57 protein-coding genes, 3 tRNA genes and 1 rRNA gene (2 of these 61 running past the window's edge) are annotated in these 56,334 nt (G+C 68.6%); 25 read left to right on the forward strand and 36 right to left on the reverse strand.

Annotated elements, in window-relative coordinates; translation table 11 throughout:
- The 4 genes from BLU81_RS32375 to BLU81_RS32390 form a co-directional block, all read right to left on the reverse strand.
- Nucleotides 1–127, reverse strand: a 16S ribosomal RNA gene (locus BLU81_RS32375) (it extends 1,390 nt beyond the left edge of the window).
- Between the two features lie 468 nt (nt 128–595).
- Nucleotides 596–1,951 carry a dihydrolipoyl dehydrogenase family protein gene (locus BLU81_RS32380; protein WP_092557955.1) on the reverse strand — a complete coding sequence of 452 codons (1,356 nt, stop codon included), beginning with the start codon at nt 1,949–1,951 and terminating at the stop codon, nt 596–598.
- A 213-nt stretch (nt 1,952–2,164) separates the two neighbouring features.
- A complete protein-coding gene (locus BLU81_RS32385) occupies nt 2,165–3,490 on the reverse strand; it encodes a cryptochrome/photolyase family protein (protein ID WP_092549843.1) in 1,326 nt (441 codons plus the stop codon).
- The gene (locus tag BLU81_RS32390; RefSeq protein ID WP_092549846.1) at nt 3,490–4,377 is read right to left on the reverse strand and encodes a phytoene/squalene synthase family protein; all 888 of its coding nucleotides are present in this window, start codon (nt 4,375–4,377) and stop codon (nt 3,490–3,492) included. The genes BLU81_RS32385 and BLU81_RS32390 overlap by 1 nt, the downstream gene beginning before the upstream one ends.
- A gap of 69 nt (nt 4,378–4,446) precedes the next feature.
- On the opposite strand from BLU81_RS32390, the gene BLU81_RS32395 reads away from it, so the two are divergent.
- The 9 genes from BLU81_RS32395 to BLU81_RS32435 all read left to right on the forward strand — a co-directional run bounded on the left by BLU81_RS32395 (nt 4,447) and on the right by BLU81_RS32435 (nt 10,499).
- A complete protein-coding gene (locus tag BLU81_RS32395) occupies nt 4,447–5,517 on the forward strand; it encodes a polyprenyl synthetase family protein (RefSeq protein ID WP_092549849.1) in 1,071 nt (356 codons plus the stop codon).
- A gap of 16 nt (nt 5,518–5,533) precedes the next feature.
- On the forward strand, nt 5,534–7,015 hold the full coding sequence (gene crtI / locus BLU81_RS32400; protein WP_092549852.1) for a phytoene desaturase family protein: 1,482 nt from the start codon (nt 5,534–5,536) through the stop codon (nt 7,013–7,015).
- Nucleotides 7,012–7,737 (forward strand): isopentenyl-diphosphate Delta-isomerase, encoded by a 726-nt coding sequence (gene idi / locus BLU81_RS32405; protein ID WP_092549855.1) that lies wholly within the window; start codon nt 7,012–7,014, stop codon nt 7,735–7,737. Before crtI ends, idi begins: the two co-directional genes overlap by 4 nt.
- Nucleotides 7,727–8,767: a MerR family transcriptional regulator gene (locus BLU81_RS32410; RefSeq protein ID WP_092549858.1), complete on the forward strand. Its 1,041-nt coding sequence runs from the start codon at nt 7,727–7,729 to the stop codon at nt 8,765–8,767. Before idi ends, BLU81_RS32410 begins: the two co-directional genes overlap by 11 nt.
- A gap of 169 nt (nt 8,768–8,936) precedes the next feature.
- Nucleotides 8,937–9,009 (forward strand) — tRNA-Glu (locus tag BLU81_RS32415).
- A gap of 61 nt (nt 9,010–9,070) precedes the next feature.
- A tRNA-Asp gene (locus BLU81_RS32420) sits at nt 9,071–9,144 on the forward strand.
- Between the two features lie 14 nt (nt 9,145–9,158).
- Nucleotides 9,159–9,232: transfer RNA gene (locus BLU81_RS32425), tRNA-Phe, on the forward strand.
- A gap of 266 nt (nt 9,233–9,498) precedes the next feature.
- Entirely contained in the window at nt 9,499–9,768 is a 270-nt protein-coding gene (locus tag BLU81_RS32430; protein ID WP_157751864.1) for a type II toxin-antitoxin system TacA family antitoxin, read from the forward strand.
- Entirely contained in the window at nt 9,765–10,499 is a 735-nt protein-coding gene (locus BLU81_RS32435; protein WP_092549864.1) for a GNAT family N-acetyltransferase, read from the forward strand. Before BLU81_RS32430 ends, BLU81_RS32435 begins: the two co-directional genes overlap by 4 nt.
- A 154-nt stretch (nt 10,500–10,653) precedes the next feature.
- On the opposite strand, the gene BLU81_RS32440 is transcribed toward BLU81_RS32435, so the two are convergent.
- The 4 genes from BLU81_RS32440 to BLU81_RS32455 all read right to left on the reverse strand — a co-directional run bounded on the left by BLU81_RS32440 (nt 10,654) and on the right by BLU81_RS32455 (nt 14,433).
- On the reverse strand, nt 10,654–11,787 hold the full coding sequence (locus BLU81_RS32440; protein WP_092549867.1) for a calcium-binding protein: 1,134 nt from the start codon (nt 11,785–11,787) through the stop codon (nt 10,654–10,656).
- A 66-nt stretch (nt 11,788–11,853) separates the two neighbouring features.
- A complete protein-coding gene (locus tag BLU81_RS32445) occupies nt 11,854–12,696 on the reverse strand; it encodes a calcium-binding protein (RefSeq protein ID WP_092549870.1) in 843 nt (280 codons plus the stop codon).
- Nucleotides 12,697–12,871: 175 nt separating this feature from the next.
- Nucleotides 12,872–13,822 (reverse strand): calcium-binding protein, encoded by a 951-nt coding sequence (locus BLU81_RS32450; protein ID WP_092549873.1) that lies wholly within the window; start codon nt 13,820–13,822, stop codon nt 12,872–12,874.
- An 89-nt stretch (nt 13,823–13,911) separates the two neighbouring features.
- Nucleotides 13,912–14,433, reverse strand: coding sequence for a permease-like cell division protein FtsX (locus tag BLU81_RS32455; RefSeq protein ID WP_231954851.1), 522 nt, complete (start codon nt 14,431–14,433; stop codon nt 13,912–13,914).
- A gap of 144 nt (nt 14,434–14,577) precedes the next feature.
- Here BLU81_RS32455 and BLU81_RS32460 point away from each other — a divergent pair, with 144 nt between their 5' ends.
- Complete coding sequence (locus BLU81_RS32460) at nt 14,578–14,883, forward strand: hypothetical protein (protein ID WP_092549879.1); 306 nt, start codon at nt 14,578–14,580, stop codon at nt 14,881–14,883.
- Here BLU81_RS32460 and BLU81_RS32465 read toward each other — a convergent pair.
- Nucleotides 14,880–15,269, reverse strand: a complete 390-nt coding sequence (locus BLU81_RS32465) for a hypothetical protein (protein ID WP_092549882.1) — start codon at nt 15,267–15,269, stop codon at nt 14,880–14,882. The two genes, BLU81_RS32460 and BLU81_RS32465, sit on opposite strands and share 4 nt — an antisense overlap.
- 50 nt (nt 15,270–15,319) lie before the next feature.
- Entirely contained in the window at nt 15,320–15,670 is a 351-nt protein-coding gene (locus BLU81_RS32470) for a hotdog fold thioesterase (protein ID WP_092557957.1), read from the reverse strand.
- Between the two features lie 201 nt (nt 15,671–15,871).
- On the opposite strand from BLU81_RS32470, the gene BLU81_RS32475 reads away from it, so the two are divergent.
- A complete protein-coding gene (locus BLU81_RS32475) occupies nt 15,872–16,138 on the forward strand; it encodes a hypothetical protein (protein ID WP_092549885.1) in 267 nt (88 codons plus the stop codon).
- 1 nt (nt 16,139) lies between these two features.
- Here BLU81_RS32475 and BLU81_RS32480 read toward each other — a convergent pair whose 3' ends face one another.
- From BLU81_RS32480 to BLU81_RS32495, 4 genes are all read right to left on the reverse strand, one after another.
- Nucleotides 16,140–17,399: a PrsW family intramembrane metalloprotease gene (locus BLU81_RS32480; protein ID WP_092549888.1), complete on the reverse strand. Its 1,260-nt coding sequence runs from the start codon at nt 17,397–17,399 to the stop codon at nt 16,140–16,142.
- On the reverse strand, nt 17,396–17,977 hold the full coding sequence (locus BLU81_RS32485; protein WP_092549891.1) for a hypothetical protein: 582 nt from the start codon (nt 17,975–17,977) through the stop codon (nt 17,396–17,398). Before BLU81_RS32485 ends, BLU81_RS32480 begins: the two co-directional genes overlap by 4 nt.
- An 82-nt stretch (nt 17,978–18,059) precedes the next feature.
- Nucleotides 18,060–18,617: an RNA 2'-phosphotransferase gene (locus tag BLU81_RS32490; protein ID WP_092549894.1), complete on the reverse strand. Its 558-nt coding sequence runs from the start codon at nt 18,615–18,617 to the stop codon at nt 18,060–18,062.
- Nucleotides 18,614–19,390 (reverse strand): class I SAM-dependent methyltransferase, encoded by a 777-nt coding sequence (locus tag BLU81_RS32495; RefSeq protein WP_092549897.1) that lies wholly within the window; start codon nt 19,388–19,390, stop codon nt 18,614–18,616. Before BLU81_RS32495 ends, BLU81_RS32490 begins: the two co-directional genes overlap by 4 nt.
- 18 nt (nt 19,391–19,408) lie before the next feature.
- Between BLU81_RS32495 and BLU81_RS32500 the strand changes: the two genes are divergently transcribed.
- Complete coding sequence (locus BLU81_RS32500) at nt 19,409–19,783, forward strand: PPOX class F420-dependent oxidoreductase (RefSeq protein ID WP_092549900.1); 375 nt, start codon at nt 19,409–19,411, stop codon at nt 19,781–19,783.
- 159 nt (nt 19,784–19,942) lie between these two features.
- On the opposite strand, the gene BLU81_RS32505 is transcribed toward BLU81_RS32500, so the two are convergent.
- Together BLU81_RS32505 and BLU81_RS32510 are read right to left on the reverse strand one after the other, a co-directional pair.
- A complete protein-coding gene (locus BLU81_RS32505) occupies nt 19,943–20,152 on the reverse strand; it encodes a BldC family transcriptional regulator (protein WP_014687221.1) in 210 nt (69 codons plus the stop codon).
- A gap of 282 nt (nt 20,153–20,434) precedes the next feature.
- Nucleotides 20,435–21,274, reverse strand: coding sequence for a hypothetical protein (locus BLU81_RS32510; protein WP_092549903.1), 840 nt, complete (start codon nt 21,272–21,274; stop codon nt 20,435–20,437).
- Nucleotides 21,275–21,428: 154 nt separating this feature from the next.
- Between BLU81_RS32510 and BLU81_RS32515 the strand changes: the two genes are divergently transcribed.
- Nucleotides 21,429–22,493, forward strand: coding sequence for a Glu/Leu/Phe/Val family dehydrogenase (locus BLU81_RS32515; protein ID WP_092549906.1), 1,065 nt, complete (start codon nt 21,429–21,431; stop codon nt 22,491–22,493).
- A 193-nt stretch (nt 22,494–22,686) separates the two neighbouring features.
- Nucleotides 22,687–22,917 (forward strand): DUF3073 domain-containing protein, encoded by a 231-nt coding sequence (locus BLU81_RS32520; protein WP_092549909.1) that lies wholly within the window; start codon nt 22,687–22,689, stop codon nt 22,915–22,917.
- A 126-nt stretch (nt 22,918–23,043) separates the two neighbouring features.
- Here the strand turns inward: BLU81_RS32520 and amcA are convergent, their stop codons facing one another.
- The 5 genes from amcA to BLU81_RS32545 form a co-directional block, all read right to left on the reverse strand.
- Nucleotides 23,044–23,271 carry a multiple cyclophane-containing RiPP AmcA gene (amcA, locus tag BLU81_RS32525; protein ID WP_092549912.1) on the reverse strand — a complete coding sequence of 76 codons (228 nt, stop codon included), beginning with the start codon at nt 23,269–23,271 and terminating at the stop codon, nt 23,044–23,046.
- A complete protein-coding gene (gene amcB / locus BLU81_RS32530; protein ID WP_307833799.1) occupies nt 23,240–24,343 on the reverse strand; it encodes a cyclophane-forming radical SAM peptide maturase AmcB in 1,104 nt (367 codons plus the stop codon). Before amcB ends, amcA begins: the two co-directional genes overlap by 32 nt.
- A 145-nt stretch (nt 24,344–24,488) precedes the next feature.
- Complete coding sequence (purM, locus tag BLU81_RS32535) at nt 24,489–25,640, reverse strand: phosphoribosylformylglycinamidine cyclo-ligase (protein ID WP_092549918.1); 1,152 nt, start codon at nt 25,638–25,640, stop codon at nt 24,489–24,491.
- Between the two features lie 35 nt (nt 25,641–25,675).
- Nucleotides 25,676–27,274 (reverse strand): amidophosphoribosyltransferase, encoded by a 1,599-nt coding sequence (gene purF / locus BLU81_RS32540; RefSeq protein WP_092549921.1) that lies wholly within the window; start codon nt 27,272–27,274, stop codon nt 25,676–25,678.
- A 98-nt stretch (nt 27,275–27,372) separates the two neighbouring features.
- Nucleotides 27,373–27,735 carry a sterol carrier family protein gene (locus tag BLU81_RS32545; protein WP_092549923.1) on the reverse strand — a complete coding sequence of 121 codons (363 nt, stop codon included), beginning with the start codon at nt 27,733–27,735 and terminating at the stop codon, nt 27,373–27,375.
- Nucleotides 27,736–28,076: 341 nt separating this feature from the next.
- Between BLU81_RS32545 and BLU81_RS32550 the strand changes: the two genes are divergently transcribed.
- Entirely contained in the window at nt 28,077–29,684 is a 1,608-nt protein-coding gene (locus BLU81_RS32550; protein ID WP_092549926.1) for a carboxypeptidase-like regulatory domain-containing protein, read from the forward strand.
- Nucleotides 29,685–29,745: 61 nt separating this feature from the next.
- Here the strand turns inward: BLU81_RS32550 and purL are convergent, their stop codons facing one another.
- From purL to purS, 3 genes are read right to left on the reverse strand one after another with little or no spacing between them, the layout of a single operon-like run.
- Complete coding sequence (gene purL / locus BLU81_RS32555) at nt 29,746–32,235, reverse strand: phosphoribosylformylglycinamidine synthase subunit PurL (RefSeq protein ID WP_092549929.1); 2,490 nt, start codon at nt 32,233–32,235, stop codon at nt 29,746–29,748.
- Nucleotides 32,232–32,933, reverse strand: coding sequence for a phosphoribosylformylglycinamidine synthase subunit PurQ (purQ, locus tag BLU81_RS32560; RefSeq protein WP_092549932.1), 702 nt, complete (start codon nt 32,931–32,933; stop codon nt 32,232–32,234). The genes purL and purQ overlap by 4 nt, the downstream gene beginning before the upstream one ends.
- Entirely contained in the window at nt 32,930–33,184 is a 255-nt protein-coding gene (gene purS / locus BLU81_RS32565) for a phosphoribosylformylglycinamidine synthase subunit PurS (RefSeq protein WP_092557959.1), read from the reverse strand. The genes purQ and purS overlap by 4 nt, the downstream gene beginning before the upstream one ends.
- 247 nt (nt 33,185–33,431) lie before the next feature.
- Between purS and BLU81_RS32570 the strand changes: the two genes are divergently transcribed.
- On the forward strand, nt 33,432–34,109 hold the full coding sequence (locus BLU81_RS32570; RefSeq protein WP_092549935.1) for a S1 family peptidase: 678 nt from the start codon (nt 33,432–33,434) through the stop codon (nt 34,107–34,109).
- A gap of 49 nt (nt 34,110–34,158) precedes the next feature.
- Here the strand turns inward: BLU81_RS32570 and purB are convergent, their stop codons facing one another.
- From purB to BLU81_RS32585, 3 genes are read right to left on the reverse strand one after another with little or no spacing between them, the layout of a single operon-like run.
- On the reverse strand, nt 34,159–35,580 hold the full coding sequence (gene purB, locus BLU81_RS32575; protein WP_092549938.1) for an adenylosuccinate lyase: 1,422 nt from the start codon (nt 35,578–35,580) through the stop codon (nt 34,159–34,161).
- Complete coding sequence (locus tag BLU81_RS32580) at nt 35,577–36,824, reverse strand: MFS transporter (RefSeq protein ID WP_092549942.1); 1,248 nt, start codon at nt 36,822–36,824, stop codon at nt 35,577–35,579. The genes purB and BLU81_RS32580 overlap by 4 nt, the downstream gene beginning before the upstream one ends.
- Nucleotides 36,821–37,351 (reverse strand): ArsR/SmtB family transcription factor, encoded by a 531-nt coding sequence (locus tag BLU81_RS32585; protein WP_092549945.1) that lies wholly within the window; start codon nt 37,349–37,351, stop codon nt 36,821–36,823. Before BLU81_RS32585 ends, BLU81_RS32580 begins: the two co-directional genes overlap by 4 nt.
- 122 nt (nt 37,352–37,473) lie before the next feature.
- On the opposite strand from BLU81_RS32585, the gene BLU81_RS32590 reads away from it, so the two are divergent.
- Nucleotides 37,474–37,926, forward strand: a complete 453-nt coding sequence (locus BLU81_RS32590) for an SCP2 sterol-binding domain-containing protein (RefSeq protein WP_092549948.1) — start codon at nt 37,474–37,476, stop codon at nt 37,924–37,926.
- A 121-nt stretch (nt 37,927–38,047) separates the two neighbouring features.
- Here BLU81_RS32590 and purD read toward each other — a convergent pair whose 3' ends face one another.
- Nucleotides 38,048–39,289: a phosphoribosylamine--glycine ligase gene (gene purD, locus BLU81_RS32595; protein WP_092549951.1), complete on the reverse strand. Its 1,242-nt coding sequence runs from the start codon at nt 39,287–39,289 to the stop codon at nt 38,048–38,050.
- A 92-nt stretch (nt 39,290–39,381) separates the two neighbouring features.
- Here purD and BLU81_RS32600 point away from each other — a divergent pair, with 92 nt between their 5' ends.
- The 3 genes from BLU81_RS32600 to BLU81_RS50975 are packed head-to-tail and all read left to right on the forward strand — an operon-like array spanning nt 39,382 to nt 43,828.
- Complete coding sequence (locus BLU81_RS32600) at nt 39,382–40,674, forward strand: adenylosuccinate synthase (protein WP_092549954.1); 1,293 nt, start codon at nt 39,382–39,384, stop codon at nt 40,672–40,674.
- Nucleotides 40,674–41,621 (forward strand): diacylglycerol kinase family protein, encoded by a 948-nt coding sequence (locus tag BLU81_RS32605; protein ID WP_092549957.1) that lies wholly within the window; start codon nt 40,674–40,676, stop codon nt 41,619–41,621. The genes BLU81_RS32600 and BLU81_RS32605 overlap by 1 nt, the downstream gene beginning before the upstream one ends.
- Before the next feature lie 59 nt (nt 41,622–41,680).
- Nucleotides 41,681–43,828, forward strand: coding sequence for a MinD/ParA family ATP-binding protein (locus BLU81_RS50975; protein WP_172890660.1), 2,148 nt, complete (start codon nt 41,681–41,683; stop codon nt 43,826–43,828).
- Nucleotides 43,829–43,944: 116 nt separating this feature from the next.
- Here BLU81_RS50975 and BLU81_RS32615 read toward each other — a convergent pair whose 3' ends face one another.
- The gene (locus tag BLU81_RS32615; RefSeq protein ID WP_092549960.1) at nt 43,945–44,367 is read right to left on the reverse strand and encodes a DUF3151 domain-containing protein; all 423 of its coding nucleotides are present in this window, start codon (nt 44,365–44,367) and stop codon (nt 43,945–43,947) included.
- Between the two features lie 120 nt (nt 44,368–44,487).
- Nucleotides 44,488–45,477 carry an ADP-ribosylglycohydrolase family protein gene (locus BLU81_RS32620; protein WP_092549963.1) on the reverse strand — a complete coding sequence of 330 codons (990 nt, stop codon included), beginning with the start codon at nt 45,475–45,477 and terminating at the stop codon, nt 44,488–44,490.
- Nucleotides 45,478–45,534: 57 nt separating this feature from the next.
- Here BLU81_RS32620 and BLU81_RS32625 point away from each other — a divergent pair, with 57 nt between their 5' ends.
- Both BLU81_RS32625 and BLU81_RS32630 read left to right on the forward strand, forming a co-directional pair.
- Nucleotides 45,535–46,722 carry an LOG family protein gene (locus tag BLU81_RS32625; RefSeq protein ID WP_092557961.1) on the forward strand — a complete coding sequence of 396 codons (1,188 nt, stop codon included), beginning with the start codon at nt 45,535–45,537 and terminating at the stop codon, nt 46,720–46,722.
- Between the two features lie 26 nt (nt 46,723–46,748).
- A complete protein-coding gene (locus BLU81_RS32630; protein ID WP_157751865.1) occupies nt 46,749–47,075 on the forward strand; it encodes a hypothetical protein in 327 nt (108 codons plus the stop codon).
- Nucleotides 47,076–47,079: 4 nt separating this feature from the next.
- Here BLU81_RS32630 and BLU81_RS32635 read toward each other — a convergent pair whose 3' ends face one another.
- Both BLU81_RS32635 and fbaA read right to left on the reverse strand, forming a co-directional pair.
- Entirely contained in the window at nt 47,080–47,469 is a 390-nt protein-coding gene (locus BLU81_RS32635) for a hypothetical protein (protein WP_231953613.1), read from the reverse strand.
- A 265-nt stretch (nt 47,470–47,734) separates the two neighbouring features.
- Nucleotides 47,735–48,760, reverse strand: a complete 1,026-nt coding sequence (gene fbaA, locus BLU81_RS32640; protein ID WP_092549966.1) for a class II fructose-bisphosphate aldolase — start codon at nt 48,758–48,760, stop codon at nt 47,735–47,737.
- Nucleotides 48,761–48,976: 216 nt separating this feature from the next.
- Between fbaA and BLU81_RS32645 the strand changes: the two genes are divergently transcribed.
- From BLU81_RS32645 to BLU81_RS32655, 3 genes are all read left to right on the forward strand, one after another.
- Nucleotides 48,977–50,335: a 3' terminal RNA ribose 2'-O-methyltransferase Hen1 gene (locus tag BLU81_RS32645; protein WP_092549969.1), complete on the forward strand. Its 1,359-nt coding sequence runs from the start codon at nt 48,977–48,979 to the stop codon at nt 50,333–50,335.
- Nucleotides 50,332–52,824: a polynucleotide kinase-phosphatase gene (locus BLU81_RS32650; RefSeq protein WP_092549972.1), complete on the forward strand. Its 2,493-nt coding sequence runs from the start codon at nt 50,332–50,334 to the stop codon at nt 52,822–52,824. The genes BLU81_RS32645 and BLU81_RS32650 overlap by 4 nt, the downstream gene beginning before the upstream one ends.
- A 75-nt stretch (nt 52,825–52,899) precedes the next feature.
- Nucleotides 52,900–53,907 carry a DedA family protein gene (locus BLU81_RS32655; RefSeq protein ID WP_092549975.1) on the forward strand — a complete coding sequence of 336 codons (1,008 nt, stop codon included), beginning with the start codon at nt 52,900–52,902 and terminating at the stop codon, nt 53,905–53,907.
- A gap of 48 nt (nt 53,908–53,955) precedes the next feature.
- Here BLU81_RS32655 and BLU81_RS32660 read toward each other — a convergent pair whose 3' ends face one another.
- The 4 genes from BLU81_RS32660 to BLU81_RS32675 all read right to left on the reverse strand — a co-directional run.
- Entirely contained in the window at nt 53,956–54,630 is a 675-nt protein-coding gene (locus BLU81_RS32660) for a class II aldolase/adducin family protein (RefSeq protein WP_092549978.1), read from the reverse strand.
- A 99-nt stretch (nt 54,631–54,729) separates the two neighbouring features.
- Nucleotides 54,730–55,107: an ArsR/SmtB family transcription factor gene (locus BLU81_RS32665; protein WP_092549981.1), complete on the reverse strand. Its 378-nt coding sequence runs from the start codon at nt 55,105–55,107 to the stop codon at nt 54,730–54,732.
- Between the two features lie 50 nt (nt 55,108–55,157).
- On the reverse strand, nt 55,158–55,532 hold the full coding sequence (locus BLU81_RS48710; protein ID WP_157751866.1) for a hypothetical protein: 375 nt from the start codon (nt 55,530–55,532) through the stop codon (nt 55,158–55,160).
- 372 nt (nt 55,533–55,904) lie between these two features.
- Nucleotides 55,905–56,334, reverse strand: the 3' portion of a protein-coding gene (locus tag BLU81_RS32675; RefSeq protein WP_092549987.1) for a hypothetical protein. 299 nt of this gene lie beyond the right edge of the window; the window shows 430 of its 729 coding nt (coding positions 300–729); its start codon lies off the right edge, out of view; it ends in the stop codon at nt 55,905–55,907.

Raw genomic sequence — 56,334 nt, forward strand, 5'->3', positions numbered from 1 at the left:
GGCAGGTTACTCACGTGTTACTCACCCGTTCGCCGCTCGAGTACCCCGAAGGGCCTTTCCGCTCGACTTGCATGTGTTAAGCACGCCGCCAGCGTTCGTCCTGAGCCAGGATCAAACTCTCCAACAAAATCTTTGGAAAAGCGTCCCGGCAACAAAATGTTGCCAAAGGAATCCCAAACCCACTCTAATCAAAGAGATAGGCCGGGGTATTGCCATAATTGGCACTGGCTTATCAAGCACCCTGTTGAGTTCTCAAAGAACAACCGCACACCATCTCCGCACCGCTTTCGCGGCCCGTTGCCCGGGGCACTCGCTCTACTTTACTAGGTCTTCCCGGCGTTGTCAACCGGTTTATCCCGGTCGATCCCGATCTGCCCTAGTCATCCCCAGCACCAGGCGCACGGTTAGACCGTGTTCCAGATCCAGTGAATGTCTTGCTTGTCCTGCAGGACGGCCGGTGCGGATCTCTCCGCTTGCCTCGCCCGTTTCCCTGCTGGCTCGCAAAACATTACCCGTAGGTTCCCTGCGCTCCAAATCGGGGGTCACCCTGAGTCGTTTTCCCAGGTCAAGGCGAAATGGAGGCAGGGAACAGGTGTCAGGCGAGTGTCTTCAGCGCGTCACCGATACCCCGATGGAAGGTGGGGTAAGCCCAGATCTGGCTCGCCAGCGTCGACAGCGGCACCTCGGCGTGCACGGCGACGGCCAGCGCGCCGATCATCTCCCCGCCAGCTGGGCCGGCGGTGGTCGCGCCGACCAGACGGCCGTCGGCGGCGATCACCTTGATGAAGCCCTCGTTGCCGGGCCCGTGCACAAAACCGCGCGACGTGCCGGAGAGGGGGACCTGGCCGACCCGGACGTCGAGGCCGGCGTCCCGGGCCTGCTTCTCGGTCTGGCCGACGGCGCCGATCTCCGGGTCGAGGAAGGTGACCCGGGGAAGCGCGCGGTAGTCGGCGGCGGGCCCGCCCTGGCCGAGGATGTCACGGACGGCGATGTCGGCCTCGTACATCGCCATGTGGGTGAAGGCTCCGTTGCCGGTGACGTCACCGACCGCCCAGAGCTGGTCGGCGGCGCGCATCCGGTCGTCGGTGCCGAGGAACCGGGCGGCCGGGTCGAGTCCGAGGGTCTCCAGGCCGAGGTCCGTCAGTCGGGCGGAGCGGCCGGTGGCGACGAGCAGTTTCTCCCCGGTGACGGTGCTGCCGTCATCCAGTGCGATCTCGAAGCCGCCGGAGTGGGCGACCCGGGTCGCGTGGACGCCGGTGCGCACGGTGACCCCGTCGGCGGTGAGTACCGCGGTGGCGACCTCGGAGGACTCGGGTTCCTCCATGGCGAGGATCCGGGCGGAGCCTTCGATGATCGTGACCTGGACACCGAAGCGGGCGAAGACCTGGGCGAACTCGCAGCCGATCGCGCCGCCGCCGAGGATGACCAGCGAGTCGGGAAGGGTGGTGGTCTCGACGGCTTGGCGGTTGGTCCAGTACGGGGTGCCGGCCAGCCCGTCGATCGGGGGGATGAACGCGGTGGTGCCGGTGGCGATCACGACCCCGCGGGCGGCGCTGAACTCCTGTTCGCCGACACGCACTCGGCCGGGGCCGGTAACGGTGGCGGTCCCCCGTACGAAATGGCCGCCTTTGTTGGTGAAACGGTCGACGGCAACCTTGTCGTTCCAGTCGTCGGTGGCCTGCTCGCGGATGCGGCTGGCGACCGGAGCCCAGTCGGGGGTGACGGTGGAGGTCCCGGCCAGTTCGGGGATCCGGCGCGCTTCGGCCAGGGCGGATCCGGCGCGGACCATCATCTTCGTCGGGATGCATCCCCAGTACGGGCACTCGCCGCCGACCAGCTGGTGTTCGACACCCACCACGTCGAGTCCGGCCGCGGCGAGCCGGCCGCCGACCTCCTCGCCGCCCACGCCGAGCCCGACGACAACCACGTCCACGTTCCGCACGTCAACCATGGCTCCCACCTAACCCTCATATGGGCGGTAGCGCGACCGATCTTCGGGCCGGTGCTGGAAACGGCGGCCATGAGGGTGCGACGGCGGGCGTTGGCTGGCGCTCGTCTTTCTCATGGCCGCCGCCCGCGTTTTCGCGGTGCCCGCCGGAAGAACGTTTTGACGGACGCAACCGCCGGCGGGCCCCGCTCCCATCCGGCGGACCGGACGGAGAAATCAGTCCCGCAGCCAGACCGCCTCGTCCCGGTGTGACTCGAGCGGGCCGGGATAGTGCAGGCTGCGGCGTTCCGAGGCGGGCAGGCGCCAGGGCTGGTGCACGGCGGCGCCGTCGATGCCTTTGAGCTCCGGTACGTAGCGACGAACGTACACGCCGTCGGGGTCGAATCGGAGCGCTTGCCGAATCGGGTTGAAGCGCCGGTAGGGCCGGCTGTCGTTGCCGGTGCCGGCGGTCCACTGCCAGTTGCCCGAGTTGTTCGGCACGTCGCCGTCGAGCAGCCAGCGGAAGAACCACGAGACGCCGGAACGCCAGTCGATGCCGAGGTGTTTGGTGAGGAAGGCGGCGGTGATGAGCCGGGCCCGGTTGTGCATCCACCCCTCGTCGCGGAGCTGGCGCATGCCGGCGTCGACGACCGGGACCCCGGTGAGCCCATCCTGCCAGTGCTGGAGTGCGGCGTCGTCCTGACGCCAGTTCTGGTCGGCGGCCGGCCGAAGGGCTTCGGTGGAGAGTTTCGGGTAGACCCGGGCGACCTGGTAGTAGAAGTCGCGCCAGCAGAGCTGCCGGACGAAGGCGTCGGCGTCGCGCGCTTTCCCCGCCTCGGCCAGGGCGAGCGGAGACAGACAACCCCAGCGCAGGTACGGGGAGAGTCGACTCGTGGCATCGCCGGGCATGTCGTCGTGCGCGTCGCCGTACCCACCGATCCCCTGCCCCAGCCAGGTCGCGAGCCGGCGGCGGGCCGCACTCTCGCCGCCCTCACAGGTGTGGGGTGATTCGCCGTCCGGTGTCGCCGGAAGGCGGCCGGCGGCGAGCCCGGACGGCAGCGTGATCCGTGCCGGCATCGGGGCCTCGGCGCGCCATGACTTCGCTGACCAGGCGCGGTAGTAGGGCGTGAAGACCTTGTAGCCGTCTCCGCCGCCACCGGGCCGGATGGTTCCGGGTTCGACGACGGTGAGGCCGGGGTGGAGTTCGAGGGCGATCCGGTGGCGTTCGCTCTCCTCTTTCAGTCGACGTTCGCGGCGTACGGCGTACCCGCTGACGTCGGCCGCCATGGTGATCGTCGTGGCGTCCGTCTCCCGGGCCACCGTGATCGTCTCGGCGATCGGGTCGCCAGTGCGCACGATCAGGTCGCCGCCGATCTCACGCAGGTTCGCGCGCAGGTCGGCGAGGCTCTGGTGCAGGAAGCGGGTGCGGTTCGGGGAGAGATCGGCGAGTTTCGGGTCGAGGACATAGAGCGGGACCACCCGCTCTGCGGCGCAGGCCGCGGCGAGGGCCGGATTGTCGTGCAGGCGCAGATCCCGGGTGAGCAGGACGACGGCTGTCTTCATCAGGCCGCCAACTGGACCGGGGTACCGGGCCGGGTCAGGAGGCTGCGGACCGCGACGGCGGCGCGACGGTGGTTGGGGACGGTGGCGCGGCGGCTGAAGACGTCGTAGTCGAGGGCTTCGATCTCGTCGAGGATGCCGCCGTAGAGCTGGAAGGCGGTGCGCATGCAGGCCTGCGAGGCGGGTTCGAGCAGCGGTACGCCGGGGGCGGCCAGCGCGTAGTGCTCACGGGCGCGGGCCACCTCGTACCGGATCAGTTCTTTGATCTTCGGGGTGGCGACGCCGCGGTGCAGGTCGTCCGTGGTGACGCCGAACTCGTCGAGGTGTTCTTGGGGCAGGTAGATCCGGTCGCGTTCGAGGTCTTCGGCGATGTCCCGGATGAAGTTGGTGAGCTGGAAGGCGAAGCCGAGCTGGCGGGCCGGTTCCCGGGCGGCGGCCGGGTCGGAGGAGCCGAGGATCGGCAGCATCATGGTGCCGATGACGGCGGCCGAGCCCTCCATGTAGTCGAGGAGGTCATCGTAGGTGCGATAGCCGGTGACGGTGATGTCCATCGCCATGCTGCGCAGGAACTTCTCGAAGTCGGTCAGGTTCAGGTCGAAAACCGCGATGGTGTGCAGGACGGCCGGGAGCAGTGGGTCGTCGGTCTCCTGTCCACGGAGTCCGGCGAGGAACCGGTCGCCCCACTCGGTGAGCAGGGCGGCACGTTCGGCGGCCGGTCGAGAGTCGGTCCGGTCGACAATTTCGTCCGCATATCGGGTGAATCCGTAGAGAGCGTGCACGTGCCGCCGCTTCCACCCCGGTAGCAAGCGGGTCGCGAGGTAGTAAGTCCGGCCATGCGCTCGGTGTATCTCGCGGCAGCGCTCATAGGCAGCTGCTAGATCAGTTTCCATATCCGGACCTCCGGCTAAATCGACGCACGAATCGACGCAACTTCAAAAAGTTAGGGTACGGTACTCAGCGTGGCCAATCACACCCTCGAGGGAAATCGCCTCGAAGCGATCCCCCGCCAGCCGGTCTCGGACCGAGCGCTGATCGGCGCCGTCGAGGGCACGCTGGCCGACTTCCTCGCCTGCCAGATCGCCTCCCTCGACGCCGTCGACCCGGCACTCGGCGGCTTCGCGCGAACCGCCCGCGACCTGGTCATGGCCGGAGGTAAACGAATCAGGCCGACATTCGCCTACTGGGGCTGGCGTGGTGTCGCCGGATCCGGCGAACCGGTCGAAGGACTTCTACCCGCGCTCGGCACCCTCGAACTCATGCACACGTTCGCCTTGGTGCACGACGACCTGATGGATCGGTCCGCCACCCGGCGCGGCCGGCCCACCGCACACCGGATCTTCGCGGCCCAGCGCGGCGACCAGTTCGGTGACGCGGCCGCGATCCTGGTCGGTGACCTCTGCCTGATCTGGGCCGACCAGTTGCTGGCCCGCACCGCGCTGCCCGCGCCGGTGCTGATGGAGGTCCGGGCCCGCTATGACCGGATGCGGATCGAAGCCGTCGCCGGGCAGTTCCTGGACGTGCTCGGCGAGACCGACCCGTCGGCCTGGTCGGTGGAGCGGGCGCTGCTGGTGGCCCGGCACAAGACGGCCAGTTACACGGTGCAGTGGCCGCTCGGATTCGGGCTGGCCCTCGCCGCCGGCACTCACACCGATCTCGACGAGGCGTACCAGGTCTACGGTCTCGCCGTCGGGGAGGCCTTTCAGCTCCGGGACGATCTGCTCGGCGTTTACGGTGACCCGGCGATCACCGGCAAACCGGACTGCGACGACCTGCGCACCGGCAAGCCCACCACCCTGCTCATGCTGGCGCGGGAGATGGCCACGCCGGCCCAGCTCGACGAACTCACCACCGCTGACGTCACCCGGCAGGCGGAGATCATCGCCGCCACCGGAGCCCCCGCCCGGGTCGAGGAGATGATCCGGGACCGGGTCGACGCGGGAGTCACCGCGATCGGCGACGCCCCGATCCGGACCGACGCGCGGGCGGCTCTGATCGAATTGGCGACCGCCACCACGTACCGCCCGGCATGAAATTTTTGGAGCTGAAGTGCGAACTGTGACCGGACCCACCGACCATGTCGTCATCGTCGGAGCCGGGCTCGGCGGTCTGGCCTGTGCCCTGCATCTGGCCGCCGCCGGACGGCAGGTGACCGTCGTCGAACGGGAGCCGGTTCCCGGCGGGCGAGCCGGCCGGCTGTCGATGAACGGGTACGAGTTCGACACCGGCCCGACCGTGCTCACCATGCCCGACCTGATCGCCGAACCGCTCAACGCCGTCGGCGAGAACCTGAGCGACTGGCTGGAGCTGACCCCGCTCGACCCGGCGTACCGGGCCTACTACCCGGACGGGTCGACGCTCGACATCCGCACCGACACCACCCGGATGGCCGCCGAGATCGCCCGGGTCTGCGGCGCCCGCGAAGCCGACGGCTACCTGCGGTTCGTCGACTTCACCCGGAAGCTGTGGCAACTCGAACGCGACAACTTCATCGACAAGAACCTCGACACCCCGCTCGACCTGATGAACCTCAACCTGCTGAAACTGCTCGGGATGGGCGCGTTCCGGCGGTTGCAGCCGAAGATCGACGACTACTTCCGCGATCCTCGTACCCAACGGATCTTCTCGTTCCAGGCGATGTACGCCGGACTCGCGCCGCACGACGCGCTGGCCATCTACGCGGTCATCGCCTACCTGGACTCGGTCGCCGGTGTCTACTTCCCCAAGGGCGGCATGCACGCCGTCCCCAAGGCCCTGGCCGGTGCCGCAGAGAAGCACGGCGTCACTTTCCGGTACGACACCACGGTCGAGCGGGTGACGGTCGGCAACGGCCGGGCGACCGGCGTCCTGACCACCGACGGCGAACACATCCCCGCCGACACGGTCGTCCTCAACCCCGACCTGCCGATCGCCTACCGCGACCTGCTCCCGGCCCGCCGGCAGCGCAAACTGCGCTACTCACCGTCGTGTGTCGTGCTTCACATCGGCTCTGACCGGGCCTATTCCAAGATCGCACACCACAACATCCATTTCGGTACGGCGTGGAAGGGCACTTTTGACGAGGTGATCCGCAAGGGTCTCCTGATGAGCGACCCGTCATTGTTGGTCACCAATCCTTCGCACACCGATCCGTCGGTGGCTCCCGCCGGGCGGCAGTCCTACTACGTCCTCGCGCCCACACCCAACCTGGAAGCCGGGCCGATCGACTGGCGCGGTGGCATGGACCGGCGCTACGCCGACGAGATCATGGGTGTCCTGGAAAGCCGTGGCTACATCGGTTTCCGGGACGGCGTCCAGGTGGAACGGATCATCACGCCCGCTGACTGGGCCGATGAGGGCATGGCGGGCGGTACTCCGTTCGCGGCCGCGCACACGTTCGCCCAGACCGGGCCGTTCCGCCCGTCCAACATGCACCCCACCCTGCCGAACGTCGTCTTCACCGGATCCGGCACTCAGCCCGGTGTGGGCGTACCGATGGTGCTGATCTCCGGAAAGCTGGCCGCGTCCCGGATCACCGGGGGCGCGTCGTGACCTCCCCGGAACCCGGCCTCGCCCCTCTCTCCCGGGAACCGAGCCTCGTCTCCCGGGAGCTGGATCTCGTTGAACTCGTCGACGAGCACGGGGCCGGCCTCGGGACCGCCACCGTCGCCGTCGCGCACGAGGCACCCGGCATGCTGCACCGGGCGTTCTCGGTGTTCCTGCGCGACCCGTCCGGGAAAGTGCTGCTGCAACAGCGGGCCGCGGTGAAGACCCGGTTCCCGCTGCGCTGGGGCAACACCTGCTGCGGGCATCCCACACCCGGCGAGGAGACCACCGTCTCCGCGAAGCGGCGCCTCACCGAGGAACTCGGCATCGAACCGGTAGCCCTGCGCGAGGTCGGGGTCTACGTCTACTTCGCCACGGACCCGATCACCGGGCGGGTCGAGCGGGAGTACGACCACGTCCTACTCGGCGAGATCCCCGCCGGCGTGGAGTTCCAGCCGGATCCCGGCGAAGTGGCGCGGCTGCGCTGGGTGGCTGTCGAGGCCCTGCTGGGCGAGATCGACAGGGCTCCGGAGGCGTACGCGCCCTGGCTCGCTGGGGTGACCCGGCAACTGGCCGCCGCCTCGACTCCCGCCGCTTCCCCGCATGTTCCGGGCCTCCCCAGCTCTTCTGATCGCCCTGTTGTCTCGCCAGTTCCTGGTGTTTCGGATGCCCATGATGTCTCTGCTGGTTCGGAAGTAACAGCAACGGAGCGGCCGGGTGGCCAATGACGGCCTGAGCGCCGGGGCCGCCGCACGACGCCTCGGCGTCGCGGTGACCACTCTGCGCACCTGGCACCAGCGGTACGGGCTCGGCCCCAGCCGGCACGAGCCCGGGCATCATCGTCGCTACACCATCGAGGACATGGTCCGGCTGCAGGTCATGCAGCGCCTCACCGCGCAGGGCATATCACCGGCCGAAGCCGCCGCTTGGGCGCGCCGCTCGCCCGCCCTGGACACTTCCGAGCCCTCTTCCTTGGCGAAGTCCTCCACGCCTACCCCTACTTCCGAGACCGAACGTTCTCCCTCTGTCACCGGCCCCGACCCGGAGAACGAACGTTCTTCCTCGCTGGGCGAGCCCTCGGTGGATGGTCTCGTTCTGCCGACCGTTCGAGGGCCGGCTGGGGGCGGGCGGACCATCGCTCTCGGACCCCACGCCGATCCCGCCGCCCGCGGCCTCGCCCGCGCCGCCATGCGCCTGGACAGCCCGGCGATGCGCTACATCCTGGACGCCGCGGTCACCGGCCGGGGCGTGATCGCCACCTGGGAACACGTGATGATGCCGGTACTGATCGGCGTAGGGGAGCGCTACGCGGCCACCGAACGTTTCGTCGAAGTCGAGCACCTGCTGTCCCGCTCGGTCACCGAGTCGCTGAGCGGGGTACCCCGCCCACCCCGGGACATCACCCCCCGAGCCCTGCTGGCCGCCGCCGACGAGGAGCAGCACACCCTGCCGCTGGAGGCGCTGGCCGCAGCTCTGGCCGAGTCCGGGGTACCCAGCCGCCTGCTGGGTGCACGGCTGCCGTCCCGGGCGTTGATGGACGCGGTGGAGCGCACCGGCCCCGCGGTGGTGGTCCTGTGGTCCCAGTTGCCGTCCACCGGCGACGTGACCCAACTGGAGCGCCTACTGACCCTGCCGCACCCGCCTCTGGTCCTGGCCGCGGCCGGACCGGGCTGGCCGGCCCCCGATCTGCCTCCCACGGTGACCGCGTTCCGGAGCCTCGCCGAGGCCGTCCGCACCGTCACCGCCGCCTGCCGCTGACGTTTTACCTGCTCAAGGCCGGTGTCGCAGAAAAGGGGGATACCGATTTGAAGATCCGGAGGGGCATCGTATATGTTTTACATGCCTCAAGCGGGAGGCGCGGTTGGGGCTAAAACCACCAAGCGTTGCCAGTCGCGCAACCAGCGCGATGTGCAATGATGGCGGAGTTGCCCTCATCGTCTAGTGGCCTAGGACGCCGCCCTTTCAAGGCGGTAGCACGGGTTCGAATCCCGTTGGGGGTACTGGTAAGTTAGCAGGTAAGATTGCTGACGAACCGAGTACGGCAAGGCAGTAGTAAAGCAAGGTCCTGTGGAGCAGTTGGAGTGCTCGCCGCCCTGTCAAGGCGGAGGTCGCGGGTTCAAGTCCCGTCAGGACCGCAACATTGATTTACGGCCAGGTAGCTCAGTTGGTACGAGCGTCCGACTGAAAATCGGAAGGTCGGCGGTTCGACCCCGCCCCTGGCCACCGAGCCTCTCGCCGGGCTACGAGCACCGTCCACCTGCGGAAACGCACGGTGGACGTTTTGCTTTCCCCCGCCTTTTCTGGCGCCACAAGGTTGACCCTCTGGTGACCACGAATCTCCCATGCCGGACGGACGTCCGATTTTGCACGCTCGCTACGCGCAGCCCGGCCTCAGCCCTGACTGGCTGCTCGGGTAACCGGTAGCCGAATACCGTACAAGTACCGTACAGTCGCTGCAGAGTTGAAGTGTCGACTGGAGGTGAGTGACCATGGCCGCCAAGAGTGAACGCATCGAGATGCGTACTGATCCTCAGAGCAGCGCCAGAATCGCTGAGGCCGCAGAGTCTCAGCATGTCTCAGTATCAGCCTTCGTTCTGGACGCTGCAGTCAAGGCCGCCGATCACGTCCTCGCACGGGCCGAGGTCACCATCATGCCTGCGGAACAGTTTGACCAGCTTATTGGGTCTCTGGATGTACCTGATGAAGCACCTGCGCTCGCTCGACTCGCCTACAAGCCTCGGCGGTACACGCGCTCATGACTACGAACGAGTGGGTCACTGGAGCCCTCACTCGCGATCACGACGTAAGCAAATTCGACTGTGGCGTTCCCAGCCTCAATGACTGGCTTAAGCACCAAGCCGCAAGGTCCCAGGAGGCTGAGACCGCCCGCACGTTCGTCTGGGTGGCTGAGGACACCCAAACGGTTCGAGCGTACTTTTCGATCGCGCCGACCCAGCTTGCTCGTAGCGAGGTCTCTGGAGCCTTGGCCGGCGGCTTTACCGTTCTCCCCTCATTCCTGCTGGCCAGACTGGCACTCGACCTGTCGTTGCATGGCGCGGGACTTGGCGAAGAGCTGTTACACGACGCCCTGACCCGGCTGGTGGAGGCCGCCGATCGCGGTGGCGGAAGGCTGATCGTTGTCGACGCTCTCGACGAGAAGGCCGCCGCTTTTTACACGAAGTACGACTTTCGCCCAGTTCGCGACAATCCACTACGCCTAGTGATGAAGGTAGCGACTGCGCGAAAAGCCTTGGGCGTGAACACGATGAGCCTCTCGTCTGACGTCACGGCCGGGCTGATGTCGCTGACGATCACTCGCTCTGATGGATCGGTTTCACCGTTCGTCGGCGACAACGATGAGTGGCGTCGCGTAACCGTCCGGATGCTGGAGATCATTGAGGAACGCGTGGCTCGGGGTGAATCCAACCTTCAAGTCGACCTTGTACAAGTGATTCGTGAGGCTCTCGGACGAGATCCATTCGAACGATGAATGACTGCCAGAAGGTTCCCACGGATCATCCGCTCACGTTCGTAGATGTTGCACATCCGCTGCACGCAGCGTTTCGTAACATCCCCTGAACTGCAAAAACGGGAAACGAGGAACGGCCGCTGGTCTCCCGGCGGCCGTTCCTCGTTGGGGGTTTCTACTTCTCGCAGCCCACTCGGACGTCTCCGGCGTAGGCGTTGCACGTGTCGCCTGCGGGGGAGTTGGGGCCGCCGTCGAGGCGGTCGGAGCCGCCGGGCTCCTCGTCGCCCTCCAAGAGGTCGTCGCCGGTGCCGCCGTACAGCTTGTCCTTGCCGGTGCTGCCGAACAGCTCGTCGTTGCCGCCCAGGCCGTAGATGATGTCGTTGCCGACGTCGCCGTGGATGTAGTTGCTGGACGCGTTGCCGATCAGCACGTCGTTGCCGAAGCCGCCGTACAGGTTCTCCACGTCGGCGCCGACGGTGTCGCCCTCGCCGGGGCGGCCGTCGTCGCCGGACTGGCCGTCCAAATCGACCCGGACGCTCTTCATGTAGTCGTAGAGCACCCAGTCCACGCCGGAGCCACCCATCAGGATGTCGGCCGACACGTTCTGGTCGTTCTCGTCGCCGAACAAACGGTCCGTACCGGCGTCGCCGTAAAGCTTGTCGCGGCCGGCGTAACCGAGCAGGGTGTCGTCGCCGGCGCCGCCGTGGATGCGGTCGTTGCCGGCCTCGCCGAACAGGTCGTCGTTGCCGGTCTCGCCGTAGAGGACGTCGTTGCCGGTCCAGCCGTGCAGGATGTCGTTGCCGGCGCCACCGTTGAGCAGGTCGCTGCCGGCGTCGCCGCTGAGGCGGTCGCTGCCGCCCAGGCCGAAGAGCCGGTCAGTTCCGGCGCCCCCGGTGAGCTGGTCCGCGCGGGAGCCGCCGAGGAGACGGTCGTTGCCGGTGCCGCCGTCGACGGTGCTGGGCACATCGGTGTTGTTGGTGACGACATCATTGCGGTCGTACGAGTAGACGCGGATCCGAGTCGGGGCCTTTCCCGGCGTACACCGCACCTGGGTCTTGTCGCCTTTGACCGGCTTGCAGCCCTTGCCCGCCTTGATCGTGACCGTGTCGTCGATGGTGATCGTGTTGCCGGAGCGGGTGATCGTGACGCGGTTCTGTTTGCCGGTGGCGGCCTGGTACTGGACCTTGGTGGTCGCGTAGACCGACGCGCTGCCGGTGGACGCGGCCTGCGCGGGTGCGGCGATGCCGATCAGGGCGGTGCTTCCGGCCAGCAGTACGGCGAAGCGGATCGGCTTCGGGAAACGTGACATGGGATGGATCCCCCGTTGAATGAGAACAGCCCGGCCGTCGCAACGGCCGGGCTGTGTTCAGGTAAGTCAGCCGAGCTTGGCGATACCGGAGAGGGAGGAGACACCGCTCTTCTCGAGCAGGTTGATCCACTTCTGGTAGGTCTTGGCCTCGACGCCGCTGTACTTCGCGCCCTTCAGGGCCAGGCCCAGGTCGATGCCCGTGCCGCCGAAGATCTTGTCCTTGGCCTTGGCGCTGCCGGACGCGGTGTAGTCATCGTTGATCGACTCGCCGATCAGCAGGTCGTGGCCCGCACCACCGAGGAGGGTGTCGTTGCCGCTCCAGCCGAGGACCGCGTCGAGGCCCGCGCCGGCGCTGACCACGTCGTTGCCAGCCCCCGCCATGATGAAGTCGCCGCCGGCCTGGCCCCAGACCTTGTCGTTGCCCGCACCCGCGGTGATCTCGTCGTCACCCGCGCCGCCGTAGATCTTGTCGGCACCGGCACCGCCGTAGAGGGTGTCGTTGGCGCGACCGCCGTAGAGGGTGTCGTTGCCCGCACTGCCGGAGGCGGCCAGCTTGGCGGTGGTCTTGTTCTTCACCCAGTCGTTCTTGTCGCCGAGCTTCACGTTCAGCGAGGCGAGGTTGCCGGTCAGGGTGCAGGTGACGCGGGTCTTGTCACCAGCGACGGCCTTGCAGCCCGTGCCGGCCTTGAGGGCGACCTTGTCGTCGATCGTCACGACCTTGCCGGCCACGGTGATGGTGACGCCGTTGGCCTGACCGGCCGCGGCAATGAACTGCACCTGGCTGGCGCCGACGGTCCGGACGGTGCCGGCCGCGGCGGCCTGGGCCGGGGCAGAGATGAGCGCGGTGGAGCCGATCGCCGCAGCGGTCGCGCCGATGAGGGCAAGGGCGCGGCGGTTGATCAGGATCATGTATTTCCCCCGTGTTGTCTGGCGAAGAGGACGTCCAAGCCAGTGAAGGTTGTCATCATAGAACGATACCGTTTCGACGCACCGCCCCGTTTGCAGTGATGCGGGTCACTATCAAATCCGTGTATACAAAAACGGCCCGGCGATCGCCGGGCCGTTTCCATGGGACAGTGCCAGATCAGCCGATCTTGAGCGGCGTGACCCGGGTCGTGGTGGCCTCGGCCGCGCCGGCGGAAGCCACCGAGGTGAAGTGCTCGCACCCCGATGTGGTGGTCCGGCTGGAGGACTTCAGGCAGATGTCGGTGTTCGCACCCGCGTAGAGCTTGTCGGCCGCGGTGGCCGAGCCCTTCGAGATGCCCTTGCCCTTGACGACCTTGTAGTGCTCGCCGACCAGGACGTCATTGCCGACGCCACCGGACAGGGTGTCGTTGCCGGCATTGCCGATCAGGAAGTCGACGCCCGCTCCACCGCTGATCTTGTCGTTACCCGAATAGCCGAGAACGGTGTCGTTACCGGTGCCGGCATCGATGGTGTCGCTGCCGGTCTGACCGTGGATCTCGTCGTTGCCGGCGCCACCGTAGACCTTGTCGTTGCCGGCACCGGCCGTGATGTAGTCGTTGCCCGCGCCGCCGCTGATGTAGTCGGCACCCGACTGACCGAAGAGCTCGTCGGCGCCGCCACCGCCGTAGATCTTGTCGGCGCCGGTACCACCCTGGAGCTGGTCCTTGCCGGAGCCGCCGATCAGGGTGTCGTTGCCCGCGCCACCACCGGCGAGCATGAACACCCCGGTGTAGTTGCGGACGTAGTCGTTCTTGTCGCCGAGCGCGACGCTGATCATGGTGGTCTTGCCCGAGGTCGTGCACCGGACCTTGGTCGAGGTCACCCGCTTACAGCCCTTACCGGCGCTGATCGCGGTCACATCGGTGATGGTGACGGTGCGGCCCGAGATCGTGACCTTGACCTTGTTCACCTTGCTCATCAGAGCCTGGAACTGGACGGTCTTGGTACCGACGACCTTCGCCAGGCCGCTGGTGGCCGCCTGCGCCGGGCCGGCGAGCAGAGCGGTGGAGGCCAGGACTGCGGCGCTGAGGCCGAGAGTGGCAATTGTCCTTCGGTATTTCACGTTCATGGAATCCCCCGTTCAAAGACTGGTGGAGCGGTTAGGACGGTATCGTTTCGCCGCAAGACCGCAAAGACCGTCTCATGAATGTGTCAGGCTCAACAGCCGATTTCTGCTCCCCAGCGTCCGGCCTGCGGTTTCATAACCACACGAACGCGATCAACCCCTGACAAGTCACGAATGCCGGGAATCGGGCCACAATCGAAACTCCGGCCCGGAGCGATCAGATACAGCGATTCCGGCAACATTTCGGGCATCACTCCGGCCAGCTGTTCCGGATCGTTGGAAACCTTTTCACGAAACTTGGCGTACGCCTCCTCGCGAGTCTCCAGCCGGACCCCGTCCCGAGCCGGCAACCGGGCGAGCGCGCCACGCACGGCGTCCCGCTGATCCGTACCGGCGTCGGGTTCGAGGTACACCGCAACGGTGAACTCTCGCTCCGGCGCGTACCGCCACCCGGCGATCAGCATCGCCGTGGTGGACGCGACCGAGCCGAGCACCAGAGCCCCCGCGGCCACGCCGAACAGTCGCAGCCACCTGCGGTCGACCTCGGTCTTCTCGGATTCCGGCTCCCAGGGGCCGACATCGGGCATGTCATCCGTCGGGTGTGGATCGGTCATGATCAGCAAGCTATCTCAGCGCATCGACATACCGTTGTCCACAGGATCGTTCCGGGCGCTTGAAGCGCTTCGGCCGTTAGACCAGAGTGCCGTTACATCAGAGTGTTGTCGGGATCGGTCACTCGGACGCGGGGAGGCGTCGCTGTGGATGGTTTCACCAATGATGCGGAGCAGACGGCCTACAGCCTGGCGGAGGCACTGTGCGAGAAGGCGCACTCCTGCATGAAGAGCGCCGAGGAGGCATCCGAGGCGTTCCGGGTCGGCAAGATGGCGATGCGCCGTCAGTTCAAGGCGCGCGGGCTGTCCGAGGCGGAGGCCGACATCCGCTGGTCGGCCACCACGCAGGCGGCCCGGGCGATCGCGGACAACGGCTTCTTCATGTCACAGGCGTCGATGTACAACAACGCCGCCGCCGCGCAGTACGCGAAGGCGCTCTATCACAAGAGTTAGGCGGCCCGGTGCCGCAGCGTCGCGACCGTCGACCCGGCGAGCGCGAGCAGACAGTCCGGCAGGGTCCCGTCGGCGATGGCCGCGCCGAACAGCGCCTCACCGGTCGGGAAGTCGCCGTTGACGTAAGCGCTGACGAACCGTGCCACCCAGCGTTTGTCATAGCGGGCGTCGTCGATTCCGGGGAACTCCAGGGTCCACGCGCCGCCCGACGGCACCTGCCCGACCATGGTCGCGGCCAGGCACCAGGCGACGTCCCAGGCACCCACCACACCGTCTCGATCGACGACCGCGTCGAAGGTGTCGGCCACAGCCGCGCTGTCGCCGCTGAGCGCACACTGCAGGACCTGCGCGGCGTCGTCGAATGCGGTCTGTGGTACTTCGGTCACGTCAGAAAAGGTACGTCGGGCGGTCAAGCCGTGCACCCTGGCGGGGGATATCAGGCACCACGGAGCAGGCAAGTGATCCGGGCCGTGCAGACCCGGTCGCCGGCCTCGTCGGTGAGGACCACCTCGTAGGTCGCCACCGCCCGTCCCCGGTGCACGGGCGTGGCCACTCCGGTGACCAGACCGGACCGGGCCGCCTTGTGGTGGGTGGCGTTGATGTCGACGCCGACGGCGAAGGGCCGGTCGACGGTCTGGCCGTGCAGCACCGCCCCGACCGAGCCGAGCGTCTCGGCGAGAACGCAGGAGGCACCGCCGTGCAACAGCCCGTATGGCTGGGTGTTGCCTTCGACAGGCATGATGCCTACCACCCGTTCCGCGGTGGCCTCGGTGATCTCAATACCCATACGCTCCGCGAGCGCACCGCCGCCACCGCTGGTGAACAGGTGCTGCTTACCGTCCTCAGCGATATCCACGTCGGCGTACGTTACGCCGGTCACGGGCGGCGACCAGCGATACCTGTCACAGCTTCGGGGACTGATCGATTGAACCGCTGGGTACTGACCGGTCGTACCGGCCGGCACTAACCGGCTGACGAGAGGAGCACCATGAGCGAGCCGCAGGGCACCGAGACCCCCGAGGTCGTCGAGACCCGGGGCGACGACCGAGTCGACCTGCTCACCAGTGACGCGAACGGGGACGGCAAGATCGACGTGTGGGTGTCGGACACCGACGGCGACGGCAAGCCGGACCTCTACCAGTTCGACACCGACGGCGACGGCAAGGTCGACGTCACCATGGTCGACCTCGACGAGGACGGCACCCCGGACCACATCGTCGACGGCGACGGTGGCCTCCCGCCGACCACCGTCTGAGTCAGGAACTCCCCAAAGCAGACAGAGCCACCCAGAGGACCGCTAAAGCGACCACCGCGGTCCCGATGGTGGAAGCTGTGTGCCGCCAGGAACGAGCGCCCTCGACCGCCTCGGGACATCCCAGGGCGGCGAGGGCGGCACGGCGCTCGCGCACCAGGTCGGCACTGCCCGCGATGTCGTCCGAGTCGCGACTCATCTCGACGGCGAGACCGGCCTGGGCGCGCTGCAACCGACGTACCGCCGCTCTGGCTTCCCGGCCCGCGCTCGCCGCGGCGTGCCGGCGGGCCGCACCCCGCCGCGACCCGGAACCGAGGACCCGCAGCTCGCCCTCGGTGATCAGGCCGGGGTCGCGGACCGTGGCCAGGATTCCCACGTAGTAGGCCGCCTCCCGGTCGTGCGCGCGGCGCACCAGGTAGAGGACCAGCAGCAACGGCGGAAGACCTTTGACGAGCAGCACCGCCAGTACGGCCGGCACGCTGTCTCCGAAGCTGTCCCGCAGGATCGGCGAGTTCCACAGCGAGTGGGACGCCCAGGCGCCGAGCAGGGCGACGGCGGCCACCGCGATCCGGCGCCCCCGGCTGCGTTCCCGCCGGACCACGAGATAGCCGATGCCGGCACCGGCCAGCGCGCCGAAGAGGGTGTGACTCCAGACGCCGGCCAGGAACCCGCGTACCAGAAACGTGGTGATCACCGGTTGCACCCGGTCGCCGAGACCGGCCTGCTGCACCGCGCCGATCGCGAAGACCACGTCCTCGACGATCTGGAAACCGAGGCCGACCAGGGCGCCGTAGACGATGCCGTCGAGCACGCTGTTCACCTGGGCGCGGGCGATCAGGACGATCGCCACCACCCCGAGCGTCTTGGCGATCTCCTCGACCGTCGGCCCGGCCAGCGCGGCGCCCCACTCGGCGGCCAGATCGGGTGAGCCGAGTTTGGCTATCAGGTTGTCCAGGGCGGTACTGCCGGGAATGGAGACACTTGTCGCGACCAGTCCGCCCCAGGCGACGGCGAGCGCCCGCAGGCCGGCCGGTTCCCGTTCCAGGAAGTCGAGTTCCGCGAGAAAGAGCCAGAACGGTACGGCCAGCAGCCCGAACATCACGATCGCGGTGAGGGTGGCGATCGGGAAGGTGCCGAAGAACAGTGCGGTGATCTGCGAGATGCGCACCGCCCCCACCGCGATCAGGATGATGACGACCCAGAACGCGGGCTGGCGGAAGAACGAGGCCGATCGGGCCGCACCGGGTCGCACCGCTTCGCTCATCGGCGGTTCTCGTAGCTCAGTGTGCGGGTGCTGGCGTCGATGACGAACAGGACGGACGACAGGTCGGCGTCGTCTCCGCTGACCATGACCTCGATGATGAGCCCGTGCGCGACGAAGACGGCGTACCGCCCGTCCCGGTCGCCGGCGGTGTAACCGCCCTGGACTCCGGCCAGCCCACCGGCGGTGGAGACCGCGAGCTGGGTTCCGGTGATCTGGTGGCCGGAGATGCCGGTGATGCGCTGGCGAAGCCGGACGGCAGCCGCGGTCAGGTCGCCTGCGAAGGGTTCGACGTCGATCGTGTAGCGGACCCGGCCGACCTGGAAGAGGGCGGTCCCGCGGGTCTCGCCGGGCCGGGTGCCGGTGACGTCGAGTGCGGCGCCGGACGGCGGCACGACGGTGACTCCGGCGCCCACCCGGTAGGGCTCGCCGGGCGTGACCGGACGCTCAGCCGGCACGGCTCGGTCCAGCACCGGCAGACCGAAGGCCAGAGCGGCCAGGATCGATGCCAGCGCGAGTGAGATGGGAAGACCGAGAGTGCCGGGAAGATCGGTGAGTTGACGCCGTGTGACCCTCCCCATCCGTCCAAGTTAACGGCGGTCACCGGCCGTTGTCCGGCGAACCACCCACCGCCCACAGTGGAGGAAGGATCAACCTGGCAGATTACGGATTTGTCCGTTTTACCGAAAGGTGTCGGGGCGGTACCGCGGTAGTGAGCCATACCCCGTTGTCACTGCGGTAGAAGAGGTCTCCCGCCCCGGCCATCACTCCCGACGCGACGCTGAACACCACCACGTCCGGCGAGCGCCGGCGGCCCACGGTCCGGGCCGTCGCGACATCGACCGAGAGGTGTACGTGTGAACGGCTCCGTGGCCGCAGCCCCTCCCGCATGATCGCGTCGAGGTTCTGCCGCGGCGTGCCGTGGAACAGCTCGGCCGGTGGGGCGGCGGGCGGCAGATCGAGATCGACCCCGACCCGCCGGGAGTGCCCCTGACTGGCCCGGATCCGGTCGACACCGTCGGGCCCGGTGGCGACGGCGAAACGTGACTTGTCGTTGTGCTCGACCACGAAGTCGAGCTGGTCCCGGGTCATGCCCAGGGCCGTGATCAGGTCGGCGACCGGCACCCAGCCGTTCGCGTCGAGGGTCAGCCCGGCCGTCTCCGGCCGGTGACGCAGGACCAGGGACATCCGTTTACTCAGGCGGACATGGTCAACTGTCATACGGTGAGCTCCATGACCGCAAGGTAATACGGGTGGTCCCGGTCGTCGATCGATTTCAGCCGCCACGACGAGCCCGCCAGCAGCGTCTTCAGTTCGTCCGCCGAGCAGTTCAGGTAGTCGAACCAGTCGGTGGCAACCTCGCGGTACCGCAGCCGGAGCCGCAACTGCCCGCCCAGCCGCCCCCGCTCCCGGTTGGCCCGGTGGTACGCCACGTGCAGCGGGTCGGTGGTGCCGTACGGATCGGTGCCCTGCGCGATGATCCGCGCGCCGGGTGCGGCCAGCCGGGCCAGCGCGGCCAGTAGGACCGGCGCCCGCTCCGGGCTCTCCAGCAGGCCGAGGTTGTTGCCGAGCAGCAGGAACGTGTCGTAGCGCACGCTCGCCCGGGAGAACTCGTCGACCGTGGCGAGCACGGTGTCGCGGACCCCGCGCCGCCGGGACACCTCGATCGCACCGAGCGAGGTGTCCAGGCCGGTCACCGCGATCTGCCGGCTCTGGAGTTCGAGCGCGACCCGCCCGGCACCGGCGCCGATGTCGAGCACCCGGCCCCGGCAGAGCCCGACGGCCCGGTGGTCGAACGGTCGCCAGTCGGCCGGTTCGCTCAGATAGTGATCGGCCGGGGCCCCGTTGATCAGGCCGTCGTCGCGCTCGATCACTTCGATCACCGGCCGCGGCCAGCGCCCACCGGCCAGCGGCCGCGGCCCGACTCCGGTGTGCACCGCCCAGGCATCGCGGATCATTTCGCCGAAAGCGTCACCGATGGTCGGTCGAGTCATGGTCAATACTCTTTAACCATGACCGCACTGGAGCAACTCGGGTCGGAGAAGTACGTCCTTCTCACCACGTTCCGCCGCGACGGGCGGCCGGTCGCCACCCCGCTCTGGGTCGTTCCGGACGGCGCCGGCCTGGCCTTCTGGACGGTGGCGGGCAGCGGAAAACTCAAGCGGATCCGCAACAGCGGGCGGGTCACCGTGGCCGCCTGCGACATGCGGGGCAACCCCACCGGCGGCGAGGTCGTCGAGGCCACCGCACAGATCGGCGATCAGGCTGATCTGGAGCGCGTGGGCACGGCCATCCGGAAGAAGTACGGCCTGGTCGGTCGCCTGACCCTGCTCGGCAGCCGACTGCGCCGGGGTGCCGACGGCACCGTCGCCGTGCTGGTCGAGTGATCACCGATCACCCGGAAAAGAACTGATCACTCTGAAGAGAGACATGGAGGGCACCGGCAGTAGCCGGCGCCCTCCATGGTCGTTTGATCATCTGAACGAAGAAGGGGCGATCGCCTTCCCCGGCGCTCGCCCCTCGCAACGATCTTTCGGTCGACCGGGTCAGTCGCCCTGACGCTGCGTGGGGATCTGCCCCTGCAGCAGGGCACGGACCTCCGACTCCCGGTAACGACGGTGGCCGCCCAGCGTGCGAATTGCGCTGAGCTTGCCCGCCTTCGCCCACCGGGTCACGGTCTTCGGGTCGACACGGAACATCGACGCCACCTCGGCCGGCGTTAGTAGCGGCTCGGGATCGTGCGTACGCGATGCCATCGGTCACTCCTCCACATGTGCCTAAAAAACATCGGCCGGGGTCCCGCCGGCCGGTGCGTCTCTCATGGTCCGGCTAGTCCCCGATGTCCGACATGGGCCGAACGGACGAACGTCCCCAGATAGACGGATGAAGCATGCCCGATTTTTGCGCGTTTTCTACGCCAGATAGTGCCTCGTTTAGTCCGATTATCACGCTTCGCCGGTCGCCGATTACGAAGAGTGTTCGCTTCGGGAGCGTTCCCACGGGCCGCGAATCGTACGAGTCTGTCCTATTTCCGCAGGTCAGTTGCTTCGTTCCAGAAGCTGGACAAGGCGCCAACGCGCCACCAACTTCTCGTAAGCCTCACCAGCTGACTCAGCGTCACCGCGAGAAAGTGCCGAAAGTCCGGCTGCTACCAATCCGGGCGAATCGTCCTCGGAGAGTTCGTCATCCGGCAGGAGGTTGACGAGACCGGCGTAGTCCAGCTCGACCACCGACCGGGGATGGAACTCCTCCAGCCACCGGGTGCCCTCCTCGACCGCCTCGGTGATCGGGGCGTCACCCAGGGCCTTACGCAGCACCGACACCGCCCGGTGCGCCCGGCGGCGGGCCTTGGAGATCTCGGTGCGATAGCGCAGCACCCGCCGGCGGCCGGTCAGCGCGATCTCCCGCTCGTCCAGGTCGACGAAGGCGAACCAGCGCAACGGGACACCCCAGGTGGCGATCTGCTCGTGCACCCGGGGCACACCCTGCTCCAGGACCTTGGCACCGCTGCGCCAGTCCTCCACAACGGCTTTCGCCTGGCCGGCCAGCACCGGCGGGACGAAGGCGTCGGCCAACACCGCGGGCACCCCGTCCCGCGCGCTCAGGGCCGCCTCGGCCACCCGCAACCGCAGGTTCCACGGACAGACCAGCACCGCGCCGTCCCACTCCAGCACGTAGGCCTCGTCGGGCAGGTCGGGCAGCCGGGTCCAGCCGGCACCGAGCGCCTCCAGGACGGCGGTGCGCTGCCGGGCCGGGCCCTCGACCAGCCCCACGTCCCGGCCCTCACGGGCGTAGTCGCGCCAGAAGACCTGCCGCTCCCGGTCGAAGGCGGTCAGGGGTTCGTAAACCCGTAGGTACGACGCGAACAGTGACGGCACGGCGCGAGTCTTTCACGAATCCGCCCAGGTGGAACTTCCCGCGCGGGCGTAATCGGCGCGCCATTCGCACGGATACGCTCGCTTGTACCGGCTACACCCCCTGCCGGGATCATGGCCCCACGAAGGCCACGCAACAGATCAGGAGAGTTGAAACATGGACGTGTTCGACGTCAACGAGCACGAACAGGTCGTCTTCTGCCAGGACCGGGCGACCGGCCTCAAGGCGATCATCGGGATCTACTCGACCGCGCTGGGCCCCGCGCTCGGCGGCACCCGGTTCTTCCCCTACGAGAACGAGGCGGCCGCCCTCGCCGACGTGCTGAAGCTGTCCCGCGGCATGGCTTACAAGAACGCGATGGCCGGTCTGGACCTGGGTGGCGGCAAGGCGGTCATCTGGGGCGACCCGGCGAAGATCAAGAGCGAAGCCCTCCTGCGGGCGTACGGCCGGTTCGTCGAGTCGTTGAAAGGCCGCTACTACACCGCCTGTGACGTCGGCACCTACGTGCAGGACATGGACATCGTGGCCCGCGAGACGAAGTACGCGACCGGCCGCAGTGTCGAGCACGGCGGCGCCGGTGATTCCTCGGTGCTCACCGCCTGGGGCGTCTTCCAGGGCATGCGGGCCGCGGCCGAGCACACCTGGGGCACTCCGTCGCTGAGTGGCCGCACGGTCGGTGTCGCCGGCCTCGGCAAGGTCGGCAAGTACCTGACCGGTCATCTGCTCGACGACGGCGCGCACGTGATCGCCACCGACGTCAGCGAGGCCGCCCTGTCCTGGGCCCGCACCACCCACCCGCAGATCCAGCTGGTCGCCGACACGAACGCGCTGATCACTTCGGACATCGACGTCTACGCGCCGTGCGCCCTCGGTGGCGCGCTGAACGACGACACGGTGCCGGTGCTGCGCGCCAAGGTGGTGGCAGGCGGTGCCAACAACCAGCTCGCCCACTCCGGCGTCGGCAAGCTCCTGGAGGACCGCGGCATCCTCTACACCCCGGACTACGTGCTGAACGCCGGTGGCGTGATCCAGGTGGCCGACGAGATCCACGGCTTCGACTTCGGCCGGGCGAAACTGCGGGCCACCGGGATCTTCGAGACCACCCGGCGGATCCTGAAGCTGGCCGGCGAGGAGGGTGTGCCGCCCGCGGTCGCCGCCGACCGGCTCGCCGAGCGGCGGATGGCGGAGGTCGGCCGGCTCCGGTCCATCTACCTCGGCTGAGGCGTGCGAGGCCTGCCGCGCGTCCGGGAAAAGGGCCGCTGAAAAGGTCAACCGCGACGCGCGGCAGTGTCACACGCAACCCGAGGTGCCGAACTAGGCATCGTCCATGTACCGTAAGACCCACGAGAGATGCCTGACGTCATCGGGGCCCAGCCTTCGGGCTGCCCCGAATTCTGTGCGAGGGGGTCGAGCCATGGGGCGCGGCCGTGCTAAGGCCAAGCAGACGAAGGTGGCCCGGGAGTTGAAGTACCACTCCCCGAACACCGACCTCACCGCCTTGCAGCGCGAGTTGGCGGGTACTACCCGCCAACCGGACCGTCACGACGACGACAATGAGCTCGTCGACGATGACGAGGACGACGCTGCGGAAGATCAGGAAACCTGGGACGACCAGGAAACCTGGTCGCCTTCAAGGCGGAGCTGACCCCGTTTCGTACAGAGCACGCGGTGATCCCGCGTGCTCAGGTGTGTCACGTGGTCACGTCTACCTGCGGTTGAACAGTGAAGCCCACGCGGGCTCTCTCCGCGTGGGCTTCAACCGAATCCGGCTTCAGCGTGGACGGTTGTTCCAGTTGTAGAACGTCGGGATGTTCTCGAAGTGGTTCCAGGCGCATACCGCCGTGCCACCGTCACCCGGCGACTCCTCGGCACGCTGCTGCCTGGCCGTCTCCGCCTCCGCGATGAGCGCGGCCAGCCCGGCCCGGGTGTCGTGCACCCGCGCCGTCACCGGATCCGTCTCCACGCCGTCAGACAGCCGTGGCTTCGTGATCTCGGGCATGATCCAGCACTCCTTCCAGTAGGCGAATCTTGCTGTTCAGGCAGTGGTTCGTCTCCGTGACGTCGAACCTGCCGTGTTCGAAGTACCGGTTGGCCGCGTGCGCGCCGCCGCAGAAGCCGAAGTACGGGCAGGTCTCCCGGCAGGCCTCTATCCCGCGCAGGAACTCGCCTATCCAGGGTGTCTCCGCAGCGAGGCCGAGTATCTCGGTCAGTGGCGTGGTGAGGACGTTGCCACTGGTGAAGTCGCCGTACCGGGGATCGTGGAAACCGGCCAGCTCGGGCGAGAGCAGCACGACCGAGCCGTCGTGGGCGATCGTGGGGATCGGATCCAACCGCCGAGGCAGCAACTCGTCGGCGTTCCCGTCGAGGACCGCGGCCGCGTACCGCAGCGTCCACTCCACCTCGCGCAGATGGATCCGCGGGTCACGGCGCCAGGCGGTGACCAGCTCCGCCCAGAAGGCACTCACCGCGGCCGGATCGTGACTGTTGAGCCGGGTGTTGACGCCCTCGGTCTCCTCCATGTTGATGCCGAGCACCTCACAGCCCAGGCCGAGGAAGTATTCGTACAGCTCGGCGGCGACGCCGGGACGCGGGTCGCCGACCACACACAGGGTGGAGAACGGGATGCCGTGTGCCCGCAACCGCCCGATTCCGCGTGCGATCAGGTCGTAGGCGGGCCGGCCGGCCCAGTCCACCCGGTCGCCGTTGCGCTCCCGGGGCCCGTCCACGCTGACGCTGACGCGGACGTCGTGCTCGGTGAAGAACGCGCACCACTCGTCGTCTATCAAGGTGGCGTTGGTCTGCACGTGATGCTCCACGCCGTCCCCGAAGGGCGCGAAGAGGGCAGCCAGGTGGGCCCGGCCCGCGGCGAGCGGCTCCCCGCCGTGCCAGACCACCGAGAACCTGCCGGTACGCACGAAGCCGGCCACTCCGGCTGCGACCGCCTCGGCGACCGCGACCGGCATCTTCCGGTTCTCCCGGCGGAACGGTAGATAGCAGTACTCGCACGCCAGATTGCACAGCGTGGTGGGCTGCATGACGACGTAACCGGGTTCCGCTGAGATGCCCCGCATTCCGCTCCAGGCGACCGCCATGGTCAGGCACGCTCCCGTCCGGCATTCACGACTCAGGTCAGGCTAGGCCTGGCAGTCCACAGCAAAGCGAAAGATCCGCATGTGCCGGACATCGACACACACGGATCATTTCATGCCGGAGCGGTCAGCCGCGCGTGTAGGAGCCCATCATCTGGACGTCGCCGGCACCCTCGATGACCTCGCCGACCTGCCACGCCTCGATGCCACGGCCGGTCAGGTAGGCCATCGCCCGGTCCGCGTCGTCGGAGGAGACGACCGCGAACATGCCGACACCCATGTTGAAGGTGGCTTCCATCTCGGTGTCATCGATCCGGCCCTTGGCCTGGATCAGGTCGAAGATCGGCTGCGGGCGCCAGGTGGAGCGGTCCACCACAGCATCCATGTTCGCCGGGAGCACACGATTCAGGTTGCCGGGGATACCGCCGCCGGTGACGTGTGAGAACGCCCGGACGTCGGTCTCCTCGATCAGGCCCAGGCAGTCCTTGGCGTAGATCTTGGTGGGGGTGAGCAGTTCCTCACCCAGGGTGCGCTGGGTGCCGAAGTCGTCGACCACGGTGTCCAGGCGCATCCGGCCGGCCCCGAGCAGCACGTGCCGGACCAGCGAGTAGCCGTTGGAGTGCAGACCGGACGAGCGCATCGCGATGACCGCGTCACCCAGCTCGACCCGCTCCTTGCCGAGGATCTCGCTCTCCTCGACCACGCCGACGCCGGTGGCGGAGACGTCGTACTCGTCCGGGCGCAGCACACCCGGGTGCTCGGCGGTCTCGCCACCGAGCAGGGCGCAACCGGCGTACCGGCAGCCGTCGGCGATACCGGCACCGATCTCGGCCACCTTGTCCGGCACGACCTCACCGCAGGCGATGTAGTCGAGCAGGAACAGCGGCTCGGCACCACAGGCCACCAGGTCGTCGACGACCATGGCGACCAGGTCGATGCCGATCGTGTCGTGGATGTCGAGCTGCTGGGCGATGACCAGCTTGGTACCGACACCGTCGGTCGACGAGGCCAGGATCGGGCTCTTGTACTTCGCGGTGTTCAGCCGGAACAGGCCGGAGAAACCACCCAGGTCACCGATGACCTCGGGCCGGGTGGTCTTCTTCACCTTCGACTTGAGCAGCTCGACGGCCCGGTCGCCAGCCTCGATGGAGACACCCGCGGCCGCGTACGTGGCCGAGCGCTTGCGCGCTCCGCGTCCTGAGCCGGCCGTCCAGGGCTGACGGTCGCCTCCCTCGGCGCCGTTGGATCCGGCACTGCTGCGCTCGGACACGTGCGTCACGGTTCTCCCCTTTAGCGGTTCTGTGTAACTGAAGGTCACGGGTGGTGCAGCGCGGTCGCGCCGCCAGGGCTGCCGACCAGTGGCTCCGATGCCAGCCGGTCGTCGCCCGCGTTGTCGCGGGCCGCGTAGTCCGTTTGATCGGCGACGGTGGCGGACTTGGCCACCACCGGGATCGACGCCCGGCGGCCGACGCCCTCCAGGACATGTTTGCCGATCAGGTCCTCGGTGGGCAGCTCGATCGGGTACTCACCGGTGAAGCAGGCCATGCAGAGCCGGGATTTCGGCTGCTCGGTGGACTGGACCAGGTTGTCCAGCGAGACGTAGCCCAGGCTGTCGGCGCCGATCGACCGGCGGATCCCGTCGATCTCCAGACCGTTGGCGATCAGCTCGGCCCGGGTCGCGAAGTCGATGCCGTAGAAACACGGCCACTTCACCGGCGGCGACGAGATCCGGACGTGGATCTCCAGCGCCCCGGCCTCGCGGAGCATCCGGATCTGGGCCCGCTGGGTGTTGCCGCGGACGATCGAGTCGTCGATCACCACGATCCGCTTGCCGCGGACCACCTCGCGCAGCGGGTTCAGTTTCAGCCGGATGCCGAGCTGGCGGATGGTCTGCGACGGCTGGATGAAGGTCCGGCCGACGTAGGCGTTCTTCATGAAACCAGCGCTGTACGGGATACCCGAGGCCTCGGCGTAACCGATCGCGGCCGGGATGCCCGACTCCGGCACACCGATCACCAGATCGGCTTCGACCGGATGCTCCTTGGCCAGCTTGCGGCCGACCTCGACACGGGCCGAGTAGATGTTCCGGCCGGCGATCGTGGTGTCCGGGCGGGCGAGGTAGACGTACTCGAAGAGGCAGCCCTTGGGCTCCGGTGCCGCGAACCGGCTGGACCGCAGGCCGTGCTCGTCGATCGCGATGATCTCGCCCGGCTCCACCTCGCGCACGAAGCTGGCACCGGTGATGTCCAGCGCGGCGGTCTCGCTGGCGACCACCCAGCCGTGCTCCATCCGCCCGAGCACCAGCGGGCGCACGCCCTGCGCGTCACGAGCGGCGTAGAGAGTGTGCTCGTCCATGAAGACGAAGCTGAAGGCACCGCGCAGGGTCGGCAGCAGCTCCATCGCGGCGGCCTCGACCGAGAGATCAGGGCGACCGGCGAGCAGCGTGGTGACCAGAGCGGTATCGGATGTGGAATCGCCCACTTCGAGGCCGCGGTCGGCGACCTCCTTGGCGAGTTCGGCCGTGTTGACCAGGTTGCCGTTGTGCGCCAGGGCGATCGTCGTCCCGGCGGGGGTGGCACGGATGGTGGGCTGCGCGTTCTCCCAGTTCGAACCACCGGTCGTGGAGTACCGGGCGTGGCCGATCGCCAGGTGGCCACGGAGGCTCGCCAGCGTCGGCTCGTCGAACACCTGGGAGACCAGGCCGATGTCTTTGTAGACCACGACGCCGGAACCGTCGCTCACAGCGATCCCGGCGGCTTCCTGCCCCCGGTGCTGCAATGCGTAGAGCCCGAAGTAGGTCAGTTTGGCGACCTCTTCCTCGGGCGCCCAGACACCGAAGACGCCACAGGCGTCCTGGGGGCCGCGCTCCTGGGGGTCGAGATCGTCGGTCAACAGGCCGTCGCCTCGGGGCACCTGTTCGCTCCCTCATGTCGGGGTCTGCACGGACCTCTTGACTAGGTGGTCCGTCCGACGGCCCAGTGTACGCGAGCCCGCCGGAACCCCACCTCGGCTCATCGCTCGACGAGCGGCAGGAGGTCGGTGAGGTCGGTACGGATTCCGCTGGCCCGGACCTTGCCGTCGTGGACCGCGTCACTCCACGCCAGTCGGCCGGAGGCCACGAGCAGCCATGTCATCGGATCCGTTTCGACCACATTGGGCGGTGTGCCTCTGGTGTGCCGCGGTCCGGCAACGCACTGAATCGCGCCGAAAGGTGGAATTCGCACCTCCACCGAACGGCCAGGTGCCCGCCGGGACAACTCGGTCAGCAGTGCTCGCACGGCGTCACGGAGCACCGTGCGACCGGGTTCGACACCCCGGTCGAGCGCGTCCAACGCCTCGGCCACCGAGTCGGATTTATGGTTTGGAGAAGACATAGCGGGACGATACGACCCGCTCCACGAAGAACGGCACACCGCCCTGGGTCGCGCGATGGACGTGCGACAAGGCATAGTTGCCGACGGTGTACACGTCGCGGGATCCACCGGACATCGAAGGAACCGGGGGACCGCGCGACCGGAAGGCGGTGGACGTGACGACGCACCTACGAGCCCGGACGGCCCAGGCCGGTGCGTTCCTGGCACTGGTCGGTGGAGTATTGGCTGGTTATCCCACAGCTGCTCTGGCTGCGCCTCCAGGCGTGAAAATCGATTCGTCGCCCAATGGAGCGGTCGCGTCGGGTTCTACTGTAACGGTTAGCTTCACCGTTAGTAACCAGGTGGGTGACGGTGAAACCGGAAACGGCACCGTCCAGATGTCGGTCAAGGCCAACAACGGCGCCAACTGCACCGACGGCTGCGACCCGACGGACGCCATCAACGGTGCCCGGAGCTACAGCGCCACCATCAAGGCACCCAACGTCGGGACCGGCCAGAAGCAGGAGGTGACCGTCACGGTCACCGCCAACAACGGCGAGAACGGTTCGGCGAGCGCCAGCTTCACCGTCGAGGGCGCGGCGGCTCCGGTGGTGACGACCGTTCGGCAGGTCTCCGGCCGGATCAAGGACGACGAGGGCAAGCGCGTCGCCGGTGTCCGGGTCGCGATGAAGGACAGCGCCGGCAAGACGTACACCACATCGAGCAACAGCGATGGCGGCTACTCGTTCACCTCATCCGACGCCCAGCCGATCACGGCCGGCAGCATCACCGTCGCCGCGACCAAGGACGGCTACGACTCTGCGGCGGCCACCGTCCAGGGCAACGTCGGGCGGACCGTGAACGTCCCGCTCACGATCAAGAAGGTCGTCGCCGCGAGCCCCTCGGCGTCGCCGTCCGCGAGCGCCTCGGCCAGTGCCGCGGCGAGCGAGGAGGCGACCGACGAGGAGGAGCCCACCGACGAGGAGACCAACGGGATCGACCTCGGCCAGGACCCCAACGAGGCCGCCAACACCTCGGACGACGGGGGCAGCAACTGGCTGCTCATCGTCATGGGCGTGCTGCTCGTCGCGGCCGGCCTCGGCGCGATGCTGCTGGTGTGGATGCGGCGCAAGAAGGCCGAGGAACTCGCTGCGGAGACCGGTATCGGCAAGATCCCGCCGGCCACCGGTGGCGGCGGCTTCGACCAGACCCGGATGGCCGCGCCGGTGGGCGCCGGCCGTGGTGGCGACGCGACGATGATCGCTCCCGCCGGGGGGATGGCCGGTGCCGGAAGTCTGGGCGACGCGCCCACGATGATCCACCGGCAGCCGGTCGAAGACGAGTTCCCCGACCCGTACGGCGCTCCGCTCCCGCCCAACGGCGGCTACAACGGCCAGAGCAACCAGTGGGGCAACGAGCCCGCTGACAACGGCTACGGCGGCGGTGACTACGGCGCCGGCACTCAGCCCTACGGTCAGCAGGGCGCCAGCGGCTACGGCGCGGCTCAGGGCGGTCAGCAGTACAGCGAGCAGACCAACATGTACCAGCCCGAGCAGCCGCAGGTGCCGCAGCAGCAACAGCGGTACGACGAGCAGACCGGCATGTACCAGCCCGAGCAGGGCAACGGGTACGGCGGTTACGACCAGCAGGGTGGCTACGACCAGGCTGGCTACGGCCAGCAGGCCGGCGGTTACGACCAGCAGGGTGGCTACGGCCAGCCGGGTGGTTACGGCCAGCCGGGTGGTTACGACCAGGGCGGTTACGGCCAGCAGCAGGGCGGCTACGACCAGGCTGGTTACGGCCAGGGCGGCTGGGACAACGGCCAGCAGCACGCCGGTTACGACCAGCACCAGCAGCCCCAGCAGCCGCCGGTACCCCCTCAGCAGGCCGGCTGGGACGACGACCAGCAGGGCTACGGCGACCAGCGCGGTTCGTACGGCAACGGCCAGAACCGCAACTGGAACGGCTGACCCGGACTGATCACACGAGAAGGCCCCCGCTCGAAGTCCGAGCGGGGGCCTTCTCGTTGACTCAGGACTGCGGGGTGATCGGACCGCCCGGCGTCTGGGGGTTCAGTTCCAGCGTGACCGAACGGACCTTCTCGGTGGCCGGAGCCTCGGGGACCGGCACGGCCTCCGGCTCGGCGTTGCGGTTGACCAGCTCGGCGGTTCCGCCGAAGAGGTCGCGCAGCGTCGACGACCAGACCTCACGCACCTCGTCCAGCGGGATACTGAACTGGCCCTCGACCTGCAGCACCGGCTCCTCGGTGGTGACACCGAGCGGGGTGACCGGCACACCGTGCTCGGCCGCGAGGGCGAGGAACGCCTTGTCGTGGCCACGCGGCACGGCGACCAGGACACGGCCCGCCGACTCGCTGAACAGGTGGACGAAAGCCGATTCGCCGGCTTCCGGCAGGGTCACCTTGGCACCGACCTCGTGGCGCAGCGTGCTCTCCACGAGCACCTGGGCCAGACCGCCGTCGGAGAGGTCATGCGCGGCGGTGACCAGGCCGGACTTGGAGGCCTTGGCCATCACCTTGCCGAGCGCCTGCTCGGCCGCGAGGTCGACCTTCGGCGGGCGGCCGCCGAGGTGGTTGTGGGTCACCCAGGCCCACTCCGAGCCGGAGAGTTCCGCACGGGTCTCACCGAGCAGGAAGAGCAGGTCACCGGCGGGCTTGGCGGGTTTCGGGAAGCCCATCGGGATGCGGCGGGCCACATCGTCGAAGACGCCGAGCGTGGCGACCACCGGGGTCGGGTGGATCGCGGCGGCACCGGTCTGGTTGTAGAAGCTGACGTTGCCGCCGGTGACCGGGGTCCCCAGCTCCAGGCAACCGTCGGCCAGGCCACGACAGGCCTCGGAGAACTGCCACATCACCGTCGGGTCCTCGGGGGAACCGAAGTTGAGGCAGTCGCTGATCGCGATCGGCTCGGCACCGGTGACGGCGACGTTCCGGTACGACTCGGCGAGCGCCAGGCGCGCACCCTCGTACGGGTCGAGGCGGGCGAACCGCCCGTTCCCGTCGACGGAGAGCGCCACCCCGAGGCCGGTCTCCTCGTCGATCCGCAGCACACCGGAGTCCTCCGGCTGGGCCAGGACCGTGTTGCCGAGGACGTACCGGTCGTACTGCTCGGTGACCCAGGTCTTGTCGCAGAGGTTCGGCGAACCGGCCATCCGCAGCAGGGTCTCCCGCAGCTCGTCACCGGTGGACGGCCGGGGCAGAGTCTCGGCCCGGTCGGCCTGCAGCAGCATGACGTCGTTCGGCTCACGGATCGGCCGGTTGTAGACCGGGCCGTCGTCGGCGAGCGAGCCCGGCGGCACGTCGACCACGACGTGGTCGTTCCAGGTGATCAGCAGCCGGCCCGGGGTGCCGTCGGTCTCGGCCGCGGTGACCTCGCCGATCGCGGTGGCCCAGACGCCCCACTTCTCGGCGACCTTGAGCACCGCCTCCAGGTTCTCCGGCGTGACGATCAGGAGCATCCGCTCCTGCGACTCGCTGGCCAGGATCTCGGTCGGCGACATCGAGGCCTCGCGCAGCGGAACCCGCTCCAGCCAGACCCGCATGCCGGTGCCGGCCGCCGCGGCGGTCTCGGTGAGCGCGCAGGTGAGGCCGGCGCCGCCGAGGTCCTGGATGCCGGAGACCAGACCGGCGTCGTACAGCTCCAGGCAGCTCTCGATCAGCAGCTTCTCCATGAACGGGTCGCCGACCTGCACCGACGGGCGGCGCTGTTCGGCCTCGTCCTCGGCGAAGGTGGCGGACGCCAGCACGGAGACACCGCCGATGCCGTCCCGGCCGGTCCGCGCGCCCATCAGCACGACGATGTTGCCGGTGCCGGTGGCCTCCTTCTTCTGGAGGCGCTCGACCGGCAGGACGCCGATGCTGAGTGCGTTGACCAGCGGGTTGCCCTGGTAACACGGGTCGAAGACGATCTCGCCACCGATGTTGGGCAGGCCCAGGCAGTTGCCGTAACCACTGATACCCGCGACGATGCCGGGCAGCACCCGGGCGGTGTCGGGGTGGTCGTGCGCACCGAAGCGCAGCGGGTCCATCACCGCGATCGGCCGGGCACCCATCGCCAGGATGTCGCGGACGATGCCGCCGACACCGGTCGCCGCACCCTGGTAGGGCTCGACGTAGCTGGGGTGGTTGTGCGACTCGACCTTGAAGGTGACCGCGATCTTCTCGGAGATCTGCACCACACCGGCGTTCTCACCGATGCCGGCGAGCATCCGGACGCTCTTCGGGGCCTTCTCGCTGAACTGCTTGAGATGCACCTTGCTCGACTTGTAAGAGCAGTGCTCGCTCCACATGATCGAGTACATCGCCAGTTCGGACGCGGTGGGACGGCGGCCGAGGATCTCGCGGATCTTCGCGTACTCGTCGTCCTTCAGCCCCAGGTCGGCGAAAGGCTGCAGCTCGTCCGGGGTCTTCTCCGCCTGCTCGACGGTGTCGGGACCGTCGGAGCCGCTGACGAGTACGTCAGTCGCAGCGAAACCGGTCGGCTTCTCCTGCTGCGTCGTCACTGTTGTCCCCCTGCGAGCTGACCGTCCGCTGCCAGACTGCGCAGGACGGAGGTGAAGAAGCCGAGACCGTCCAGCGACGGGCCGGTCAGCGCCTCCACCGCGTGTTCCGGGTGGGGCATGATGCCGACGACGTTGCCGGCCTCGTTGGTAATGCCGGCGATGTCACGCTGCGAGCCGTTCGGGTTACCGCGGATGTAGCGCGCGATGACCCGGCCCTCGCCCTCGAGCGTGTCCAGCGTCTTGGTGTCCGCGACGAAGCAGCCCTCACCGTTCTTCACCGGGATCAGGATCTCCTGGCCGGCGCTGAAACGGTTGGTCCAGGCGGTGTTGTTCGCCTCGACCTTGAGCCACTGGTCGCGGTTGCGAAAGTGCAGGTGCTGGTTCCGGGTCAGCGCGCCAGGCAGCAGATGTGCCTCGCACAGGACCTGGAAACCGTTGCAGATGCCGAGCACGGGCAGACCGCCACGTGCCGCATCGATGATCGACTCCATCACCGGCGCGAACCGGGCGATGGCGCCGCAGCGCAGATAGTCGCCGTACGAGAAGCCGCCGGGAAGGACCACGGCGTCGACGCCGTGCAGGTCCGCGTCGCCGTGCCAGAGGCGGACAGCCTCGGCTCCGGCGATCCGGGCGGCACGGGCGGCATCCCCGTCGTCGAGCGAACCAGGGAAGGTGACCACACCGATCCGCATGGTCAGGCGACCTCCGCCGAAGCGGCCTCGACACGGATCTCGAAGTCCTCGATCACCGGGTTGGCGAGCAGCTTGTCGGCGATCTCACGGGCCCGGTCAAGGTCGGGTTCCCCGGTGAAATCGATCTCGATCCGGCGGCCGATGCGGACAGAAGAGACATCGGTGACGCCGAGCCGGGGCAGCGCGTTCGCCACCGCTTGACCCTGCGGGTCCAGGATCTCCGGCTTGAGCATGACGTCGACCACGACGCGAGCCACGGGCACTCCTGACTGATAGGTGTAAGCAGGCGAAGCCTACCCGGTGTGACAGACGGCAAGGCCGGGGGCCGGTGTCGGCAGCCCGACCCAAGCGTCATTGAGCAGGGCGTGGACCCCCATCACTCAGTGATATAGGTCAATTGAACTGTTGGCCCGGTGTAAACGATGACCTAGGTTTCATCCATCGAATTCGATTCTCCAAGCGCGCGCGCCTCGTCGACCCGATCCCCCAGAAAGGACTCTCGACGTGCGCATTCGACTCCTGGCCACCGTCGCCGGTGCCATCGCTGCCCTGGTCGCGCCCTCCGCTGCCCAGGCCGCGGAACCCGTCACTCCGTACATCATCGGCGGAAGCACGGTCTCCTCCGCGCCGTGGGCGGCCGCGGTCTTCAGCAACGGCAGCTTCACCTGTTCCGGAACGATCATCTCGGCCAACTATGTGCTCACCGCCCGTCACTGCGTCAGCGGCACCATGTCGGTACGGGTCGGAAGCGTCAGCTACGGCTCGGGCGGTGTCACCCGGACCGTCTCGTCCTCGGCCACCCGTTACGACCTGGCCCTGCTGCGCCTGAGCAGCGCGGTCAGCACCTCGTACATGCCGCTGTCCAGCGCGTACCCGCCGGTCGGCTCGACCAACAGCATCTACGGCTGGGGCATGACCTGTTACTCCGGCTGCTCGGCGTCGCCGACGCTGAAGACCGCCACCGTGCAGGTCACCTCGACCAACCAGACCGATGCCTACGGCGGCCGGGCCATCGGCAGCACGCGGATCAACGGGAACGCCTGGCGTGGCGACTCGGGCGGCCCGCAGGTCTACAACGGCGCCCAGGTGGGTGTCGCGTCGACGGCGGACGGTTCGAGCCGCCAGTACTACGGCAGCGTCGCCTACAACCGGGCGTGGATCACCTCGACCGCGGGCGTCTGAGGTGTGGTGACTTCGGGTGCGATCCGCACCCGAAGTCACCACACGAGAGTCAGAGGATCGGCGCGGGTGCGTAGGCGGCCGCGGCCGGGTGCTGGGCGACGATCTCGGCGACCCGGTCGGCGACCGCGCGCACCTGCGCCGGTGCCGCGCCCACGAAGGCGGCCCGGTCCGCGACCAGGGTGTCGATCTCACCCCGGGACAGTTGGAGGCGCTCGTCGCCGGCGAGCCGGTCGAAGAGGTCGTTGACCGCCACACCCTTCTCCCGCATGGCCAGGGCCACCCCGACCGCGTGCTCCTTGATGACCTCGTGCGCGACCTCCCGGCCGACACCCTTGCGCACCGCCGCGACCAGCACCTTCGTGGTGGCCAGGAAGGGCAGGAAGCGGTCCAGCTCACGGCCGATGACGGCGGGGTACGCCCCGAACTCGTCGAGCACCGTCAGGAACGTCTGGAACAGCCCGTCGGCGGCGAAGAACGCGTCCGGCAACGCCACCCGGCGGACCACCGAGCAGGAGACGTCGCCTTCGTTCCACTGGTCACCGGCCAGCTCGCCGACCATCGACAGGTAACCGCGGACGATCACCGCGAGGCCGTTGACCCGCTCCGACGAGCGGGTGTTCATCTTGTGCGGCATCGCCGAGGAGCCGACCTGGCCGGGCTTGAAACCCTCGGTGACCAGCTCCTGACCGACCATCAGCCGGATCGTGGTGGCCAGCGACGACGGCCCGGCGACGACCTGCGCGAGCGCCGACACCACGTCGAAGTCGAGCGACCGCGGATAGACCTGGCCGACGCTGGACAGCACCCGCTTGAAGCCGAGGTGCTCGGCGACCTTCTTCTCCAGCTCAGCGGCCTTCTCAAAGGAACCGTCGAAGAGGTCGAGCTGGTCGGCGGCGGTGCCGACCGGGCCCTTGATGCCCCGCAGCGGATAGCGCTCGATCAGGTCGTCCAGCCGCTCGTACGCGATCAGCAGTTCCTCGGCCGCCGACGCGAACCGCTTGCCGAGGGTGGTGGCCTGCGCCGCGACGTTGTGCGAACGGCCGGTCAGCACCAGGTCGGAGTGCTCGACCGCGAGGGTGGTCAGGCGGGCCAGGGTGGCCACCACCCGGCCGCGGATCAACTCCAGCGAGGCACGGATCTGCAGCTGCTCGACGTTCTCGGTCAGGTCGCGGGAGGTCATCCCCTTGTGGATCTGCTCGAACCCGGCCAGCTCGCTGAACTCCTCGATGCGGGCCTTCACGTCGTGCCTGGTGATCCGCTCGCGGGCGGCGATCGACTCCAGGTCGACCTGGTCGAGCACGGCTTCGTACGCCTCGACGGCACCTTCCGGAACGTCCACACCGAGGTCACGCTGAGCGATCAGGACCGCGAGCCACAGCTGGCGCTCCATCCTGATCTTCTCCTCCGGGGACCAGAGGGTGACGAGGTCGGCGGAGGCGTACCGGGCGGCGAGCACGTTCGGGATGGTCACGTCACCGATTCTTTCATGGTCCCGGGCTCGTCCTCCGGCAGCCGGTGACGCAGGGTGCGGACATCGCGGCTGGCCAGCATGCCCAGCACCGCGACGACCACCGCCACACCGGTCCCGATCAGCGTCGCCCGTAGACCGGCCACCTCGGCGATCGGGCCGATCGCCACCTGCCCCAGCGGAATCGCGGCGAACGAGCCGACCATGTCGTACGAATAGACCCGGGCCAGCCGGTCGGCGGGCACATGCTCCTGCACCGTGGTCTCCCAGGCGACCCCGAACTGTTCGAGCATCAGCCCGGCCACGAACATCGCCAGGAACAGCGCCCACAGCTGCGGATACACGCCCAGCACGAACAGCGGCAGCGCCATGCCGAAGCAGCTGACCACCCCGACGAAGAGCAACCGGCGCAACCTCAGCCGGATCGCCAGCAGCCCGCCGAGCACGAGACCGGCCGTCTCCGCGGCCAGCACCAGCCCCCACGCCGGGCGGCCGACGGTCTGGTCGGCCACCGTCGGGCCCAGCACGTAGAGCCCGCCGCTCCAGGCCGCGTTCAGCAGCGAGAACCCGGCCACCACCGCCCACAGCCAGGTCCGGGACCGGAACTCCGACCAGCCGGTCCGCAGATCGGCGAGCACATGCGAGCGCGGTCCGGACCGGGCCGGCACTGCGACCCGGACCGCGGCGAAACAGAACGCGGCGACGACGAACGTGACCGCGTCGACCGCGATCCCGACGCCCGGATCGGTGGCCGCGACCACCACGCCGGCGGCCGGGGCGCCGAGGACCATGGCGCCGTTCAGGACGATCCGGCTGAGGGCGATGGCCTGGAGACGCACGTTCTCCGGCACGGTCATCGGCAGCAGCGCCGCGCTGGCCGGCAGCGCCATCGCGCTGGCCACCCCGTTCAGCACCGAGAGAAGGACGAGCAGCGGGATCGTCGCGGCGCCGGTGAGCACCAGGGCCGCGACCGCCGCCTGCGTCACCGCGGCGGCGACGTTCGACCCGACCATCATCAGGTGCCGGGGCAGCCGGTCGGCCAGCACCCCGCCGAAGAGCAGGAAGATCACGTTGGCCAGGGTCCGGGTGCCGACCACGAGGCCCAGGTCGCGGGCCGAACCGGTCAGGTCGAGGACGGCGAAGGCGAGGGCGATCGGGGCGAACGAGTTGCCCAGGGCGTTGATCGTGCGCCCGGCCAGCAGGAACCGGTAGGGCGTGGACCGCAGTGCGGCGAGAGAGTCCTTCACCGCGTCGGCTCCCGCTGCTGGAACATCGCGACCGTGGTGCTGGTCCGCACGGTGCCGGGGGTGCGTGGCGGCTGGGCGGCCCGGTGCAGATCGTTCACCGCTTCCGAGATCCGGTCGCGGATCACCAGCCACACCTCGGGCTCGACCCAGAAGTCACCGTCGGCGAACAGGTTGCCGTGATCCGTGAAGGTGGCCTGTGAACTGCGCCGGATCAGCTCGTGCGCGATCGCGGCGAACTCGGCCCGCCGGTCGTCGTCCGGCCGGGAGCCACAGACCCGCTCCCGGTCGGCGAGGTACCGGTAGCGCTTCGCGACGCCACCGCGGATCTTCTCCTCGCCAGCTACCACGATCAGCCCACCGGCCAGCAGGTTGCGCAGGTGGTAGCTGGCGTTGGAGTGGGTGAGACCCAGCTCGCGAGCGACGTCGGCGGCGGTCAGTGACGCACCCGTCAGCAGCGACATGATCTGCAACCGGACCGGATGCGCCAGCGCCCGCAGCGACGCTTTCCGATCCTCTCCCAAAGACATATTGGGGAGTCTACGAACCGAAAACCCCGACTGTCCAACAGTTATTGGGGAGTGGCACACTGCACGAACACACGGCATCCTCACCAGGGTTACCGGACAGTAAATTTCCGAAAGGACTGTTGATGACTGACTTCAGCCCCGAATCGCTCGCGGCGATCGGCCCGAAGGAGTTCACTCAGCTCGTCAAGTCCACCTCGGACGCGAAGATCGCCGAGGTGATGGCCTCGGAGCGGCGCACCAAGGTCCTCGACGAGATCTTTCACCGGATGCCCGGCATGTTCCGTGCGGAGCGGGCCGGCGACACCGCCACGGTCATCCACTGGATCATCTCCGGCGGCCCCGGCGACACCAGTGACACCTACGAGACGGTGATCGAGAACAAGACCTGCACCGTCACCAGCACACCGGCCCGCGAGCCGAGACTGGCCATGACGATGGACGGGCCGACGTTCCTCAAGATCGTTTCCGGCACCGGCAACCCGGTCATGCTCTTCATGAGCGGCAAGATCAAAACTAAGGGTGACGTCATGCTCGCCACCAGCATCCCGAAACTGTTCGACATCCCCAAAGGCTGATCAAGACCCTTTTCCGATACGCCGTTCGGCCCCACGACCGCAGCGGCCCGCCCTGCCTCGTCCGCGCGAGGCAGGGCGACGGGACCGGCCGACGGCGCGACCGCCGGGCCGAATGCGGTGGTCAGACCGTGATCTCGCCCCGTACCGCACGCAACGCGATGTCCGTCCGGTACTGCGCGCCGTCCAGCCGCACACCCTCGGCCAGCGCGTAGGCGGCTTCCCGGGCACCGGCCAGGTCGGCACCGGCCGCGGTCACGCTCAGCACCCGGCCACCGGCCGAGACCAGGTCCCCACCGGCATCCCGAGCGGTGCCGGCGTGGATGACACCAGGCACCTCGGCACCCTCGATGACGTCCCCGATCCGTGGCGTACCCGGATAGTTGTGGCTGGCCACCACCACGGTGACCGCTGCACCGGACTTCCAGCGCAACGGCTCGTGCGCGGCCAGGGTCCCGGTGGCGGCGGCATTCAGCAGCCCGGCCAGCGGCGTCTCCAGCAGGGCGAGCACCACCTGGGTCTCCGGGTCACCGAAGCGGGCGTTGAACTCGATCACCTTCGGGCCGTCCGGAGTCAGCGCGAGCCCGACGTAGAGCAGGCCGGCGAACGGCGTACCCCGCTCGCGCATCTCAGCCAGAGTCGGCTCGACCGTCTCCCGCAGCACACGCTCGGTCAGGTCGGCCGGTGCCCAGTCCAGCGGGGCGTACGCGCCCATGCCTCCGGTGTTGGGCCCCTCGTCGCCGTCGAGCAGGCGCTTGAAGTCCTGAGCCGGCATCAGCGGCGCGACCGCGGTGCCGTCGGTGATCACGAAGAGCGAGACCTCCGGACCGGGCAGGAACTCCTCGATGACGACCTTGCCGCATGCCTCGGCGTGGATCAGGGCCTCGTCGAGATCGTCGGTGACGACCACGCCCTTACCGGCGGCCAGGCCGTCGTTCTTCACCACGTAGGGGGCACCCAGCTCGGTGAGGGCGGCCCGCACCGAACCCATGTCCTCGCAGGCGAAGGAGCGGGCGGTCGGCACCCCGGCGGCGGCCATCACCTCGTTGGCGAACGCCTTCGAGCCCTCCAGCCGCGCGGCGGCGGCGGACGGCCCGAAACAGGCGATGCCCTTGGCCCGGACCGCGTCGGCGACGCCCGCGACAAGCGGTGCCTCCGGCCCGATCACGACCAGGTCGGCGGCCAGCTCGACGGCGAGCGCGGCGACCGCTGCCGGATCGACAGCTTTCACCTCATGCAGCTCGGCGTGCTGGGCGATGCCCGGGTTGCCCGGCGCGGCGGCCAGGAAGTCGACGGACGGGTCGGCGGCTAGTCCGACAGCGAGCGCGTGTTCACGCCCGCCGGAGCCGATCAGAAGTACGCGCACGACGGCCCATCCTACCTGCGGTGGCGTCGCGTAAACTTCGGCAGTACCCGGGGTCCTCCGCGGTACGACCTTGGGGAAAGGCATATCTAAAAGTGCCGGTGATCGTGTTGGTCGGCGCCCAATGGGGCGACGAGGGCAAGGGTAAGGCCACGGACCTGCTGGGCGACCGGCTGGACTACGTGGTCAAGTTCAACGGTGGCAACAACGCGGGCCACACCGTCGTCATCGACGGCGAGAAGTACGCACTCCACCTCCTCCCGAGCGGGATCCTCTCCCCGGGGGTCGTACCGGTGATCGGCAACGGTGTCGTCGTCGACCTGAACGTGCTGTTCCAGGAGATCGACGGGCTCGAGGCCCGGGGCATCGACACCTCCCGGCTGCGGATCAGCGCCAACGCGCACGTGATCGCCTCGTACAACCGGTCGCTCGACAAGGTCAGCGAGCGGTTCCTCGGCGCCCGCCGGATCGGTACCACCGGTCGCGGCATCGGCCCGACCTACGCCGACAAGATGAACCGGATCGGCATCCGGGTCCAGGACCTCTTCGACGAGTCGATCCTGCGGCAGAAGGTCACCGCCGCGCTGGCCCACAAGAACCAGATCCTGTCGAAGATCTACAACCGCAGCGCGGTCAAGGGCGAGGAGGTCGTGCAGGAACTGCTCTCCTACGTCGACCGGCTCCGGCCGTACGTCGCGGACACCGCCCTGGAACTGTCGAACGCGATCGACGACGGCAAGGTAGTGCTCTGCGAGGCCGGCCAGGCCACCCTGCTCGACGTGGACCACGGCACCTACCCGTTCGTGACCAGCTCGAACGCGACGGCCGGCGGCGCCTGCACCGGTTCCGGCATCCCGCCGACCCGGATCGACCGGGTGGTCGCCGTGCTCAAGGCGTTCACCACCCGCGTCGGCGAGGGCCCGTTCCCGACCGAGCTGCACGACAAGTTCGGCGACTACCTGCGTGAGGTCGGCCACGAGTACGGCACCACCACCGGCCGCCCGCGCCGGATCGGCTGGCTGGACCTGGTGATCGGCCGGTACGCGCAGCGGATCAACGGCGTCACCGACTTCGCCATGACCAAGCTCGACAACTACGACGCTCTGGACGAGATCCCGGTCTGCGTGGCCTACGAGGTCAACGGCGTCCGTCTCGAGGAGATGCCGGTCAACCAGACCGACTTCCACCACGCCACCCCGGTCTACGAGACCCTGCCCGGCTGGAAACAGGACATCTCCGGCTGCCGCAAGTTCGAGGACCTGCCCCGGCAGGCGCAGGAGTTCGTGGAGTTCGTGGAGGCCCGCATCGGCGCCCGGATCTCCATCGTCGGTGTCGGCCCGGGCCGCGAAGCGGTCATCGAGCGGCACTCGGTGCTCGGCGGAGCCTGATGTACGACGTCGTTCTCCTGAGTCTGGCCGAGGGATCCGGCGACGGCTGCGGCTCCGGCTGCGGTGGTTGCGAGTCCGCCTGTGCCACCCCACGCACTCCGGTGCTGGCCTGTGCGGACGCGCTCCGCGAGGCCGGCGCCCGGGTGGAGACCGTGCTCGCCGGGTCGGACTCCGAGATCGACGCGGTCCTGGCCCGGTTCGACGGCCCGGCCCGGCCGGACGGTCTGACCTGGCCCGACCTGGACAGCACGATGCGGCTGGTGGTGGCGACCGCCACCGACGGCCAGCTGCGCGCCGTGATGCGCCGGCTGGTCCGGCGGTACGCCCCACCGCCCAGCAAACGCCCCGACGACCTGGACCGCACCCGGACCGTGCCGGACCTGCCCGCGGTGGCGATCCTGCCGCTCGACCCCGGCAACACCGAGGACCTCGCGGCACAGCTCGGGCTGCCCCGGACCCCGGCCGCGGTGGCGGCGGCTGTGATGAACGGCACGGTCCGCCGGCTCGACCTGCTGCGCAACGACAGCGGTTCGGTGACCCTGGACGGCGCGTTGCTCGGCGGGTCCGGCGACGACGGCCGGGCAGTGCCGTGGCGCGGCCGGGTCGAAGTCGACGACACCGTGCTGACCGACGGCGAAGAGCCGGTACTGGCCTGTGTGATCGGCAACGCCGCAGGTTACGCCGAGTTCGACGGCCTGCGGCTACTAGCCGACGGCGACCCCACCGACGGCCGGGTCGAAGTCTCCGTCGCGGTCCCGACCGTGATCAAAAAGCGGTTCAAAGGCACCAAGGTCCAAGTCGAGGTACGCCGCGCTCGTGGCCGTGCCGTCTCGGTGCTCCCCCGCGAGGGCGAACTCCAGTTCCTCGACGACGGGGTGGCAGGATCGACCAGCCGCAAGCGATCCTGGTGGACCGAAGCAGGCGCCTGGGCGGTGTACGCGGGCTGATTCCCGTGCCACTCTTGGACGGGTTCAGCAGGATATTTGTGATACCGGAGGTCTCATCCGTGGCGGACGAGCACGCCGACCGCATCCACGGCCCGGGGGCCGAGTCGGCACCCCGGGACGTGGAACCGTTCTGGGCCGACGAGCCCGAGACGCCGGTGCACGGCCGAGCCGTGCCCCTGACCGATCGGACCCCACCAGTCGGCATGGTCCAGGTCGAGCCGGGAGTCTTCCGCCCGGCCGACAACACCGAGCCGCCCGCGGTCCTCCGCCCGGCCGACAACACCGAGCCGCCCGCGGTCCTCCGGTCGGCCGACGGCACCGAGCCGCCCGCGGTCTTCCAGGCGGCCGACGGCACCGAGCCGCCCAGGGCGCACGTTCCCGCCCAGCGGGCATCCACCGGCTGGCCGGTCACCGACGCCGGGCCACCCGCCCCGTCACCTGCGGTGCAGGCCGAGCACGCCGCTCAGTCGCCGTGGGCGCAGTCCGCACAGCAGCCGGACCAGCAGTACCACCAACAGCAGCACCAGCCGCAGCACCGGCCCGAGTCCGCCTCGGCCGAGCAGACGCCGCAGCAGGAGCAGGCATGGCAGCACGGCCGTGTCCAGCCGATTCCGACCATGCGCCAGCCGGTCCAGCGCCCTCCGGCACCGCAGGTGGAGCCGGCACCCCAGCCGACCCGGCCGGCTCCTACCCGCCAGGTCCAGCAACACGAACCGGTCCAACGACACGAGCCGGTCCAGCAGCACCAGACGGCCCAAGGTCACGGCCCGGTCCAGCGGCAGAGTGAGACCGCGTCACCGGTGGAGCCGGTCCGACCCCGGACGGACCAGTGGCCGTCTCACCAGCCGGACCAGCAGGCGCTACGCCAGGCTCAGCCCGAGACGGTGCGGGCGGAACAGCCGATGCTGCGGGAAGCCGCGCCGTTCGTGCGGCCGGCGACTCAGCCGGTGGCACAGCAGCCTGCTCCGGTCGTACCACCGCAGTCTCTGCCGGAGCCCGGACCATCGCAACGCACCGCGGAATCCGCACACCGGGGGCACGCCGTGCCCGTACCGCCGCCCGCTCCGCATTTACCGCCGCACCAGCCGCAAGATCACGTCGCGCCGCAACCGGCGCCCTGGCCTCTGCAGGACGCGGCGGTGCAGGCGCCGGTGCACACCACCCCGCTCTATCCGCCGCGGGCCGACAATCCGCCGGCGGACAGCGCGCAGGTCCTGGAGGGGCAGCCTCCGGCCGCGGAGGATCCGTTCCAGGAGCTGAACTGGCTTGCGGACAACACGCCGACCGCGGAGGAGTTCGCGAAGCGGCGGCTGGCCCGTCCGGCTCAGCAGAGTGCCACGATGGGTGCTCGGGCGATCCTGCAGAACGCGACGTTCGGCCTGCTCAAGATGGCTCCGGGGCAGTATGAGATGGAGTACAAGCAGGACGTCGAGATGGTTCGCCGCAACTTCGGCGGGCTGCGTCAGGTCACCGTGGTCAACCCCAAGGGTGGTGCCGGGAAGACCGTGGCGGTGCTGCTGCTCGCGATGACGTTCGGGCAGAAGCGCGGCGGGTACGTGCTGGCCTGGGACAACAACGAGACCCAGGGCACACTGGGGATGCGGGCGCAGCAGGACTTCCACGCCCGGACGGTCCGCGACATGATGCGTGATCTGCATCTCTTCCAGGGTGCGCAGGGCCGGGTCGGCGATCTGTCGCAGTATGTACGGGCGCAGGGCGAGGGCATGTTCGACGTGCTCGCCTCGGACGAGTCGGCGACTGCCGGTGAGATGCTGACCGCGAACTCGTTCGCCGAGATCCGTGACGTGGTGAGCCGGTTCTACAAGCTGATCTTCGTGGACACCGGTAACAACGTCCGCGCGGAGAACTGGCAGGCCTCGATGGACGCCACCGACCAGCTGGTGATCACCATGTCGGCGCGTAACGACTCGGCCGAGACCGCCGCCCGAATGCTCGACCACCTGGAACAGGGCGGCAGGCGACGGCTCGTGCGGCAGGCGGTGACCATCGTCACGATGCCGCCGACCCGCAAGGACATCGACCTGCAGTGGATCCAGCAGCACTTCGCGGCCCGGACCCGGGCGGTGGTGGTGGCCCCCTACGAGCGGTTGATCGACTCGGGCGAGCCGATCCGCTACGGCGAACTCTCCGTCCCCACGAAGGACGCCTGGCTCAAGATCGCCGCAGCGGTGGCCTCGGGTCTCTGAAGCCCCATGGCGGGATCCCCGGCGTCGGGTCTTCACATCGCGAATCTGCCGGTGGCGGGTCTTCTCGTTGCGGATCCGCCGGTGACGGGCTGACGGCCCGCCACCGGCGGAGCGCGTCAGGACAGGGCGTCGGCCGCGGCCGGGTCGCTGTCGCGGAGGAACTGGGCGCAGCGGGCCGCCTCGTCCGCCTCACCGATCGCGGCGGCCGCCTGTGACAGGACGTGCAGGCAGCGGAGGAAGCCCTGGTTGGCCTCGTGCGACCACGGGATCGGGCCGTGGCCCTTCCAGCCGTTGCGGCGCAGCGCGTCGAGGCCGCGGTGGTAACCGGTGCGGGCGTAGGCGTACGCGGTGACCGGCTCGCCGTCGGCCAGCGCACCGGCGGCCAGTGGCGCCCACGCGGCGCTGTAGGAGGGATAGTCGGCGGCGACCGCCTTGAAAGCCGCCCCGCCACCCGCGGCGGCGGCCTCGGCGAGAGCTTTGTCGGCTTCGGCGTCGGCGGGCAGTCGCGTGGCCGGCGGGCCGGGAAGGAGGTTCTGCATGACCCCATTCAACCCGGCCGGCCGTCGAACATTCCGCCGCGGCCACGTTTCACCGCATGAACAGCCGAATTCAACCCGACTGAGCAGCCCGGCCCGGCGGACCCGGCACGGGTTGGTCGGTCAGTCCCAGGCGCGGCCGAGGCGGAACAGCCGGTCGGCGTACTCGATCTGGGTCTGCCAACCGGCCGGCCACGCCGCCAGGCCCAGCGACGCGCCCGCGAACGCCCCGGCCAGGCAGGCGATCGAGTCGGAGTCGCCGGAGGAGGCAGCGCCCCGGCCGACGACCGCGACCGGCTCGTCCGGCGAGATCAGATAGACGTAGAGAGCGGTGGCCAGCGCCTCCTCAGCGATCCAGCCGGCCCCGGTGGCCAGGCAGGGGTCACCGAGGTGGTCGCTGGACGCCAGCGCGACGACGACCCGGTCCAGGGCGGTCGCGCACTCGTCCCAACCACGGGCGATGTACTCCTCCGGTGTGGTGACCGCCGGCTGCTGCCACAGGTCGCCGAGCCAGTCACCCCGGTAGATCTTGCGCTGTTCGGAACAGCGGTCCCGCAACGCGGCCAGCAGATCGGCCGGCCGAAGACCACCACCGAGCAGGTGCACGGCCCACGCGGTCAGCTCGCTCGCCGCCAGCGCGGTCGGGTGCCCGTGTGTCAGGGCGGCCTGCAACTGGGCCGCTCCGGCCCGCTGGTCGTCGGTCAGCCCGGGCATCAGGCCGACCGGGGTGACTCGCATGTTGGCGCCGCAGCCTTTCGAACCGATCTGGGTGGCCCGCGTCCACGGCCGGCCGTCGGCGAGTGCCGAGCAGGCGCGCAGGCAGGTCATGCCGGGCGCTCGGTCGTTCTCGGGGCTGGCCGCCCATTCCAGGAACCGGCGGCGCAGCACCGGTTCGAACGCCTCCGGAGTGATCCGGCCCACTTCGATCAGGGCCTCACCGACCGCGAGTGCCATCTGGGTGTCGTCGGTGACGAGCGCGGGTTCACCGATGAGCCGCCGCGGGCCGCCGGGGCCGTACTCGGCCACGATCGTCGCGTACTCCTGGAACTCGGTCGGTTTCCCGAGGGAGTCTCCGTACGCCAATCCGAAAAGTGAACCCGAGGCAGCACGCATGCGGTCAACTCTAGGTAGTTCGTCAACGGGTGGCTCGTCGAGAGCAAGATGGACTTCATGCCCGATCCGTTGCAACCAGTGCTCGGTGGGGACGCGCCGTTCGACGCGACCGCCGACGAGATCGAAACCCGTGCCGAACTGGAGGTGCACCTGGCCAAGAACACCCTGGCCGGCCTCTGCGTCCTGGGCCTGCGCCTGGACCGGGATCCGCCGGATCTGACCGGTGTGGACGTGCGGGAGACGATGTTCGTCGGCTGCCACCTGTCCGGGCCGGAGGTGGAGGTGGACCTGATCCGGCGGGGTGCCCACGTGATCCCGCCGTTCGACGACTGCCCCTACCCGACTCATCCGGCCCTGCTCTACACCCCCGAGGACCTGTCCGCCGGGTTCGGTGCGCACGGTTTCGCCGGGATGTACGACACCGCCGTCTACCAGCACTTCGTGGCGCACGGTGGGGCGGTTCCGGACATTCGCGAGGCGTTGTCCCAGCGGCTGCACGACGCTGGGATCGACAACGCGCTCGGCAAGGCGCTCAACCAGTGGGCGCACGCGAACGGCCCGGGTGGTGCGATCGGGATCATGGGCGGGCACGCGGCGGCACGGGGCTCCGGTCCGTACCGGATGGCCGCTTCCCTGGCCCAGCGGCTGGCCGAGGCCGGCCGGCTGATCGTGACCGGCGGTGGCCCCGGGGTGATGGAGGCGGCGAACCTGGGCGCCTACTTCGCATCCCGCACGGCTGGCGAGTTGGACACCGCGATCGATCTGCTCTCGGTGGCGCCGCAGTTCATGGATCATGATCCCTACACCGCGGCAGCCCTTTCGGTACGCCGGATCTACCCGCTGGCGGATCTGGACGTGGCCGGGCAGCTGCGGCACGGCGGTCTGGCCTTGCCCACCTGGCTGTACGGGCACGAGCCGGCCAACCTGTTCGCCGGGCAGATCGGTAAGTACTTCTCGAACGCGGTGCGGGAGGACTCGATCCTGCGACTGGCCCGTGGCGGGATCGTCTTCGCGCCGGGCTGGGCTGGGACGGTGCAGGAGATCTTCCAGGCGGCGACGAAGACGTTCTACGTGACCGACGGGCCGTCTGGGGCGTATGTGTTCCTCGGCACCGAACACTGGTCGAAGCTGCCGGTGGCGGACCTGCTGCGGTCGCTGCTGTCCCGTTCGCCCCACGGCGACCAGTCCGGTCTGGTGGTGGTGACCGACTCTCTGGACGAGGCGATGGAGGCTCTCTCCCAGTAGTTGTGCGGCTACCGCACACTGCAGCCATGGAGCTGATCGTCACGTCGGTAATGATCCTCGGAATCACGGTGTTCGTCGTGATCCTGGTGAGGGCTATGGTCCTCAACTCCCGCTCCGCCTACCGGGAGGGGCGCCGCGGCAGGTCGCGCTCCGGCCGGGGCGGCGCCTGGGCGACCGGCGGGTCGTCGCAGCACCACTACGGCGGCTCCGACGGTTCCTGGGACGACAACTCATCGTCGTCATCGTCGAACGACGGTGGCGGCTCATGGTGGGGCGGCGGCGGTGACGGCGGCGGCTCGTCCTGGGGCGGTGACGGTGGCGGTGGTGGCGGCGACGGTGGCGGTGGCAGCTGACCCGCTAGGCCACGTGCACGCGGCGCCAGTGGGCTGCGGGCAGGTCGGCCTCGGGAACGTCGGTGAGGCCGTTCTCGTCCATCGCGTTGTAGATCGCGAGGCGCGCGCCGTCGAACAGGAACTCGACGGCGTGCAGCACCCGGGGACGCCAGTCGGCCGCGGTGGTCTGCTCGATGATGTTCACCGCCCGGAGCGGCCGGCCCCGGGCGTTACGCAGCGCGGCGTGCGGGTCGGAGCGCCAGTCGAAATGCTCGTACAGATCGATCGGCAGTGCCATGTCGATCTGGTCCCAGGTGATGGCACACTCATCGAATTTACGGTGGGTGATCTCCACTCGGGACAGTCCGAAGTCGAGGATCACCGGCCCGTCGGCGAACCAGCCTCGCTCGGCCACATCCCACATGAGATGGCTTGATCGCAGTTTCCGACCGATGAGCCTGGTGAACATGTGTCGATGAGTGGCGGCGAGGTCTTCGGCATCGTGGTGCCACTCGGGTTTCCAACCCTCCATCACGAGCACGATCACCGTCCCGCCGATCTTGATCGGTCGATGGTACCCGTGCCTCTCGGTGACCCCGCAAGACAAAGTGGCCGATCCCCACGAAGGGGACCGGCCACTGTCGTCGAACTACTGAATCACTTCACTCACTTGCCGAGACTTACTTGCCGAGCGAGGTGCCGGCCGAGCGGAGGTGCTGGGCGGCCTCGACGACCCGCTTGGCGAGGCCGTTCTCGGCCAGCTTGCCCCAGGCGCGGGGGTCGTACGCCTTCTTGTTGCCGACCTCGCCGTCGATCTTCAGGACGCCGTCGTAGTTCTTGAAGATGTGCTCGACGACCGGGCGGGTGAACGCGTACTGCGTGTCGGTGTCGATGTTCATCTTGACCACGCCGTAGTCCAACGCACCGTGGATCTCCGACAGCAGCGAGCCGGAACCACCGTGGAAGACCAGGTCGAGCGGCTTGTCCTTGCCGTACTTCGCGCCGATCGCGTCCTGGATCTCCTTGAGGATCTCCGGACGGAGCTTGACGTTGCCCGGCTTGTAGACGCCGTGCACGTTGCCGAAGGTGAGGGCGGTCAGGTAGCGGCCCTTCTCACCCAGGCCCAGGGCGGCGGCGGTGGCCAGGCCGTCCTCGATGGTCGAGTAGAGCTTGTCGTCGATCGCGGCGGAGACGCCGTCCTCTTCGCCACCGACGACGCCGACCTCGATCTCCAGGATGATCTTGGCAGCCGCGGTCTTGGCCAGCAGTTCCTCAGCGATCTGGAGGTTCTCGTCCAGCGGCACGGCCGAACCGTCCCACATGTGCGACTGGAACAGCGGCGCCTGGCCCTTGGCGACCCGCTCGGCGGAGATGTCGATCAGCGGCCGGACGAACCCGTCGAGGTGGTTCTTCGGGCAGTGGTCGGTGTGCAGCGCGACGTTGATCGAGTACTTCTGCGCCACGTGGTGGGCGAACTCGGCCAGCGCCACGGCGCCGACGACCTTGTCCTTGATGGTGGGGCCGGAGACGTACTCGGCACCGCCGGTGGAGATCTGGATGATGCCGTCGCTGCCGGCCTCCGCGAAGCCCTGCAGGGCGGCGTTGAGGGTCTGCGAGGACGTCACGTTGATCGCCGGGTAAGCAAACGCGCCAGCCTTGGCGCGATCGATCATCTCGGCGTAGACCTCGGGGGAAGCGATAGGCATCGGATGCGCTCCTTGCTCTTTGACACACTCGGGCAGCAGAGGGCAGGACAGCGCTGTCCTCCAGCAGGCAGTATTCCGCAGTCGCGGTGCGTAGTTGAAATCGCCCCGAAATCCGCACCCGAGTTCCCGGCGAGAAGTCCGGGGCATACCGGTTTGGGGCATCCGGCGGGGCGGAAATCGATCGCTGGACGCGACCGGCACTGACACGATCGACGAGTGCTGCTCACTCTGACGACCACACGCCGGCCCGCGACCGACCTGGGCTACCTGCTGGTCAAGCATCCCGACAAGGTGCATTCGTTCAGCGTTCCGACCGGTACGGCGTACGTCCTCTACCCCGAAGCGACCGAGGACCGCTGCACCGCCGCCCTGATGCTGGACGTGGATCCGCAACTACTGCGCGCGCAGCGGGATGCCTTCGAGCTGAGCCAGTACGTGAACGACCGGCCGTACGCCGCCTCCAGTCTGTTGGCCGCCGCCCTCGCGAAAGTCTTCCGCAGTGCCCTGCGCGGCGCCTCCAAGGACCGGCCGGAACTGGCCGCGACCGCGATCCCGCTGGAGGTCCGGGTTCCGGTGCTGCGCGGCACCCCCGACCTGGTGACCCGCCTGTTCGCACCGCTCGGCTGGACCGTGACGGCCGTCCCGATCCCGTTCGAGGCGGAACTCGGCGGCGGCAGCCGGTACGTGGATCTGACCCTGACCGGCGAACTGCGGGTCGCCGACGCGCTCAACCATCTGTACGTACTGCTGCCGGTGCTCGACGACGGCAAGCACTACTGGGTGGCCCCGGACGAGATCGAGAAACTGCTGCGCTCCGGTGCGGGCTGGCTGGCCGGCCACCCGGAGAAGGTGCTGATCGCCCGCCGTTACCTGGCACACCGTAGGTCCTTCGCGACCACCGCGTTGCAGTCGCTGGAGGCGGACCTGCCGGCGGTCACCGAGGAGGAAGCGGAGCTGCCGGTGGTCCGCCGGGCGCCACTGGCCGAGCAGCGCCGGGACGCGGTGCTGGCCGCGCTGACCGAGGTGGGCGCGGCGCGGGTGCTCGACCTGGGCTGCGGTCCCGGTGCTCTGCTCGCCGCGCTGGTCAAGGACCGGAGCTTCACCGAGATCGTGGGCGCCGACGTGGCCAGCCGGACGCTGGAGCAGGCGGCCCGCCGGTTGCGCCTGGACCAGCTACCGGATCGGCAGAAGGACCGGATCAAGCTGATCCAGACCGCGCTCACCTACCGTGACGACCGGCTGCGTGGTTTCGACGCGGCGGTGCTGATGGAGGTCATCGAGCATGTCGATCTGCCCCGGCTGCCCGCGCTGGAGGCGGCCGTCTTCGGGCACGCCAAGCCCGGCGCGGTCGTGGTGACCACCCCGAACGTGGAGTACAACGTGCACTACGAGGGCCTGACCGGGATGCGGCACTCGGACCATCGCTTCGAGTGGACGCGTGCCGAGTTCACCGGCTGGGCCACCGAGACCGCCGACCGGTACGGCTACACCGTCACGATCCGTGGCGTCGGTGAGTCCGACGAGACCACCGGCGCTCCGACCCAGCTCGCGCTCTTCAAGGCGGTGTCCGCATGATCATCGACGTTCCCGAACTCGCCCTCGTCGCCCTGGTCGGCATCTCCGGCTCCGGCAAGTCCACCTTCGCCGGGCAGCACTGGAAGCCGACCCAGGTGCTCTCCTCGGACTTCTTCCGCGGCCTGGTCGCCGACGACGAGAACGACCAGTCGGCGTCGGCGGACGCCTTCGAGGTGCTGCACTACGTGGCCGGCAAGCGGCTGGCGGCCGGGCGGCTCACCGTCGTCGACGCCACCAACCTGCAGTCACACGCCCGCGCCGGCCTGATCAAGACGGCTCGCGAGCACGACGTGCTTCCGGTGGCGATCGTGCTGGACGTGCCCGAGTCGGTGGCCTGGGAGCGGACCCAGGGCCGCCCGGATCGTACGTTCGACCGGCGCGTCCTCACCCGGATGCACCGGGACCTGCGCCGCACCCTCGGGCAGTTGGCCAAGGAGGGGTTCCGCAAGATCCACGTGCTGCGTGGGGTGGACGAGATAGCGGCGGCCGAGATCCGCTACGAGAAGCTGTTCAACGACCGCAAGGACGAGCACGGCCCCTTCGACATCATCGGTGACGTGCACGGCTGCCGTGCCGAACTGGAGTCGCTGCTGACCAAGCTGGACTACGAGATCATCCGGGACGCTTCCGGTCGTCCGGTGGACGCCGTGCACGGCCACAACAAGGCCGTCTTCGTCGGTGACCTGGTCGACCGTGGGCCGGACTCACCGGGTGTGCTGCGCCTGGTGATGGGCATGGTGGCGGCCGGCCACGCGATCTGTGTGCCGGGCAACCACGAGCAGAAGCTGGCCCGCAAGCTGAACGGGCGCACGGTACAGCTCACGCATGGTCTTCCGGAGACCCTGGAGCAGTTGGACGCCGAGCCGGCCGAGTTCGTGGCCGAGGTGCGCGCCTTCATCGACGGCCTGGTCAGCCACTACGTCCTCGACGACGGCAAGCTGGTGGTGGCGCACGCCGGGCTCAAGGAGGCGTACCACGGGCGGGCGTCCGGACGGGTGCGCAGTTTCGCGCTCTACGGCGAGACGACCGGCGAGACCGACGAGTACGGGCTGCCGGTCCGCTACCCGTGGGCCCGGGAGTACCGCGGTTCGGCCGCCGTCGTCTACGGCCACGTGCCCACCCCGACTCCGGAGTGGATCAACAACACCATCTGCCTGGACACCGGTTGTGTCTTCGGCGGCGCGCTGACCGCGCTGCGCTGGCCGTCGCGCGAGCTGGTCGCGGTGCCGGCAGCGAAGGAGTACTACGCGCCGATCCGGCCGATGTCCGCGGAGCCGGAGAAGCCCGACCAGGGCCTGGACATCGCGGACGTCACCGGGCGCCGGCACCTCGACTACGGGTACGGGCGGACCACCGTCCCGGCCGAGAACGCGGCCGCAGCGCTGGAGGTGATGGGCCGGTTCTCGGTCGACCCGGAGACCCTGATCTGGCTGCCGCCGACGATGGCCCCGTGCACCAGCTCGACGGTCGAGGGCTACCTGGAGCACCCGTCGGCCGCCTTCGCCGACCTGCGGGCCGCCGGGGTGGACCGGGTGGTGTGCGAGGAGAAGCACATGGGCTCACGGGCCGTGGTGCGGATCTCCGTCTCCGGCGAGGGCGACGCGATCTGGACCCGGACCGGCCGCCCGTTCTTCGGCCCTCGGATGGACGGGCCATTGTTGGACCGGGCTCGAACCGCGGCCGCCCCGATCTTCGCCGAGCTGGAGACCGACTGGCTGCTGATCGACGCCGAGCTGCTGCCGTGGTCGGCCAAGGCGGGCAGCCTGATCCGGGATCAGTACGCCGCGGTGGGCGCCGCCGGACGGGCCGCGTTGCCGGCCGCCCTGTCGATGCTGGAGCAGGTGGCCGGGCGTGGGCTCGACGTCGCCGGACTGCGGGACCGTCTGGCGCTGCGGTCGGCCGAGATCGACGGCTACTCGGCGGCGTACCGGGCGTACGTGAAACCGACCGACGGGCTGGACGGGGTCACCCTGGCACCGTTCGCGTTCCTGGCCGGGGCCGGAGTGACGTACGCGGACAAGGATCACGACTGGCACCTGGCCCTGGCCGACCGGCTCGTCTCCGCGGACCCGAAGTTGTTCACCCCGACCCGGCGGATGATCGTCGACCTGGCCGATCCGGTCGCGGAGGCCGCCGCCACCGAGTGGTGGCTGACACTGACCGGAGCCGGTGGTGAGGGCATGGTGGTCAAGCCGTGGATCGGTCTGGCTGGGACGGACCGTAACGGACGTCTCGTACAGCCGGGTGTGAAGTGCCGCGGCCGGGAGTACCTGCGGATCATCTACGGTCCGGAATACACCCGTCCCGAGCAGTTGGACCGACTTCGGCAGCGCAACCTGGGCCGTAAACGATCACTCGCGCTCCGTGAGCACGGGCTGGGCCTGGCCGCGCTGGACCGGCTGGCCGAGGGCGCGCCGGCCTGGCGGGTGCACGAGTTGGTCTTCGCGATCCTGGCCGCCGAGTCGGAGCCGGTCGACCCCCGGCTGTGACCACCGTGTTACTTCCCGGAGTGCACAGCGTTCATACAGGTACCGGCCCGACCAGGGCCGGTACCCTGGCTCATCGTGGACATCCAAGCGCTCAGCGAGCAGCTAGCTCTCAATCCGTTGGACCCGAAGGACCTACTCTCGGCCTTCGGGTTGCCGGGTGTCCTGGCCATCCTCTTCGCCGAGACCGGCCTGCTGGTCGGCTTCTTCTTCCCCGGCGACTCCCTGCTGTTCCTGGCGGGTGTCGCGGCCTCCGAGGTCGCCAACTCGATCTTCGGTGAGGGCGCGCAGCTCTCCATCGTCGGCCTGCTGATCGGGGCGCCGATCTGTGCCATCGCCGGCGCACAGTTCGGGCACTGGCTCGGCGCGAAGTACGGGCGCCGAATGTTCGACAAACCCGACTCGAAGCTTTTCAAGCGGGAGTACGTCGCGAAGGCGGAGTTCTACTTCGAGAAGTTCGGCCCGGCCAAGGCCGTGGTGCTGGCCCGCTTCATCCCGATCGTGCGGACGTTCCTCAACCCGGTCGCCGGCACTCTCGGCATGCCGGCGAAGCAGTTCTTCCTGTGGAACGTGGTCGGCGCCATCCTCTGGACCGACGGCATCATCCTGATCGGCTACATGCTGGCCGAGCAGATCTACGCCGCCATCGGCGACAAGATCGACCACTACATCCTGCCGGTGGTCATCGTGATCGTGCTGATCTCGGTGCTGCCGATCGGGATCGAGATCCTGCGCGAGCGCAAGGCGAAGAAGAACGGCACACACACCGGCCCGGAGGCTTCCGAGGCGCTGGGTGTCGTCGCCGCGGCGAGTGCGGCCGGGGTGGCCGAGGCCGTCCGCGACGAGTTCCACTCACACCAGCAGCCGCAGCAGTACGACGAGCCGACCACGTACCACCAGGCCGGTAACTACGGTCAGCCGCAGCAGCAGCCGCGTCAGGGCACCGTCTACGGTCAGCCTCAGCAGCAGCAGGACCCGGCCTACCCGCAGCAGGGGCATCAGCCCACCCCGCAGGGCTACCCGCCGCAGCAGCAGTGGCCACAGCAGGACTACGGCCAGCAGCAGCAGTGGCCGCCGCGAGACTGACGGAACACGAAAGGCCGGCCCGAGGGCCGGCCTTTTTCGTACCCCGCCTCACACCGTGACGGAGGTGGACCTGGAAAGCCTCTCCAGGAACTCCTCCGGGCACTCCCGGAGATCGTCCAGACGACCGGCCGACAACGCCCGGTACGTCAGCGAAGCGGCTTCCTCCAGGTTGCGGGCCCGCTTGTGCGCGAGCTCGACGGAGTCACCCATCACCACGCAACCGTGCTGACTGAGCACCAGGCAGTCGGTGCCGTCGGCGGCCATCGCGGCGGTCAGGGCGGCCAGTTCGGTGGTGCCCGGCAGCCGGAACGGCACGGTGGACACCCGGCGCAGGTAGAAGGCGTGATCGGTGGTCACGATCCGGATGCGTTCGCCGAGAGCGTCCAGCAGCAATGCCGTCTGCGGGTGCAGGTGCACCACGGCGTTCACGTCCGGTCTCGCCCGGTAGAGCGCGAGGTGCAGCGCCATTTCGCTGGTCGGTTCGATTCGCGGCGGGAGGACACTGCCGACGACGGCCGGGCCCCCGTCAGCGATCCGAACCGGTGCGAAGGTGTTGCGGCTGAGTCGATCCAGCCATGATCCACTTGCGGTGATCCAGATGGCGTCCTCGCCGGGAATGCGGGCGGACAGATTGCCGCCCGATCCACACACGAGGCCCGCCTGCACCACGTCGTAACCAACATGCGCAAGCTGATCACGCAGGTCACCGGGGACGTAGTTCACCCGTTCCTCCTCAGGTCCGCCGGCCGTCGCGGGGCCGGGGTCCTCCGCCTGGCGTCACGCCCCCATGGTCGGTGACGCCAGGCATTACCCAGTCTCGCTTCAGCGGGCCTTCTTGGTGGCCCGCTTCCGCGGCGGGGTCAGCAGGTCGGCGATGGTGGCGATGGCACTCGGCACCAGCCGGTAGTACGCCCACACACCCCGCTTCTCCCGCTCGAGCAGACCAGCTTCGGTAAGAATCCGAAGATGGTGACTAACGGTGGGCTGCGACAGCCCTAGGGGGGCCGTCAGGTCGCAGACGCACGCCTCACCGTCCGTTGCGGACTGAATGAGGCTCAGCAGCCGTAGCCGGGCCGGGTCGGCGAGCGCCTTCAGCACTCCCGCCAGGCGCTCAGCGTCAGCGCGTTCAATAGGCTCACCGGCAAGCGGCGAGATCTGAGGCATGGTCATTTCCGCCAACGCAGTTCCCACGATCTCCATCCTTCCACCAACTGCATCGATTCTCCTGCATGTCAGCAGGAACGAACCGGCTAACTTTCAGGCCGTAAGGCCGACATCGATCGCCGAGACGGCCACCCGAACACCCTCATCGGGTCCACCGAACGTGCAACGACGACTTCGGTCTCTGCCTCCTGCAACGCCTCAGTCGCCATCTGGTCGCTACCCATCCGTGTCGAGCTCTCGATCCCCGTCTCCGGGGTGAGACCGGCCACATTGCCAATTCGTCGATTCTTTCGAACCACCGATCCCCGACGATGGCTCAGCACGGAACGCGTCGAGACCATCACGCCACACTGCGCGATCATCAGTTCGCCGCACACCCCACGACCCGATGAAAGCACGACGCCACGCTGCGCGACGGACAATTCAGTGATGAATTTACCCAGGTCGTGCCGTGCTTCCATGACATCGAGCGTACTGGCTGTACAAAAACCGGAATCTTTCGCCCCGCCAGGGCGGAACGGAACTATTGACGCACGGCTTTGCCCAACTCTGTAAAGAAACTTTACCGATCCCCCGGTCGGTAGCGACCCATCTTCGGACCATAGACGCTGCTCAAAGCAGGTAATGCCCGAAGGTTACCCGCGCCATGCTCAGGATCACCTGGTAGGTGCGCTGTGAAGAGGCTGTGAACCGGCCCAATGACGTTTGTCCGTACGGGGTGAAAACACCCACCGTACGGCCGATCTCGATCTATCCGGACAGCCGATCGAGTGACACCGGCAGAAACGCACCGTACCCGTTCGAGTGACCCACAGTCGTCGATACGGAACCGCTCACTCGCCCGGTCGTGACCAGTACTCGTCTTCCGGACCCGGCGCGGACTTCGGCAGAACCGCCGGATCTGAGAACTGATCGGGTTCGAACTCGTCAGTAACAAAAGGCTTCGTTTGTGGGGCAGCCCACTCCGACGGGCTCGGCGATGCCACGAATTGGCTCGACGGCACAAAACTCGGCACGGCTCCGAAATAATCTCGCGGCGCCGCCAGTAGAAGCGCTCCCACGACGAGGTAACCCACCACCTGGGCAATGGCCACCGCGAAGTTCAGCGTGATCCACCCGGACGGGTAAGCCTGATCCAACGCCTCGCCGATCGAGCCGGCCACCGCGTCACCGGCCCGCTGAGCGGCGAGAACACCCAGAGTCCCGAACCCGGTCACCAGGCCGAGGCCGCACACGCCCACCGAGATCAGGCGGGCCAGCCGG

The sequence above is a fragment of the Actinoplanes derwentensis genome (assembly GCF_900104725.1).
Classification (GTDB): Bacteria; Actinomycetota; Actinomycetes; order Mycobacteriales; family Micromonosporaceae; genus Actinoplanes; species Actinoplanes derwentensis.

Coding starts and splice junctions, on each gene's coding strand:
- BLU81_RS32380 (WP_092557955.1), bottom strand. CDS start 1,951: ATGGTTGACGTGCGGAACGTGGACGTGGTTGTCGTCGGGCTCGGCGTG.
- BLU81_RS32385 (WP_092549843.1), bottom strand. CDS start 3,490: ATGAAGACAGCCGTCGTCCTGCTCACCCGGGATCTGCGCCTGCACGAC.
- BLU81_RS32390 (WP_092549846.1), bottom strand. CDS start 4,377: ATGGAAACTGATCTAGCAGCTGCCTATGAGCGCTGCCGCGAGATACAC.
- BLU81_RS32430 (WP_157751864.1), top strand. CDS start 9,499: ATGGCCGCCAAGAGTGAACGCATCGAGATGCGTACTGATCCTCAGAGC.
- BLU81_RS32435 (WP_092549864.1), top strand. CDS start 9,765: ATGACTACGAACGAGTGGGTCACTGGAGCCCTCACTCGCGATCACGAC.
- BLU81_RS32440 (WP_092549867.1), bottom strand. CDS start 11,787: ATGTCACGTTTCCCGAAGCCGATCCGCTTCGCCGTACTGCTGGCCGGA.
- BLU81_RS32445 (WP_092549870.1), bottom strand. CDS start 12,696: ATGATCCTGATCAACCGCCGCGCCCTTGCCCTCATCGGCGCGACCGCT.
- BLU81_RS32450 (WP_092549873.1), bottom strand. CDS start 13,822: ATGAACGTGAAATACCGAAGGACAATTGCCACTCTCGGCCTCAGCGCC.
- BLU81_RS32455 (WP_231954851.1), bottom strand. CDS start 14,433: ATGACCGATCCACACCCGACGGATGACATGCCCGATGTCGGCCCCTGG.
- BLU81_RS32470 (WP_092557957.1), bottom strand. CDS start 15,670: ATGGGTATTGAGATCACCGAGGCCACCGCGGAACGGGTGGTAGGCATC.
- BLU81_RS32475 (WP_092549885.1), top strand. CDS start 15,872: ATGAGCGAGCCGCAGGGCACCGAGACCCCCGAGGTCGTCGAGACCCGG.
- BLU81_RS32480 (WP_092549888.1), bottom strand. CDS start 17,399: ATGAGCGAAGCGGTGCGACCCGGTGCGGCCCGATCGGCCTCGTTCTTC.
- BLU81_RS32485 (WP_092549891.1), bottom strand. CDS start 17,977: ATGGGGAGGGTCACACGGCGTCAACTCACCGATCTTCCCGGCACTCTC.
- BLU81_RS32490 (WP_092549894.1), bottom strand. CDS start 18,617: ATGACAGTTGACCATGTCCGCCTGAGTAAACGGATGTCCCTGGTCCTG.
- BLU81_RS32495 (WP_092549897.1), bottom strand. CDS start 19,390: ATGACTCGACCGACCATCGGTGACGCTTTCGGCGAAATGATCCGCGAT.
- BLU81_RS32500 (WP_092549900.1), top strand. CDS start 19,409: ATGACCGCACTGGAGCAACTCGGGTCGGAGAAGTACGTCCTTCTCACC.
- BLU81_RS32505 (WP_014687221.1), bottom strand. CDS start 20,152: ATGGCATCGCGTACGCACGATCCCGAGCCGCTACTAACGCCGGCCGAG.
- BLU81_RS32515 (WP_092549906.1), top strand. CDS start 21,429: ATGGACGTGTTCGACGTCAACGAGCACGAACAGGTCGTCTTCTGCCAG.
- BLU81_RS32520 (WP_092549909.1), top strand. CDS start 22,687: ATGGGGCGCGGCCGTGCTAAGGCCAAGCAGACGAAGGTGGCCCGGGAG.
- amcA (WP_092549912.1), bottom strand. CDS start 23,271: ATGCCCGAGATCACGAAGCCACGGCTGTCTGACGGCGTGGAGACGGAT.
- amcB (WP_307833799.1), bottom strand. CDS start 24,343: ATGCGGGGCATCTCAGCGGAACCCGGTTACGTCGTCATGCAGCCCACC.
- BLU81_RS32545 (WP_092549923.1), bottom strand. CDS start 27,735: ATGTCTTCTCCAAACCATAAATCCGACTCGGTGGCCGAGGCGTTGGAC.
- BLU81_RS32585 (WP_092549945.1), bottom strand. CDS start 37,351: ATGTCTTTGGGAGAGGATCGGAAAGCGTCGCTGCGGGCGCTGGCGCAT.
- BLU81_RS32590 (WP_092549948.1), top strand. CDS start 37,474: ATGACTGACTTCAGCCCCGAATCGCTCGCGGCGATCGGCCCGAAGGAG.
- BLU81_RS32605 (WP_092549957.1), top strand. CDS start 40,674: ATGTACGACGTCGTTCTCCTGAGTCTGGCCGAGGGATCCGGCGACGGC.
- BLU81_RS32615 (WP_092549960.1), bottom strand. CDS start 44,367: ATGCAGAACCTCCTTCCCGGCCCGCCGGCCACGCGACTGCCCGCCGAC.
- BLU81_RS32620 (WP_092549963.1), bottom strand. CDS start 45,477: ATGCGTGCTGCCTCGGGTTCACTTTTCGGATTGGCGTACGGAGACTCC.
- BLU81_RS32625 (WP_092557961.1), top strand. CDS start 45,535: ATGCCCGATCCGTTGCAACCAGTGCTCGGTGGGGACGCGCCGTTCGAC.
- BLU81_RS32630 (WP_157751865.1), top strand. CDS start 46,749: ATGGAGCTGATCGTCACGTCGGTAATGATCCTCGGAATCACGGTGTTC.
- fbaA (WP_092549966.1), bottom strand. CDS start 48,760: ATGCCTATCGCTTCCCCCGAGGTCTACGCCGAGATGATCGATCGCGCC.
- BLU81_RS32650 (WP_092549972.1), top strand. CDS start 50,332: ATGATCATCGACGTTCCCGAACTCGCCCTCGTCGCCCTGGTCGGCATC.
- BLU81_RS32665 (WP_092549981.1), bottom strand. CDS start 55,107: ATGGAGATCGTGGGAACTGCGTTGGCGGAAATGACCATGCCTCAGATC.
- BLU81_RS48710 (WP_157751866.1), bottom strand. CDS start 55,532: ATGGAAGCACGGCACGACCTGGGTAAATTCATCACTGAATTGTCCGTC.